Annotated in this window: 34 protein-coding genes and 3 pseudogenes; 23 read left to right on the top strand and 14 right to left on the bottom strand. The window is 61.9% G+C overall.

Annotated elements, in window-relative coordinates; genetic code table 11:
* The first annotated feature begins 410 nt into the window (after positions 1-410).
* Positions 411-680, top strand: a complete 270-nt coding sequence (locus tag MTX36_RS21110) for a hypothetical protein (RefSeq protein ID WP_243621646.1) — start codon at positions 411-413, stop codon at positions 678-680.
* 464 nt (positions 681-1,144) lie between these two features.
* Here the strand turns inward: MTX36_RS21110 and metA are convergent, their stop codons facing one another.
* Positions 1,145-2,059, bottom strand: a complete 915-nt coding sequence (gene metA, locus MTX36_RS21105) for a homoserine O-succinyltransferase (RefSeq protein ID WP_243621645.1) — start codon at positions 2,057-2,059, stop codon at positions 1,145-1,147.
* 311 nt (positions 2,060-2,370) lie between these two features.
* Between metA and MTX36_RS21095 the strand changes: the two genes are divergently transcribed.
* Together MTX36_RS21095 and MTX36_RS21090 are read left to right on the top strand one after the other, a co-directional pair.
* A complete protein-coding gene (locus tag MTX36_RS21095) occupies positions 2,371-3,030 on the top strand; it encodes a carbonic anhydrase (RefSeq protein ID WP_243621643.1) in 660 nt (219 codons plus the stop codon).
* A 557-nt stretch (positions 3,031-3,587) separates the two neighbouring features.
* A complete protein-coding gene (locus tag MTX36_RS21090; protein WP_243621642.1) occupies positions 3,588-3,944 on the top strand; it encodes a VOC family protein in 357 nt (118 codons plus the stop codon).
* Between the two features lie 464 nt (positions 3,945-4,408).
* Here the strand turns inward: MTX36_RS21090 and MTX36_RS21085 are convergent, their stop codons facing one another.
* The 4 genes from MTX36_RS21085 to MTX36_RS21070 form a co-directional block, all read right to left on the bottom strand.
* Positions 4,409-4,846: an SRPBCC family protein gene (locus MTX36_RS21085; RefSeq protein ID WP_243621640.1), complete on the bottom strand. Its 438-nt coding sequence runs from the start codon at positions 4,844-4,846 to the stop codon at positions 4,409-4,411.
* A 233-nt stretch (positions 4,847-5,079) separates the two neighbouring features.
* Positions 5,080-5,373, bottom strand: a complete 294-nt coding sequence (locus tag MTX36_RS21080) for a hypothetical protein (protein WP_243621639.1) — start codon at positions 5,371-5,373, stop codon at positions 5,080-5,082.
* A 125-nt stretch (positions 5,374-5,498) separates the two neighbouring features.
* Entirely contained in the window at positions 5,499-5,768 is a 270-nt protein-coding gene (locus MTX36_RS21075) for a Rho termination factor (RefSeq protein ID WP_243621637.1), read from the bottom strand.
* An 88-nt stretch (positions 5,769-5,856) separates the two neighbouring features.
* A complete protein-coding gene (locus tag MTX36_RS21070; protein ID WP_243621636.1) occupies positions 5,857-6,045 on the bottom strand; it encodes a PI-type proteinase in 189 nt (62 codons plus the stop codon).
* A 254-nt stretch (positions 6,046-6,299) separates the two neighbouring features.
* On the opposite strand from MTX36_RS21070, the gene MTX36_RS21065 reads away from it, so the two are divergent.
* Together MTX36_RS21065 and MTX36_RS21060 are read left to right on the top strand one after the other, a co-directional pair.
* Complete coding sequence (locus MTX36_RS21065; RefSeq protein WP_243621634.1) at positions 6,300-6,947, top strand: HemK2/MTQ2 family protein methyltransferase; 648 nt, start codon at positions 6,300-6,302, stop codon at positions 6,945-6,947.
* Between the two features lie 71 nt (positions 6,948-7,018).
* Positions 7,019-7,144 carry a CDGSH iron-sulfur domain-containing protein gene (locus MTX36_RS21060; RefSeq protein WP_243621633.1) on the top strand — a complete coding sequence of 42 codons (126 nt, stop codon included), beginning with the start codon at positions 7,019-7,021 and terminating at the stop codon, positions 7,142-7,144.
* 5 nt (positions 7,145-7,149) lie between these two features.
* Here the strand turns inward: MTX36_RS21060 and MTX36_RS21055 are convergent, their stop codons facing one another.
* Both MTX36_RS21055 and MTX36_RS21050 read right to left on the bottom strand, forming a co-directional pair.
* A complete protein-coding gene (locus tag MTX36_RS21055) occupies positions 7,150-8,046 on the bottom strand; it encodes a glucose 1-dehydrogenase (RefSeq protein ID WP_243621632.1) in 897 nt (298 codons plus the stop codon).
* A gap of 423 nt (positions 8,047-8,469) precedes the next feature.
* Positions 8,470-8,967 carry a hypothetical protein gene (locus MTX36_RS21050; protein WP_243621631.1) on the bottom strand — a complete coding sequence of 166 codons (498 nt, stop codon included), beginning with the start codon at positions 8,965-8,967 and terminating at the stop codon, positions 8,470-8,472.
* 258 nt (positions 8,968-9,225) lie between these two features.
* Here MTX36_RS21050 and MTX36_RS21045 point away from each other — a divergent pair.
* The 7 genes and pseudogenes from MTX36_RS21045 to MTX36_RS29940 form a co-directional block, all read left to right on the top strand.
* Positions 9,226-9,525: pseudogene (locus tag MTX36_RS21045) on the top strand (MerR family transcriptional regulator); the annotation flags it as partial.
* 362 nt (positions 9,526-9,887) lie between these two features.
* A complete protein-coding gene (locus tag MTX36_RS21040) occupies positions 9,888-10,043 on the top strand; it encodes a DUF6131 family protein (protein ID WP_243621630.1) in 156 nt (51 codons plus the stop codon).
* Between the two features lie 440 nt (positions 10,044-10,483).
* Entirely contained in the window at positions 10,484-10,720 is a 237-nt protein-coding gene (locus MTX36_RS21035) for a CsbD family protein (RefSeq protein WP_243621629.1), read from the top strand.
* A 128-nt stretch (positions 10,721-10,848) separates the two neighbouring features.
* On the top strand, positions 10,849-13,017 hold the full coding sequence (locus MTX36_RS21030; RefSeq protein WP_243621628.1) for a catalase: 2,169 nt from the start codon (positions 10,849-10,851) through the stop codon (positions 13,015-13,017).
* A gap of 800 nt (positions 13,018-13,817) precedes the next feature.
* A pseudogene (locus MTX36_RS21025) lies at positions 13,818-14,176 on the top strand (glutathione-dependent formaldehyde dehydrogenase); the annotation flags it as partial.
* Positions 14,177-14,394: 218 nt separating this feature from the next.
* Positions 14,395-14,853, top strand: a complete 459-nt coding sequence (locus tag MTX36_RS21020; RefSeq protein ID WP_243621627.1) for an SPW repeat protein — start codon at positions 14,395-14,397, stop codon at positions 14,851-14,853.
* Positions 14,850-15,185, top strand: a complete 336-nt coding sequence (locus MTX36_RS29940; protein ID WP_279394876.1) for a cold-shock protein — start codon at positions 14,850-14,852, stop codon at positions 15,183-15,185. Before MTX36_RS21020 ends, MTX36_RS29940 begins: the two co-directional genes overlap by 4 nt.
* A 106-nt stretch (positions 15,186-15,291) precedes the next feature.
* Here MTX36_RS29940 and MTX36_RS21010 read toward each other — a convergent pair.
* A pseudogene (locus MTX36_RS21010) lies at positions 15,292-15,522 on the bottom strand (hypothetical protein); the annotation flags it as partial.
* Between the two features lie 17 nt (positions 15,523-15,539).
* Positions 15,540-16,229 carry a HemK2/MTQ2 family protein methyltransferase gene (locus MTX36_RS21005; RefSeq protein ID WP_243621625.1) on the bottom strand — a complete coding sequence of 230 codons (690 nt, stop codon included), beginning with the start codon at positions 16,227-16,229 and terminating at the stop codon, positions 15,540-15,542.
* 139 nt (positions 16,230-16,368) lie between these two features.
* On the opposite strand from MTX36_RS21005, the gene MTX36_RS21000 reads away from it, so the two are divergent.
* Both MTX36_RS21000 and MTX36_RS20995 read left to right on the top strand, forming a co-directional pair.
* Entirely contained in the window at positions 16,369-16,887 is a 519-nt protein-coding gene (locus tag MTX36_RS21000) for a flavin reductase family protein (protein WP_243621623.1), read from the top strand.
* Positions 16,888-16,979: 92 nt separating this feature from the next.
* Positions 16,980-17,639, top strand: coding sequence for a response regulator transcription factor (locus tag MTX36_RS20995; protein WP_243621622.1), 660 nt, complete (start codon positions 16,980-16,982; stop codon positions 17,637-17,639).
* Between the two features lie 12 nt (positions 17,640-17,651).
* Here MTX36_RS20995 and MTX36_RS20990 read toward each other — a convergent pair whose 3' ends face one another.
* Entirely contained in the window at positions 17,652-18,302 is a 651-nt protein-coding gene (locus MTX36_RS20990) for a hypothetical protein (protein WP_243621620.1), read from the bottom strand.
* A gap of 240 nt (positions 18,303-18,542) precedes the next feature.
* Between MTX36_RS20990 and MTX36_RS20985 the strand changes: the two genes are divergently transcribed.
* The 4 genes from MTX36_RS20985 to MTX36_RS20970 are packed head-to-tail and all read left to right on the top strand — an operon-like array spanning position 18,543 to position 23,606.
* The gene (locus MTX36_RS20985) at positions 18,543-19,106 is read left to right on the top strand and encodes an FxsA family protein (protein WP_243621619.1); all 564 of its coding nucleotides are present in this window, start codon (positions 18,543-18,545) and stop codon (positions 19,104-19,106) included.
* Between the two features lie 18 nt (positions 19,107-19,124).
* Positions 19,125-20,723: an amidohydrolase gene (locus MTX36_RS20980; RefSeq protein ID WP_243621618.1), complete on the top strand. Its 1,599-nt coding sequence runs from the start codon at positions 19,125-19,127 to the stop codon at positions 20,721-20,723.
* A gap of 49 nt (positions 20,724-20,772) precedes the next feature.
* Positions 20,773-22,311, top strand: coding sequence for an apolipoprotein N-acyltransferase (lnt, locus tag MTX36_RS20975; RefSeq protein WP_243621705.1), 1,539 nt, complete (start codon positions 20,773-20,775; stop codon positions 22,309-22,311).
* Entirely contained in the window at positions 22,308-23,606 is a 1,299-nt protein-coding gene (locus MTX36_RS20970) for a TerD family protein (protein ID WP_243621616.1), read from the top strand. The genes lnt and MTX36_RS20970 overlap by 4 nt, the downstream gene beginning before the upstream one ends.
* 127 nt (positions 23,607-23,733) lie before the next feature.
* Here the strand turns inward: MTX36_RS20970 and MTX36_RS20965 are convergent, their stop codons facing one another.
* Positions 23,734-23,970: a hypothetical protein gene (locus MTX36_RS20965; RefSeq protein WP_243621615.1), complete on the bottom strand. Its 237-nt coding sequence runs from the start codon at positions 23,968-23,970 to the stop codon at positions 23,734-23,736.
* 117 nt (positions 23,971-24,087) lie between these two features.
* Here MTX36_RS20965 and MTX36_RS20960 point away from each other — a divergent pair, with 117 nt between their 5' ends.
* Positions 24,088-24,912 carry a hypothetical protein gene (locus tag MTX36_RS20960; RefSeq protein ID WP_243621613.1) on the top strand — a complete coding sequence of 275 codons (825 nt, stop codon included), beginning with the start codon at positions 24,088-24,090 and terminating at the stop codon, positions 24,910-24,912.
* Positions 24,913-24,994: 82 nt separating this feature from the next.
* On the opposite strand, the gene MTX36_RS20955 is transcribed toward MTX36_RS20960, so the two are convergent.
* Positions 24,995-25,384 (bottom strand): hypothetical protein, encoded by a 390-nt coding sequence (locus tag MTX36_RS20955; RefSeq protein ID WP_243621612.1) that lies wholly within the window; start codon positions 25,382-25,384, stop codon positions 24,995-24,997.
* A 647-nt stretch (positions 25,385-26,031) separates the two neighbouring features.
* Positions 26,032-26,370 carry an RNA polymerase-binding protein RbpA gene (locus tag MTX36_RS20950; RefSeq protein ID WP_094272953.1) on the bottom strand — a complete coding sequence of 113 codons (339 nt, stop codon included), beginning with the start codon at positions 26,368-26,370 and terminating at the stop codon, positions 26,032-26,034.
* A gap of 201 nt (positions 26,371-26,571) precedes the next feature.
* On the opposite strand from MTX36_RS20950, the gene MTX36_RS20945 reads away from it, so the two are divergent.
* From MTX36_RS20945 to MTX36_RS20930, 4 genes are all read left to right on the top strand, one after another.
* Positions 26,572-26,901: a hypothetical protein gene (locus MTX36_RS20945; protein WP_374230516.1), complete on the top strand. Its 330-nt coding sequence runs from the start codon at positions 26,572-26,574 to the stop codon at positions 26,899-26,901.
* 286 nt (positions 26,902-27,187) lie between these two features.
* On the top strand, positions 27,188-53,884 hold the full coding sequence (locus MTX36_RS20940) for a non-ribosomal peptide synthase/polyketide synthase (RefSeq protein ID WP_243621611.1): 26,697 nt from the start codon (positions 27,188-27,190) through the stop codon (positions 53,882-53,884).
* 94 nt (positions 53,885-53,978) lie between these two features.
* On the top strand, positions 53,979-55,196 hold the full coding sequence (locus MTX36_RS20935) for a lipase family protein (protein WP_374230513.1): 1,218 nt from the start codon (positions 53,979-53,981) through the stop codon (positions 55,194-55,196).
* Between the two features lie 50 nt (positions 55,197-55,246).
* Positions 55,247-55,690 (top strand): DUF5709 domain-containing protein, encoded by a 444-nt coding sequence (locus MTX36_RS20930; RefSeq protein WP_243621608.1) that lies wholly within the window; start codon positions 55,247-55,249, stop codon positions 55,688-55,690.
* 27 nt (positions 55,691-55,717) lie between these two features.
* Here MTX36_RS20930 and MTX36_RS20925 read toward each other — a convergent pair whose 3' ends face one another.
* Positions 55,718-56,725, bottom strand: a complete 1,008-nt coding sequence (locus tag MTX36_RS20925; RefSeq protein WP_243621607.1) for a diguanylate cyclase — start codon at positions 56,723-56,725, stop codon at positions 55,718-55,720.
* Positions 56,726-57,671: the final 946 nt, after the last annotated feature.

Here is a 57,671-nt window from a genome sequence, read left to right as displayed (position 1 = left end):
ATCGGCCCGAGACCGAGAATTGCGACGGACCCACCCTGCGGACGGAACTCGGCTAGACACGGGTCAGCGCCTCACCTAGGTCGGTGCCGCTGCGGTTCTCGCCGGACATGCAGCGACGCTCCTGGCGTGGTTGCGTGAGTTTCTCGACAAGATTCTCGGCGGGCGGGACGGCGGTCAGGGGAGCGAACCCGAAGGTGGCCCGGATGGTGCGGTGCCGACACCCGACGAGCCCGCCCCGAGGCAGCCTCGCCCGTCCGCATTTGTTCCGATCGACGTGACCGTACAACGCTGATCAAATTTCGTCAGCTGGTACTCGGAGCCATTGCGGAACTCCGGACGATCCATGTCACGCCTCTTCGACCCACGTCCTTGACTGGTAGCGGATGAGACCCCACCCAACAGATTGCGCGGTGGCTCGACTCCGAGGCCGGTCGAACCCGGCCCGCTACGAACTTGTCATCGCCTCATTTCACGACGCCGAGCTTGCTGCGGAACTGGTTCGCGGCCGGGACCGCCTCATTGCCGTTCTGTGCGACCGTGGCTTGGCACTCTCCGATGCCACCGAGCTCGCAACCGCGCTCGACGGAATGGTGCTCGACGCCCTACTTCGGCGACTCCCGACCCACTCGGTCGACCCACAGCGCGTTATCGATCGGTTTCCGCTGAATCCACAGCATTAGGAGTCTTTGGCCACTGCACCAGACGCTTCTGCGCGCCACGGCGAGTTGAGAGAGGCAGGGGAGGTCCGCGGAAGAACGGGCGATATCAGTAGTCCTTGTCGGCAAAGTCGATCCGCGAAGACAACACATGCTGTGCGACTTGAATTCGAGGAGGTGTCCACATAATCGAACGCAATATGATCCGTGAACGCACCCAGGTCGGTCTCGCCGCAGCCCGGGCACGTGGCCGCACTGGGGGCATGCCGACGCCGATGATGTCGACGAGACCCTATTGTTGGTGGGCGTTGGGCCGATCGCAGCGTGTGCAGGCACAATCGGCGCCGTGTGGAAGCAAGTGAGTTGTTAGGGATTGAGCACCAGGTCATCGCCGACGTCCAAGGGCAAGGCTGGGACCGTGAGGCCGAGCGCCACCGGCGGATAGCCATGCGCATATCGGAATTGTTGAGGGGGACTGGCTTAGCCGGTCAGACCTCGCCTGGAATGAACGGTGTCTTCTGGTAGACGCAGTAGTTTAGCCAGTTGGAGTACAGCAGGTGTCCGTGGCCGCGCCATCGGTTGAGCGGGATGGCGGTGGGATCGTCGCCGGGGAAGTAGTGCGCCGGAGCTGGGATCGGCAGTCCTTGGTCGCTGTCGCGGCGGTATTCACGTGCCAGGGTGTCCGCATCATATTCCGGGTGACCGGTCACGAAGACCTGGCGGCTGTCCGCGGTGGCTGCCAAGTAGACCCCGGCCTCGTCGCTCACCGCCAACACCTCGACCTCACCGGTTGCCTCGATGTCGGCGGCGTGGACACCGGTGTGCCGTGAGTGTGGCGCTAGGAACTCGTCGTCGAACCCGGTGATGATCGGCGACCGCGCACCAGTGATCCGATGGGAGAATACACCGGAGATTTTCTGTGGGACTTCGTGTTTGCGGACACCGTAGTGGTGGTAGAGGGCCGCCTGCGCACCCCAGCAGACGTGCAGAGTCGACTGCACGGCGCTGCGGGCCCAGTCAAGGATCTTGGTCATCTCCGGCCAGTAGTCGACGTCCTCGAAGTCGAGTTTCTCGATCGGCGCCCCGGTAATGATGAGGCCGTCGAAGTGCATGTGGGCCACGTCATCGAAAGTTGAGTAGAACGATTCGAGATGCTCTGCAGAGGTGGTTTGCGAGACATGGCTGGCCATGTGCAGCAGAGTGATCTCGATCTGCAGCGGATTATTGCTGAGCAACCGCAGCAGCTGCGTCTCGGTGCTGATTTTCATCGGCATCAGATTCAAGATGGCGATCCGCAGAGGGCGAATATCCTGATGTCCAGCACGCTCGTCGGACATGACAAAGATTCGCTCCGCCTCGAGGATGGCCCTGGCGGGAAGATCGCGCGGCACAGTGACAGGCATTGCCCAGCAGCTTAGTCCGCGTCCGGTTGCCGGCAGCGATCGGAGCTTCAATAGCTCCAGCGGAGCGTCGCGAGAACAGTGTCGCAAGACGATCTGTCCACATAATCGAGCGCACGCTCATCCAGGAGTGCACGGCAGCAGGTTTGGCAGCGGCTCGAGCTCGTGGTCGTATCGGCGGGCAGCCTAAGCGAATTGACCTAGCGAAAGCTCGTATCATTCGTCGGATCTCAACCTAGTCGACAGAAGCTGAGGTGGCAGCGTTGCTTCGACCCCCACGGAAACGCGAAAATGGTCGTGTGGACAATGAATGAATGCCACGTTCAAGTCCTCTGTCTGCTTGGAAGTCCCTTCGCGAGGGCAACGAGCGTTTTGTCAACGACGCGTCCATTCACCCTAGCCAGGGAATCGCCGATCGCGCCAAACTGGTCAACGAGCAGCATCCCACTGCGGTTCTGTTCGGTTGCGGCGATTCACGTGTAGCGGCCGAGATCATCTTCGATCAGGGCCTCGGCGACATGTTCGTCGTGCGCACCGCAGGTCACGTACTCGACGATTCGGTGCTCGGTTCGATCGAATACGCCGTCGACATCCTTGATGTGCCGCTGATCGTCGTCCTCGGTCACGACGGGTGCGGTGCTGTGAAGGCAACGCTCGACGCCCTGGACCAGAATGCGGTGCCCGACGGTTTCATTCGCAGCGTGGTCGAGCGTGTTGCTCCGTCCATCCTGATGGGCCGCAACGAAGGCTTGACCACCGTCGACGAACTCGAAGGCCGCCACGTCGTGGAGACCGGCTCGTTGATCTTGCAGAGGTCCAGGATCATCGCCGACAAGGTGGACCAGGGTACGTGCGCGATCGTCGGTGTCACGTACACGTTGTCGGACGGTCGGATGCGCCTGCAGGGCACGGTCGGCAACGTCGGAGAAACCGCCACAGGCTTCGAGTCTGACGGTATCGACCACCGCGTCTGAACCGTTCCTCCAGAACTTGGATGGAGCGCCGGCGGCGATTCCGTCCGGGTCGATTCCGCTGCGCCTGGTCCGCCTTCTGCCCGTCACTCGGAGGGCGGGCTTCGAACTGCGTATCGTTTCGGATCGATGCTTATGGCTCACTGGCACACCGCGTTCACACGCTTGCCGCCGGTGGGCAATTCCCCCACATCAACGAACGAAACGCCCGCCCCGCCCCGGGATTGTTTCTTGATGCGTGTTGGTCGGCCGAGAGGTGCCAGCATCGGGGACAGTTCCGTCGACACGCATGGACTCGGACTGGACACGGCAACGATCGTGTAGCTGAAACTCGAATTTCTCTTCTCCCCGACGCGATGCGAGATGAAAGGTGCGGAGGTGCTCGGCGTGTGCGCTCTGGTGCTCGGCGTGTGCGCTCTGGTGCTCAGGCGCCCAGTGGGCATTGGATCATCCACCTCGGAGCGCCCGGGTCCGCGGTAAAGGACACCGGCGGGCCCGGAGCTATTCTCTCGACATCGGTTGTCAACGCACGTGTCGGTGGGGTAGTCCACCATGACGCAATGGACAACACACATCACGGTTTCAATTACATCGAGCTCGGAGCGATCGACCTTCCGGCAACTCGTGCCTTCTACGAAGCCGCGTTCGGTTGGGTCTTCACCGAGTATGGATCTCACTACGCCGGCATTCGCGCAGTCGATGGTGACGGCGAAGTCGGCGGACTGACCACGACACGAGCTCCTGGTGGGAACGGACCGCTGGTGTTGTTGTATTCCGATGATCTGGACGGGTCGGTCGTCGCGGTCGAGCAGGCCGGTGGAACGGTCAGGTCTGGACCGTACGAGTTTCCGGGTGGGCGCCGGTTCACCTTCACAGATCCGAGTGGAAACGAGCTCGGTGTCTGGTCCGAATCCTGACGGGCTACCTGCGGTTAGACGGAGCGACGTTGAACGATTCTGTGCGGCACCATGATTGGGTGTTGTGGCAATCTGTTCTGGGGAACGGTCTGGGTTGAGAGGCGTCACCATCGGTATTTCCGTGTCGGACCTGGAAGCGTCCAAGCGATGGTACGAGGACGTGCTCGAGCTCTCAGGGGTCGACCTCGAACCGGCTGATGGTGTCGTGGAGTACGAAGTTGGCGGATGCTGGTTGCGGCTCGGACAAGTGGCAGTCGACTCTGAGGTGGGCTCAACCCAAACCGTCACCGTCAGTCCAGCGAGTCGCAGATGGGTATGGCCGTGGTGCGATCAAATACCCGGGCTAGCCGCTGCGACGCCGAGCGTGCATCAACGGGAATCCTCCTCATGGGTTCCTACTTTCAGGCAGCAAGAACAGCGGGCAGCATACTGGCGTGTTACCGCTGCAGCCAGCTGGTGCTCGTTCAGAGTCCTTCCAGTGCCTCCGTCATTTTCTTCACGGTCTCGGGGGCAACCTTGGTCTCGAATCCCGCTTTCAGGAGAGGAGAGGCGATCTTCGCAGCGCCATTGAACTCCACGTGCGCGTGGTAGTCGATCTCGGTCGAGTTCGGACCCAGCGAGGTCAGTGTGATGTCATCGACGCTGCTCGCAGTTTTGTTCTTTCCTTCGAACACAACGTGAGTCGGCTCGTCGGCGACCAATGTGTATGTCAGTTCGGTAGTGATACCGAACAGAGTGGACACGTTGTGCCACTGGGTTCCCATTGCGATCGGGCCATCGGAGATCTGCCGGCATGTCTGGGTTCCCGGATCCCACGAGGGGGCGTTGGCGAAGTCTCGGAGGAACTCGGCAGCCTTTTCGATCGGCACCTCAGCGGTAAACTTTCGGGTGACGTCGACCATGTTGTATGCCTTTCCAGTAGAACCTCTCGGCACCGCAGATCAGATATCACCTATCCGTGCTGCAGACCCTGTACACAGGTGGAAACTATGTGGCCTTGCGCTTGAGCCATCCCCATACCGCAGTCGCGACAAACAGGATGACCCCCGATCGCCAACCACAGCAAACTCTTGACGGCGAACGGGACTGCACCCGTGCTCGGCAACCGAACCGGCTTGGAGTGCTAGCGGAAACGTCAATGACCCTCTTGGTCCGTGAGGCCCAAACCTTCAAGGCGCTTGACGCGTCGCCGTTCGAGGAGCACGGCCGATACCCCGCCTACCAGTGTCACCGCGCAGATTATCCCGGCGATCAGTGCCCATCCCTTGAATCCGTAACCTGCAGCCACCAAGGCTAATCCGAGTGCGGCGAGTGCAAGTCCGATGAGTATGTAACCGGGATAATTGCGTCCGTCCGCGATCCCTTCGCCCACGTGCGATCGATTGGTATGCGCGTCGTCAACCGGCAAGTTGTCTTTTGCCTCAGTCACTGTCTTCTCCGTTCTCTGAACCAGTACCGACTACGATCGTTGTCGGATGTCGGCGGTCGAACTGATAGCGCCATGTGAATACCGCAGCGCTGTTGTCGAACGGTCCCGAATATCACCCCGAAGCATCAATGGTGCCGCAATAGATCGATCAATTCTTCCTTGTGTAGCTGTGAATAGTTATGGAGGTCAAGTTCTTTCGCGCGATTCTTCAAATCCTTCACTGTCCAGTCTTCGTACGGCGGCGATTGGCCGCCCGACTTTCCGACGCTGGAACGTCCGCGATTCGCGGCAGCGTTCGATATGCGGGCAGCTTTCTCTTTGGAGTCGCCCTTTTCCCGTAGCTTCGAGTAAAGGTCTTGGTCTTGGAGTTGGGGCGGTGAACTCTTCTGTGGCATAGCGGACCACTCCTTGACGGTTGTGTATCACGTTTCGATGCTGGGCGAAAATGGCGCCTGAGCTGTGCAGGCGAGAGTGTTCCGACCTTTACCCGTCGTGCGGATCGGTTGCCGGGCCCTGCTTCGTGGCGCCGCCCTCATCGGACCAAGTTTGGTCGCTGGATGGGTCGGACTGCACGTCACTGTCCGCGTTGTCATGGTCGGGCCCTGAATCGGGCGTCACCGTCTCGACGTCATCGGGTGAATTGTCGCGCGAACCTGCTTGCTCGTCGATCATCGTGCCTCCTGGGGTCGTCTCGACAGGTTGGTCGAGGGGTGACTTTCGGGCCGCACCGGAAAGGGCAATCTGCATCCGTGGAAACAGATAATATCACGCATGGATGCAATGCTTGCTGTAACTCCTGATCGTGCGGGCGGACGTAGCATTGTTCGTTTCACCTGCACCGCACCCGTGAAAGGGCAGCGGATGCCCGCTCATCACTATTCGAACAGCTACTAACCGCAGAACGCTCGACTTTCGAGGAGACACCGATGTTAGTGCGACTGCCAGGCGTTTACCCGCCGCAAGAGGACACCTGGTTACTGGCCGGCGCGTTGGCAGGTGAGAACCTCGGACCTCACTCGCGCGTGCTCGACATCTGCACCGGGACGGGCGTATTGAGCCTGTGCGCGGCCGCAGCGGGCGCCGGCCATGTCACTGCAGTGGACATCTCTCGTCGAGCGTTGGCCACCACCTGGATCAATGCCCGTCTGCGACGGTATTCGGTTCGCGTGATGCGCGGAAATCTGACCGAACCTATACGGGGGCAGCTTTTCGACGTGATCGTGTCGAACCCACCGTATGTGCCCGCGCTCGATGACGTCTTGCCTACCCGCGGTGCCGAACGAGCGTGGGATGCGGGCGTGGACGGACGAATACTCTTAGATAGAATCTGCGTGCAGGCGCCTGCAGTGCTCGCACAGTCGGGGGTCCTGTTGATCGCGCAGTCTGTGCTCAGCGGAGTCGAGAAGACCCAGGCGATGTTGGAAGAACAGGGATTATCCGTCGAGATCGCTGACCGGGTCGAAATACCTTTCGGGCGTGTACTTTCGGCGCGTGCGGCACTTTTCGAGGATCGTGGACTCATCGATACCGGGCAGCGTACGGAAGAGATCGTGGTGATCCGCGCGGTCAGATGACTCTCGCCGGACGTTAGTTTCGCGCGGGTGAACTGCGTAGTGACGTCTCGCCTCGATCCCAACAACCGGTGATGTGCTCTGCCAACAGATCGTCGAACGCAAAGACAGCGTTGTGCCGTTGCGGTGGCACGGGAATTCCGCCCTTCTGTGACGGCACCCACAAGAAGGGGAAAGTTCGACGGCCCGGAGAGAAATGAACGCTCTAGGTAATCGGCCTGCCGCCGGTCACGCCCACTATTTCTCCGGTGGTGTAGCTTGATTCGCCCGACGCGAGGAACACGTATGCGGGCGCGAGTTCAGCCGGCTGTCCCGCCCTGCCGAGCGGCACGTTCTCTCCGAAGGTCGCGAATTTCTCCTTAGGCATCGTTGCCGGAATCAGAGGGGTCCAGATCGGGCCGGGGGCAACGGAATTCACTCGGATGCCCTTCTCTGCCACTTCTGCAGCCAACCCTTTCGTGAAGTCGATGATGCCAGCTTTGGTGGTTGCGTAGTCGAGCAATTCAGGCGACGGGTCGGCACCCTGAATAGATGACGTGTTCACGATCGTCGATCCGGGCTCCATAACGGCGACGGCACTCTTGCAGAGCCAGAAGAGGGCGTACAGGTTCGTCTTCATCACACGATCGAACTGCTCGGACGTGATATCGGCGATACCGCCCATCTGGACCATTTGAAACGCTGCATTGTTGACGAGAATGTCCAGACCGCCGAGTTCTTGCACCGCTGTCTGTACCAGTGCGGAACAATGCTCTTCGGAACGTATATCGCCGGGCATCGTGATCGCCTTTCGGCCGGCTTCCTCGATCCAGCGGACCGTCTCACGTGCGTCGGATTCTTCCTCGTCGAGGTAGCTCACAACCACATCGGCGCCTTCGCGAGCGAAGGCGATCGCTACTGCGCGTCCAATGCCCGAATCCGCGCCGGTGATGATCGCGCGCCTTCCGTGGAGGCGTCCGCTACCCCGATAGGTGTGTTCCCCGTGGTCCGGGGTGGAGTTCAATTCGTTGGTGAGGCCAGGGTGCGCGATCTCCGGTTGCTGTTCACGTGACGGAGTGGGGTATTGCGTGGTGGGATCCTGCATTGCGTATTGGTCGGGCATATTCATCCTCCACTTTCTGATCTCAGCTCGTGCGGTGTCTACGAGCTTGTGCAGTGCCGACGAGCGGGGGCGAGACCGCGTTCTGAACTCGGACCGCCCTCCAGGGTGGGACAGCTGCGGTGCCTTCGGGAATACCCACTGGAAGGCACGACGAACAACTCGGCGACTGCGGCGCGGCTCGGGCGCAGACAGAGTGGCTTCGCTACTCGGCCCGGCTTCGCTACCCGACAAGTCGGGAGGCCGAATCGAGCTCGGGGATTCGATTCAGAACATGCATATAATTTGTACCACAAGCGATAGATATTCTTTCACGTCCCGGTTTGATCTGGATTCGAAGCCGGTCCCTGACAGGCCTCGCGGACTGCAGGCGCGCGACGCACTGAACTGCAAGCCCGTGACGCAATGTCAGTGGCGCACTCTCCCTCATTCAGGCGGATTGAAAGCGTCTGTCGCGGCACGGTGGTGCAGATCCGTCACTGTCTCGATTTGTTTCGAAACCAGAGCATTGAGTTCGCGATATTGTTCCTCGGTCTCGCCCGCCGGTATGTCGCGAAGCACTTCCCACATCGCGCTCTTGCCGCACAGTGCGGTTCGCATGACCTCGAGGGCGGCAAGGCGCACGAGACGGCGTTGCCACAACACGTCGATGTGGACGAGTCGTCTCAGTCGATTCAGCCCCGCGTCGATCTGCCGATAGCGCGGTAGTGAAATCTCGTGTGTGTCTTCGATCAGTTGCAGCAACTGCCCGATTTCGTATTCCAACTCACTCGGCAGGGAGTCCAGACGCCCCTCGGCCCACGATCCGTAGGAATCTGCGAGAGATCTCGCGAGTTGCAGGCCCAGCATCGCGCCGCAAAGGTGTGCTACCAGGTAAACCGTGGCGGCGTGTTCCTCGGACGATCGAGATCGATGGCCGATCATGTGACCCTCCCAAATGTGGCGCGATGGATCATGCAGTGGACGTTGTCCTGCTCATTGGGTCTCGCTGTCACATACTCGTTTGCAGTGCAACATCACGCTGCTCCGTCGGGTAACGACAGGTTTCGTGCCAAATGCGATTAAGCAAGAGCATGAATGATTGTATCCGTTTGACTGAAAGAAATCTGTATGTATTGGAATAGATTCTTTCATATCGGATGCAAAGATCGGATCTTTGCCGAGGGTACGAGGCGGTGGGCCGTGGCGTTGGAGTCTCAGTCGCGCTCACTGCCTGGTGTTTACGGGATCTCGGTGATGTCGGAGTTGACCGGCGCCGGCCCTCAGCCGTTGCATTTGTATGAGCGGCGGGGGTTGTTGACGCCTACGCGCACTGGTGGCGGAACGAGTCGGTACAGCGAGTCGGATCTGGAAACTTTGCGTCGTATTACCGGGTTGGTTGACGACGGGGTCAATCTGGTCGGTGTGCGGTTGATTCTTTCGCTCGAGGCGGAGACTTCGGTGCGGGCTACTCGGATTGTTCAGTTGAGTGAATCTGTCGACATCGAAAACCCTGGTAACCCCACAGCGAGCAGACCCGCGATCGCGGCTTTGCAGCAACTGGCTTTCTTCGAAGGACTCGGTGCAGTTATCTTGTTCTTCGGCGCGGCAGCGGTCGGACGCCTCTCGTTGCGAAGCCACCGAGATATACGGCGAGCACAGCGACCTGTCGAGACCGATACCCCGCCGCTGCGGGGGTCGACAACATCGTCGTGAAGATCCTGCAGCGACGCTGAGGTGCGTGCCGGTACTTTCTGGAACACCGCAAGTACTTGATCTGGCTGCGTGATCAGCGTTTGTGACACCTATATGAGGGTATGCCGATAATGCGGGGTCTTGTGAGGCTCGTGCAATGGGAGTTTGTCATGATTATTCTTGGAATTATCTTGCTGATCGTTGGGTTCGTGTTCGGAATTTCGATCCTGTGGACAATCGGGATCGTGGTACTGGTGATCGGACTGATTTTGATGTTGCTCGGGTCGACGGGTCGCGCGGTAGGTGGGCGGCGGCACTATTATTGACGGCGCTGCCGCACTGTTCCCTGATACCCGACCTCCGGTAGGTGCGTCGCGAGGAGATCTCCGTCATCCGTATAACGTTAACGTTCCACTGTGATCCCTTGGCTGTCAACGAGGTTCGCATGGATTGCGGCACCGATAGCCTCATTGTCCGATTCGAATAATTCATCTGTAGTGGAACCATCCGGCATGGTTATTCTGTAACGACCAATCTCATTACCCTTCGCTTGCGAGGGAAATGAAACAACCCCGTACATGTCGCTTCTCTTCCCGTCCGGCGATGCCGTGAGTGAAACGGGAGATACTGATTATACCGAAATCGGCGCAGTCGGTATCTGACTGGCGTGCCGTCAGTGCACGGATGTTTGTCAGATCGCGCTGCGGGTAGTGCCTTGAATGTACGAATCGCAACATACGTATCGCAACGACAACTGGAGGATCACGTGCCAGACGACAAGAGCGGTCCGAGCGAAGGCGTCAAGGGCGTCGTCGAAGGAGTCAAGGGCAAGGCGAAGGAAGCTGTTGGTGCGGTTACCGGTAACGACAGCTTGTCTCGGGAAGGGCGAGCCCAGCAGGACAAGGCAGAGAGTCAGCGAGAAGTCGCTGAGAAGGAAGCAGCAGCCGAGAAAGCTCGCGCGAAAGCGGCCGCGGATGAAGCACGACAGCGGTCCGAACAATAGTCGAGGCGCACTCGTCGCCCTCGGCTCTGGGCGTACCTGAGTCGAGGGTGCTCGGTGGCTCGACCGAACTATCCGATACAGCACAACGTAATTCGCACAACCATCCCGTGATCAAGAGGAGTTGTTCCATGCCTTCGTCTGAATCTGTACCGGGTGCGCCAGCTCCACAGACGCCGGATCTGCACGAGCCTGTCGAGCCGCGCCAACCGCTGCCTCCCAAAGACGACCAGAGGCAGCCTCAGGTGCGTACTGTTGCGGGTGCAGAGGGGACGGTGAAGGGCAACGGTCGCGGGCAGCGAGGTGAATATCTCACTACGGCAACAGGTACGCGACTGTACGAGACTGATCACTCACTCACTGCCGGTGAGCGGGGTCCCACACTCCTTCAGGACCACCACCTTCGTGAGAAGATCACGCACTTCGATCACGAAAGGATCCCCGAGCGGGTCGTCCACGCGCGTGGTGCCGCCGCACACGGAACCTTCCTTGCCAACGGAGCCGCCGAAAGCATTTGCAAAGCAGCCATGTTCACGTCGGGTACGCGAACCCCGGTATTCGTGAGATTCTCGACCGTGCTGGGCTCACGAGGTTCGGCAGACACTGTTCGTGACACCCGCGGATTTGCCACCAAGTTCTACACCGATGAAGGCGTTTTCGACTTGGTAGGCAACAACATCCCGGTCTTCTTCATTCAAGACGGAATCAAATTTCCCGACGTCATTCACGCTGCGAAACCTCACCCGGACCGAGAGATCCCGCAGGCGCAGAGTGCTCACGATACGTTCTGGGACTTTGTCTCCCTGCACACCGAGGCGACCGCCCACACGTTGTGGAACATGTCCGATCGAGGCATTCCTCGCTCGTATCGCATGATGGAGGGCTTCGGCATACACACGTTCCGACTCGTGAACCCTGACGGCGGCACCAATCTGGTCAAGTTCCATTGGAAGCCCGCGGCCGGGGTTCACTCGCTTGTATGGGAAGAGGCACAGATTGCCGGCGGTGTAGACCCCGACTTCCATCGGCGCGACCTAGCCGACGCCATCGAAGCAGGTGCCTACCCGTCCTGGGACCTCGGTGTGCAGGTGTTTCCGGATACCGAAAACGAGATGTTCGAAGGCATCGATCTATTGGACCCCACCAAGATCGTTCCCGAGGAAATTGCACCGGTGCAGATCATCGGGACGATGACTCTCGATGCCAACCCCACCAACTTCTTCGCCGAGACCGAACAAGTCGCATTCCACCCGGGGCACTTGGTACCCGGCATCGACATCACCAACGATCCTCTCCTGCAAGCACGTTTGTTCTCGTATCTCGATACCCAGATCACGCGGCTCGGCGGACCCAATTTCGATCAGATCCCGATCAACCGTCCCCATGCACCCGTCAATGACATGCTTCGCGACGGCTTCCACCAGGACGGAGTGCACACCGGTGTAGCGCCGTACCACCCCAACTCGTTGGACGGTGGTTGTCCCTTCCTGGCATCTGCGGAGAGCGCCGCCTATATCGAAGTGCCCGAAGAAGTGTCAGGCCGCAAGGTGCGTCAGGCGCCGGCGACATTCGACGATCACTTTTCTCAGGCCAGACTCTTCTACAGAAGCATCTCTCCGGTCGAGCAGAAGCACGTCGCCGACGCGTACACCTTCGAGTTGGGTAAGTGCTTCGAGGAGAACATCAAGACCCGCAATCTGGGGATCTTGGCGAACATCGACCCCGGTCTTGCGGCGACTGTCGCGAACGGACTGGGGCTGCCGACGCCGGAACCCGCAGAGCCACTGGAGGATCCGGCACCGAGCCCGGCACTCTCCCAAGTGGGTGCGGAATGGCCTGTCGACGGCAGGACCATCGCGCTGCTAGTCGACGAGAACTCCGATCTCGATACCGTTGCCGCTGTGCGGGCGAAGATTGTCGACGCCGGGATCATGCCACTCATCCTCGGACCGCACGGAGGGAAAATCGGTGGGGGAGAGAACGCGGTGACAGTGCAGCGAACGTACCTCACAGCTCGTTCGATCGAGTTCGACGCAGTCCTGTTGAGCGGTGACGTTTCCCGTCTCGACGAAGGCAAGCTGGATCCGCGTGTCGACACGCTTCTCAATGAAATGTACCGACACAGCAAGGCAATCGGTGGATGGGGCGAGAGCGCGAGCGCGCTTGCTGCTGCCGGCATCGACGAGTCTGCACCAGGCGTCATCGTCGACGCTGACGCAGAAACGGCGTTCGATGCAGTAACTCAGCTTCTCAAGAGACACCGTGTGTGGGGGCGCTTCGATGTGCCACCCACCGTCTGACACCGCTGGATCACACCGCAATGGGATGCTGCACATCACGTTTCGCATCCGCCATCCTCCGAGAAAGTCCGACAAGCGTAGGAGAAGGATCCGAACGCGGCGGGAGCAGTAATTGTCAGTTCGAGTCCATACGCACCTGCGCAGACCTCGCGGCAATCGAAGGTAACGGGGCGTCGTTGACTTCCACTTTTTGCCGCGTTCATTGGGAAATGAGGGCTTGTCAACTCCTCGTCAGAGAACACTCAGCCTGTGTGTGCGGGTGGCGAATCGCATGATGACGAATGGACATGAGCAAGGTGTCCGGCGATCATGCGTCCGAATTACCTCAGTCCTCCCGGGGAGCCACAGGATCTCGGGGTGCAGGTTCCGAACCAATCGCGGCGGATCCGAGGCGCCGCAGTGTTCGTGTTTCTTCAAGCTTCGATCAAAAGCTCCATGATCACCCGATAATTCTGGTGGAGGATGGCCGTCGAGTGCATATCCGTTGGCAAGCCAGCGCCAAGCGGTGGTGTCATCGCGGTCGGGTTTCTAGTGTTTGCCGTTCTTCTGATACTCGACGTATTCGACTGATCGCCTGGTCTTAATTCGTTCTGGATCCTTCGTAAGGGTGTGGAGGAGCAATTTTTCCAGGCCTTGCGCTCAACGCCGCGCGGCTCAGTCGCTGCGACGTCCAGGTAGTGCACCGGCCATCGACGAGTTGTCCGTTGGGCGCGAGGTCAAGGCCAGTGGGTACTCGTCGGCGGTCGTCGCGACATTTCTTGAAGGGCAGCATCGTTCGGATGAACAACGGAGCGGGAAACACCTCAGTGAGGCGGGTTCACGGAACTGAGTTCCTGCGTGAAACCACGAGTGGTCGCGGCCCCGACTCGTGCATCGACGCCGTTGGTATGGAAGGCCATGGCACCGGGATCCAACAACTGTACGACCGGGCCAAACAACAACTGCCCGTGGAAACCGACCGTGCTACTTCTCTGCGTCAAGCTGTCCTCGCGTGCCGGAAGGGCAGCGGTATATGCCACGAATGTTCGATTACGTGCTGCCGGGCGACCTCGACCCGTCGGTATTGATCACCCACGACATGCCGCTGACCGACGCCGTGCATGGTTACGAATTGTTCAAGGAGAAGAAGGACGGATGCGTGCGGGTCTTCCGGCCGTGACCGCACCGCGCACCGACACCTTCTCGATTTTTTGCTTCGACTAGTGCATTGTTCGATGCCCGACTGGGTACGTATGTGGTGGTTGAGTGCGCTCCACCGATTTCGGCGACTCCGACGAGGTGATGACCGATTCGGGCAGCGTCGTACTCCATTAGATACATCTATACGGATCGGAAGGACTGCCTTGCCCTCCGCTCCGGTCGAGGAGATGAATTCACATGTCATCATCTACCCACGCACCGATGCACACTCACCCTGACATCATGGCGCTGCGTGAGCGCTACGATCAGGCGGCCGAACAACCAACCGCCCAAGTCGTCGAAGGGCTGATGTTGCTGTCCGGACTGTATGCAGCGGCGTCCGCGTGGATCATCGGCTTCGCCGGACAAACCAATCTGAGCGTCACTAACTTGATTTGTGGCGCTGCGATCGGGTTGCTGGCCGTGGCATTCGGATCCGCGTACGGTCGCACGCACGGCATGACATTCGTTGCACCACTACTCGGGATGTGGCTGATTGTCTCCCCGTGGATTGTTGCGGGTGTCGATACCAGCACTTCCATGATCTGGTCCAATGCGGTTGTGGGAGCACTGGTCTGCGTTCTTGGCCTCGCTACTGCTGCGCTGGGAATGGGCGGCGGTCTTCAACGACGCGAACCGCGACAGGAGCCGCGATGACTACCGAGACGGGGATACCCGACATAGCTGTATCCGAGCCAGGTGATTTCACTGCTACAACCACGAAGCGTGGTGTCGTCGATTGGTTCAACTGCGAACATGGATTCGGGTTTATCGTGCCTGCGGAAGGTGGCCCGAGTGTCTTCGTGCACTTCACCGAGATTGCGGGAAACGGTATTTACCACACACTGCGAGACGGGGAATTTGTCGCGTACGAACACGACCGGACGTCACACCCACCGCAGGCTCGCAATGTCCGCATCGCTGCCACTAGCGGCTCGGATGGCGATCGTCACCCGAAGCGGGTGCGGCCTTTCCGGCTTCCGTGGTAGGCATTGCGGCGCACAGCCGTAAGTCATCGGGGTCGCAATACGAGGTCGAAATATAAAGGTGCCGTCGCAGTTGACTCGGCCAGCGCGTCTACCGACGTGCTGGCCGGAAGCGGCTGATCCCGCCGACATACGTCGTCTTCTGGGTGAACTCGCGCAACCAGGGTGGATCATAGATTTCCTGCGGCCAGGCGGCGATGATGTGGTCGGCAATGCGATACACCAACAGGTGGGCGGGGTCGCTTCGCTCGCCGGGCATCTCAATCACGACGTCCGGGACGCCCATCGATCGAACGAACGTTGCCACTTCTACCGATACATCGTTAGCAGTGGCCGACGGACGGATTCCGGCAATCTTCATTGCGCAGTGCCCGTTGGTAAAGGGTTGGCCTCGACATGTGATCGGACCGCGCGAAGGACAACGATCTCTTCCGTGCGTTGCCCCACAGCGATGAGTCCGCGAGCCTCGAACAGTGCTGCGCGTGCGGAAAGTACACGCCCGAAAGGTATTTCAGCTCGGGCAACGATTTCGACTGATAATCCCTGTTCTTCCAGCATGGCTTGGGTCTTTTCGACCCCGCTCAGCACCGATTGCGCGATCAACAAGATGCCCGACTCCGTGAGCACCCCGGGTGCCTGCACACAGATTCGATCCAGAAGCATTCGCCCATCCACTCCGGCATCCCATGCCCGCTCGATACCCCGAGTGGGCAGGACGTCGTCGTGTGCCGGAACGTACGGAGGATTCGAAACCACTAGGTCGAAACGCTGATCTCGAACGGGCGACGTCAGGTCGCCGTGTACGACACGGATCGACAATCGGCGCAGATGGGCGTTGATCCAGGTGGTGGCCAGTGCGCGTCGGGAAATATCTACCGCAGTGACGTATCCGGCGCCGGCCGAGGCGGCTTGCACGCTTAATGCGCCTGCTCCGGTGCAGATATCGAGAACCCGTGAGCCGGGCCCGAGGCTCTCAGCCGCCATGGCGTCGGCGAGCAACCATGTGTCTTCTTGCGGTGGGTATACGCCTGGCAGACGAAGTAGCATCGTTACTCCTCGGGGTCATGCGTACTGGTTCAGCATCTATCCGGAGTAGTGATATCGGTATACGTTTCACCTTCTCACACATGCAGTTCGGCGAGGCGTAGCGTCGGAAAACTGCCGAAGAGAACCGAGGAGTCACAAGATGCAAGTTCCTGATGAGGGTCCACGACCGGTAGTCAGCAGCGCCTTCGACAAGATCGTCGGATTGCTGGACTACCCGATGTTTGTTGTCACTACCCGTGCAGGTGGCAAACAGTCGGGGTGCCTCGTCGGGTTTGCATCTCAGATCAGCATCACGCCCCAGCGTTTCCTTGTTGGTCTGTCGAAAAACAACCGTACGTATCGGACCGCCTTGAGTGCGGAATACCTCGCCGTTCATCTTCTTCCCAGTCGGCGCGGCGACATCGCGAAGTTGTTCGGAGAATCCACTGGCGACGACATCGACAAGTTCGCTCATTGCACCTGGCACCGAGGCCCGCACGAACTACCCATTCTCGAGGATGCTGCCGCCTGGTTTGTGGGGCGAATCATCGAAAGAATTGACATGGGCGATCATGTAGCTTTCCTGCTCGATCCCGAAACAGGTTTTGCCCCTGAAGAATTAGACGACGCGATCACCTACTCCGATGTTCGAGGGCTCGAGCCTGGGCATCAGACGTAACGGCCAACCGTGATACCGACGTAAGTCCGAAGTCTCCGTGGGCACAAGTGACGTCGGTGGCATCGTCGCCGTCCGCCCGATAGGTTTACGCCGTGCCTATCTCCGTGCTGATTGTCGACGACCAGGAACTTATGCGGATGGGGCTGAACATGGTCCTCGGTGCGCACGAGGATATTTCTGTCGTCGGCGAAGCGGGGGACGGGGCCGCGGCGGTTACCGCTGCAATTTCCCTGAAACCGGATGTCGTCCTGATGGACGTACGGATGCCGATCGTCGACGGCGTCAGTGCAACGGAACAGATTTTGGCGTCGGGAATCGAATCTCGAGTGCTGGTGATGACAACCTTCGACCTCGACGAACATGCACTCGGGGCGTTACGCGCCGGGGCCAGTGGCTTCCTGCTCAAGGACACGCCGCCCGAGGACCTTGTGTCAGCGATCCGCAGTGTTGCAGCCGGCGATGCCGTCGTATCGCCGAAGGTGACGCGGCGACTACTGTCGCGATTCATCGTCGACGGACCGGCACCTCGGCGTGATCCGATCATTCTCGACGTCTTGACCGACCGTGAGCGTGAGGTTCTCGGTCAAGTTGCGACGGGACGATCGAACACAGAAATCGCGCAGCAACTATTTCTATCCGAATCAACGATCAAGTCTCACATCGGACGAATTCTGACGAAGCTGGATCTCCGCGACCGCGTTCAAGCCGTGGTGCTGGCCTACGAGACCGGATTGGTGACTCCGAGCGCGTAGGCCAGCTACCACTCAAGCGTCGAAGGATCCGACCGTCGGAAGTACCGTGCAGGACTTTCCGTCGACGTAATCCACATTTCCGAACATTGTGGCCAGCACCTTGCCCTCGCCGGTGTCGACCACCTTGGACAGCAGGGGAGTGTTGAGAATGGGGATCACGTCGTCCAGGGGCACGATGCCGCCCTGGAATGTAGTCGTGTTTATCCACGCGACACTCAAACCCGAGATCTTGGGGAGGGACGGGTAGGCGGGAATCGCCTGGAAGCGGAGTTGATCGGCGGCTACCCACGGTATCGACGGGAAGTTCGGGCCTGCCTGGGCAGTGCCGAGTGTCACTGTCGCCGGAGTGCCGTCGAGTCCGCAACCGAGTGTTGGTGCGGGATACATGAAGTTCTGCGCTTCGGTTTTCCCGGATGCCGGAAGTCCCAGCGCATTGTTGATCTGGTCGACGGCCGCCGTGCCGATCAGTTGCTGGATAGCCGTGGTCGCATCGGGGGAAATTGCGGCGGCCTGTGCAATCAGTCCATTGAGGTCGAGAGGTGCTGCTGCGGCAGTTCCGGCACCGAACAGTGCGGATCCTGCGGTCAGGGCTACGACGGCAGCGCCACCGACGAGTGCAGCGGGAATGCGGCGGACGAGCTTCTTGCCGGGGAGTCGGCTCATGTCGGGCTCCTTCACGTTGACGGCCGACGAAATCCGGCCTGAAGCGACTCCATCACGCGCAGAGTCTAAACGTCAACTTGAGGGTTAGAATCGTTAGCGGAGCGTTAGTTAACGACGAGCACAATCAAAGCGTCGGGTTGTGACCCAAGACATGAAACGGGTGCACGGTCCCATTGAATCTCGGGAGAAAAATCGAGGTCTCGTACGTTGTATCCCTAGACAGTCTGAAAGGGGACGTCCATGATTGCCGCCGTGTTCCTGCTTTACGTCATCGTCGAGATCGCCGCACTCGTTCTTGTGGGCAACGCCATTGGCATTGCCTGGACAGTGCTGCTGTTCCTCGCGGGCTCGCTGGTCGGGTTGGTGCTCATGCGTTCGCAGTGGCGAAAAGTCATGGACGGATTCCGCAAAGCAACACGCGGCGAAGGTTCCCCCACGCTCGCTGTCGCTGACGGAGCCCTGGTCGCAGCCGGATCGGCATTGATGTTCGTCCCTGGTCTTGTCACGTCCGTCCTGGGTCTGCTCCTCTTGATTCCCCCGACGCGTTGGGCTCTGCGTCCACTGGCAGTACTTCTGGCGGGCAAGCGCGCGGCAGCCTTCGCGGCTGGCGGCGACGCCTTTGCCGGAACGGTTGGCTACGCAGCGCGGATGCGCGGCAACGGTGAAGTTATCGACGGAGAAATCATCGTCGAAACACCTACAGCCACCACCGAATATGTGAGCAGCAACGGCAAGGAACTTGTTCTCGAAGGTGAGATTCTCGACACTGATACACCTACCCGTTCGCGGGGTCCGCAGTACTAGCAGGCAGACTTGGCATTCGTGACTACTCGTCTGCTGGTCAACGGCCGGATCTACAGTTCTTTTGCACCTGACGCGACCTCGCTCGCCATCACCGACGGCATTGTCGTCTGGGTGGGCGAGGACCGCGCTGGACGTGCACTTCATCCCGACGCGGAAATCGAGGATCTGGGCGGTGCGTTTGTCACTCCCGGTTTTGTCGACACTCACGTCCACATCACTGCGTTGGGCCTCACCATCGTCGGACTCGATCTGGTCGGAACTACCTCGCTCGACGAATGTCTTTCGCGGGTAACGGTATTCGCCGACGCTAATCCTGACGCCGTCATCTGGGGCCACGGTTGGGACGACACCGAATGGGCGCAGCCGACCGCGCCGTCAACGGCCGATCTCGACGCCGCAGCACCCGGCCGCAAGGTGTACCTCTCGCGGATCGACGTGCACTCGGCCGTCTGCTCGAGTGCGTTGCGCGACGGGATCGACGGGCTCGCGTCCCAGGCCGGGTACTCCGCTGATGGTCCGCTCACCTTCGACGCTCACCATCTTGCGCGAGCGTCGGCTCGCAACCTCCTCACCGCCGAACAACGTGCCGCCGCCCGCACCGCAGCTCTCGATCTGTGCGCATCACGCGGAATCGTCGCAGTCCACGAGTGTGGCGGCCCGGACATCTCCGGTCTCACCGACTTCCAGGAACTCCTCGCGCACGATCACGGCGTCGAGGTTCGCGGCTACTGGGGCGAGCACGTCAGCACTGAGGAAGATGCACGCGCCCTCCTCGACAAGACCGGTGCTCACGGACTCGGCGGCGACCTCTTCATCGACGGTTCCCTTGGATCCCACACCGCCTGGTTGCTCGAACCCTATGCAGATCAACCGGATTCGACGGGCAATGCCTACCTCGACGTCGACGCCATCGCTGCGCACATCCGCGCCTGCACTCTCGCCGGAATCCAAGCGGGATTCCATGCCATCGGTGACGGCGCAGTCTCCGCGGCAGCGGCAGCATTCCGTCGGGTCGCTGACGAACTCGGCGGACCCAAGGTCGCTGCACTCGGGCATCGCCTCGAGCATGCCGAGATGATGTCGATCACCGACGCCGAAACATTTGCGACAGTGGGCGTCATCGCCAGCGTCCAACCAGTCTTCGACGCACTGTGGGGCGGCACCGACGGCCTGTACGCAACGCGTCTGGGCGCCGAGCGCGCAGTCGCGCTCAACCCGTTTGCCCCGGCCGCTGCCAAGGGTGTCTCACTGGCATTCAGTTCAGATGCGCCAGTCACTCCGGTTGAACCGTGGGCGATGGTCCGGGCCGCAGTGCATCACCGCACCGACGGCAGCGGCATCTCACCGCGCGCAGCCTTCTCGGCGGCGACTCGTGGCGCATGGCGCGCCGGGGGAGTCCGCGACGGCGCAGCCGGAACGCTCAATCCTGGTGCTCCGGCGTCGTACGTCATCTGGGAAGCCGGCGATCTCGAGGTGAGCGCACCCGCCGATTCGGTGCAGCGCTGGTCTACCGATCCGCGCTCACGGGTTCCGGCGTTGCCGCGCTTGAGCGACGACGCTTCAGCCCCGACATGCGTTCGATCGGTGCATCGCGGACGCGTCGTTTATGAGCGTTGAACAGTCGACCGGTGACCGCACGCGGCTAGTCGAGGTGCTCACCGGTTCGATGTGGTTGCGTTCGCTGTACTCGGCGGCCGGCGGGTATCTGATCTTCGCGGGATTTCCGCCAAGGCCTCTGTGGTTTCTCGCACCCGTCGGCATTGCACTACTGACCTGTGTGCTGACCAACTTCGGCCGTGGGGGCCTGCGCCTGCGTGCAGGTTTCGGATACGGCTACCTCGCCGGCCTCGGTTTCCTGGTGCCGCTACTGCCCTGGATCGGAGTGTTTGTCGGCGCCGTGCCGTGGATAGCGCTCGCTGCCGTGGAATCGCTGTTCATCGGACTGTTCGGGCTGCTGGCCGTACTGGTGTCGCGGTTGCCGTGGGCGCCACTGTGGATTGCTGCCGTGTGGACATTGACAGAATGGCTCCGATCCAGTGTTCCGTTCGGCGGCTTCCCTTGGGGCAGGCTCGCATTCGGTCAATCCGAAGGGTGGCTGCTACCTCTCGCGAGCATCGGCGGTGCGCCGCTACTCAGTTTTGCGGTGGCACTGACCGGAACCGGGTTGGCCGCAGTAGCGATTGCGGTTGCTGCCAAACGTCGGGACCGAGGATTTTTCGGCGCAGTTGCGGCTGCGATCGTTCCCGTCATTCTGGCTGGCGTCGTTGCACCGTTTCTTGCCACCATGGATTCCGGTGATCGCACGATCACCGTCGCAGCTATTCAGGGCAGCGTGCCGCGGTTGGGATTGGACTTCAACTCGCAACGCAAGCAGGTTCTCGACAACCACGTCGCCGAAACTTTGAGGTTGGCGGCGGAAGTCGACGCCGGACGCGTCAAACAACCCGACATCGTCATCTGGCCCGAGAATGCCTCCGACATAGATCCGCTCCGCAACATCGATGCGGCCGCCGACATCACCCGAGCATCCGTATCGATCGGTGCACCGATTCTGGTCGGCACCGTGCTCGTCAATGCAGACCGCACGACCACGAACTCCGTGATCGTCTGGGACGGAAACAAAGGCCCGCAGGAGCAGCACGACAAGAAGATCATCCAACCGTTCGGCGAGTACCTGCCCTACCGAGACTTCTTCCGGAAATTCTCGGAATACGCAGACCGCGCCGGCAACTTCGTCCCCGGTGACGGCAACGGCGTCGTCCAAGCCGCGGGCGTGCCGATCGGTATCGCCACCTGCTACGAGGTGGCTTTCGACCGGGCGTTCCAGGAATCCGTTCGCAACGGAGCGCAACTCCTCGCCGTACCGACCAACAACGCCACCTTCGGTGACACCGAGATGACGTACCAGCAGCTGGCGATGTCCCGCGTTCGAGCCGTTGAACACGGCCGCGCCGTTGTCGTGGCAGCCACCAGTGGCGTCAGCGCGATCATTTCTCCCGACGGTTCCGTAACCTCGCAGACCGATCTTTTTGTCCCCGAATTCCTCGTTGCCGATGTACCGCTGTCGACAGACAAAACGGTGGCTTCGCGCGTGGGCCCCGCACCCGAGGTAGTGCTGTGTCTCCTCGCGGCGGGCGCAATCACGATGGCAGTGATTATCCGGCGTCGTGAACGCACACTTCCCGAAACAGGAGAGCAGCAATGACCGAGGTAGGTAAGGGTTCCAAGACCGATCTGCTCGACGCGAGTTACACCATCGCGATCGGCACCGGTGGTGTGGTGGACATTGCGGCAGTTCTCCTCGGGGCAGACGGCAAGGTCCGCACCGACGACGACTTCGTGTTCTTCAACAACCCGAAAGCGTCGGGCGTGGCACTCGTATCGGATGAGGCGATCACCGTCGACCTTGCTGCCCTTCCGGCCGACGTTCACCGCGTCCTGATCACCGGCAGTACCGAGGCGCAGGGTAAGAACTTTTCCGACGTGGTATCGATTCAAGTGGACACGCGCGGAGCCTCGCAGCAATTATCCTTCGTTCCAACAGGTTTGACTACGGAAACCGTCTTGCAGTTGGTGGCGTTGTATCGACGCGGCACCGGGTGGCGTCTCGATGCCGTCGGGCAGGGATACAGCGCCGGCCTGGCAGCCTTTGCCGCCGAACACGGTATCGACATTGATGACGACGAGCCGAGCAGTGCTCCGGAACCGGAACAGCCCACGGTCAGTCCTGCGCCGACCATCAGCTTCGAAAAGGTGTCCGTCAGCCTCACCAAGGACTCCCCGGACAAGACAGCACGTATCGATTTGCGTAAAAGTCAGGGCGACCCCAGTTGGGTCTTGACCGTGGGTCTGGAATGGGACGGCCGCGGCGCAAAATACGACGACAACGGCAAGGTCAAGAAGTACGGTGAAGGCGACCTCGACGTGTACTTCTTCTGCCGCAACGAGGACACCAACGATTACGTCGTGATCAGTGGTGAACCGAATCATCGTGGCGGACTGGAAACCTGGCCGCACATCTACCACTACGGCGACAGTGCGGGACCGGGCAAGGGCAAGAAGGCTGCCGTCGAGCAGGTTCGCGTCATCCCGCACGAGAACGGGGATCTGCTGGTCAACGTGTATCAGAGCGTGGACAACGGGGCCGGCGCCATCGACACGTTCGGCAAACCGCGCGTCGCAATCCGCTATGGCAAGGCCGGTAAGGACGGTCTACCGGGCCCCGACGCCGACGAAATCCTTGTCTTCGTCGGCAACGGCAAGAACTCGTTCTGGGCGACGATCGCGCACATCGACGTTCAAGACGGCGTTCTGACCGTCGACGGTGAGACTCGATACAGCAAAACGCTCAGCGAGCGGATGCCTGGCCTGGACACCGATGGTCAGTGGATGCAGCGTCCCAAATCGGGTCCGAAGGGTCGAAGCAAGAAGGCGAACAAGGGCATCGGACTCGACAAGTACTCCGGGAAATGCGAGACGGCACCGAAGAAGCGTCGCTGAGGCAGGACTCGCCTAGCCGGGAATATCGGTCCACTGAGCTTCTTGTTCGGGCGTAACCGGGATCGGGTGCACGATGCGCTCGGTCACCGGTAGTGCTTTCCCGGCCTCGATGGCGTCCCATTTGAATTCACCGCACCGTCCCAGCGGGAGCACCGGCCGCATCCCGAGTCTGATCGTCGATCAGCCAGACGGTCGGTGGGATCGCTTGATCGACGCGACAGTTCATATCTCGCGGATCCGACGGCCCCAAGTCTTCGGCGGACAACGTCGGTAGAGGCATCAGTTCCCGCTCAGGGTCGGACGTAGTACATCCCGAGAGCACCGCTGCCGCTAACAATCCGACCAGTATCCTTGAAGAATCCATTTCCCGAACATCGCGTGACTGCGGGATATGCGCCGATTCTTCTTTGTGGCGGTGACTGTTGCACTTTGTGGGTATTCGGCGGTGGAAGTCCACCCCGAGTGAACAGAGGCAACGTCCATGACCGAAGTGCAGAACGCCGTCCGCAAGCCCAGCATTGTCGATTCTGTTCTCAATTCTCCGCTCGCCGGATTAGCGCCGTGGATTTTGCTGTCGTTGGTGTCCGGACCAGGCCGATTCGAGGCGTCCGCCGCAGCGGCACTCGGGTTGACGCTGCTGATCGCCGCTGCAAGTCACCGTCGGGGCAGCAAACTGAAGTTGTTGGGAATGTTCGACATTCTGTACTTCGGGATACTCGCCGCAATTGGTTTGTTCGCGTCGGCCGACACCATCCGATGGTTCGAACTGTGGGGCGGCGAAATGACCAACATCGCCTTGGTTGTCTTCGCATTCGGTTCGATGCTTCTGCGCAATCCGTTCACTATGCAGTACGCGAAAGAGTCTGCACCACCGGAAACGTGGACAACACCGCTCTTTCTGCGGATCAACTACACCATCACGTTGGTATGGGCACTGTCGTTCCTGTGGTCTGCGATCGTCGGGTTCTACGGCGACGCCGTGTTGGGCTCCAGCGGCAATTTCTGGACCGGGTGGATCCTGCAGTTGGGCGGCATGATCTTTGCGGTCTCGTTCACCGAGTGGTATCCGGAGTACGCACCGAACAAAGCGCTCCAGGCTCTGGGAGTGCCGACTGATCCGCCGCAACCGATCGCTCGACTGTTCGACTTCCTACCGGTTTTTGTAGTCATCACCGGAATTGCGGGATTGGTGACGGATTCGGTGTCCACCGCGGTGGGTGTCGCGCTGATCGTCGTCGGTGCGATTGCCTATGTGATCATGTGGCGCATAGCTGCTCGCGTTCTTCCTGAGAGCGATGGAAGTTAGGCCCCTTTTCCTCTAGTGAGCACCGACTCCAGAGTGCTGGAAACGGTGCTCACTGTGCACGAACTGTGCCAGCTTCCGCTCACTACCACCCTGAACTCCCCGGTGATCCGAGGTTCTCGAGCAAACCTGCCGGCGCCCCAGCCTGGATAAACGCGAGCGCTGCAATCGCGTCGTTGACCGCGTGAGTGAGGTAGGTGCTGACCGCGTCGGCAACGTCGCCGAGGGCACCGGCAGGAGTGATCGTCACCGCGAACGGACGTTCCGCGGTCGGGAGATCAACGGTGACGGTAGCGGTGACGACGGTGTCGGCGGTGTTGGGCAACGACATCAAGTTGGTGTTGAAATCGGTGACCGGACTGTCCGCTGATGCGGTACCGACTGGACCGCCCAGGGTGATCGCGACAGCGAGTGCGCCGGTGCCGAGTACCGCGGCGGTCCGGGACCAACGAGTGGGCGCTTCGAGAACATTCACAGACGGACTCCCTTATCGCGGTGACTGAATCCCTGCACGGGATACAGAGCGGCCACGAATGCAACCACTATCGAGGAAGATAACGGACATAGACCGCAAGGTGGCGTTGTTCGGTGCGATGTGTTCGGCCGGGTCACGGAAGCTAGGCCCCTTTTCCTCTAGTGAGCTCTGTTTTCAGCATGCTGAATACAGAGCTCACTGTGCAGAAACGGTGCCAGCTTCATGCGGGGTGGCTATTTACGAGCCGAAGCTGCTCGGTCGAGCGCGATCACCGTCACCGTGCCGGTGGTGGTCCAGTTGACGACGTAGGCGTTGCCGTTAGAGGTGATCGCTATCCAGTCCGGTTGCTAACGACTGCGGTGTTTGGCTGCGGTGTTTGGCTGCGGGTGGACCGGGGGATACAGCAAACACTGGCTCATTCATCCGTGCCGATAGTTGTCTTGCGCGATCTTCACGCCTGACACCTGCCGGCACGGGTGTATGCCTGATTGGTGAACGTTGTTGGAATGAAATAGTTTCGGAGTGAGTTCGTATCAGAGAAGGGCTCGCAGATGTTGTCTGTATTGCAGTACCCCATCCAACGACAAAGACCGCCCGGTAAACAACCGGACGGTCTTGATCGAAGTGCTCGGGAGAGCGCTAGAGAATCAAGCTCCGCGACGCTTGGCCTTGAGGAGGTCCATACGCTCCTTGAGGAGTTCTTCGAGCTCCTCGACGGAACGACGCTCGAGCAGCATGTCCCAGTGGGTGCGCGGCGGCTTGACCTTCTTGGCTTCGGGAGCAGTTCCCTCCATGAGGGCACCCTCGAGGCCGTTGCGGCACATCCAGACGCCGGGGATCTCGGCTTCGTCGGCGAACGGGATGTCAAAGATCTCACCGTTGTCGCACTTGTATTTCGCCATACGACGGGGGGCGAGGTCATGGTCACGGTCGGTCTCGTAGCTAACAGCTCCGAGACGGCTACCTCGAAGTACGCGATCTGCCATGGTGGTGTCCTCTCTTCGTTCGTCACCGCTGGTGGGCGCCCGGTGTTGGGGCGTAGACGCTCACACTCATCTACAACGCCACGAGTCCCCGATTGGTTCCCGTGTGGCGAGAAGACGCAACCTCCCCATCTTACCGGTTACTGCACGCGCACATTGAGGGCCTCCGAATCTCGAGTAAAGTGTGCAGACATGACGACCAGCATGCGACCGAGAAGCGCCGGGAATCCCTGCGTCTGGTGCGGTCGTGCGGTTGCGGCGGTCGGAGTTGGACGGCGGCGGCGGTATTGCTGCCAGTCGTGCCGTCAGCGTGCGTATGAGCAGCGTAGTGCTGTGAAAGGCACCGCAATTCCCGCTGACGCTGTCATCTTGACGGCCGGCGAGGCATCCGAACTCGTTGATCGGATGTTCGAAGTGCGCTGCGCTGCGGAAGATGTCGCGACTGCGGTCGCGGAAGGTGCCGATACTGCCGAGCTCATTTCGATGTGCGAGCAGTTGACTGCACTTGCCCGCGAAGCGGAACGTTTCCGATGACGCTAGCCTGGGCAACCAGTTTGTAGCTGTGTGCACGGCACCGCGCCAGTGCGGCGTGCCGGACACATAACGAAACACAACTCAAATCCTTACTAGTTCGGACCTTCGGGGAGGTTCGAACTCCGAGCCGACCCACTTTCGTGGTCGATGACCTCACCGGCAGGGCTCACAAGGATCGTTCACATGGTTTCCACTCTCGATATCGAGGCGGTGCGATGTACTTGTTCAATCCCCGAACCACACTTTCTCCACTCCACACCCAGCACACCAGCCGGGGGTGGTTGTGATGAGCACCGAGAATTCGAACAACGAGGTCAGTACCCGAGAGTCTGCACCGAGAACACTCCCGGCCGGCGCTTTCCCGTTGTCTGCGGTGCAGCGGAGCATGTGGTTCGCGCAGCAGCTTCATCCGGCGGTTCCGTACTTCGTCGCGCAGTACATCGAGGTCCATGGCGATCTGGATATCGGCTTGTTGTCTCGATCTGCGGTGACGGCGGCGCATGAGTTCGAATCGCCGTTCCTGCGGTTGATGTACCCGGACGGGGAACCGTGCCAGATAGTCGACCCCACGATCGATGCAACCGTCGACTACTTCGATTTCCGTAACCATGAGGATCCCCGCGCAGCTGCGTCGGAGTGGATGGACAACGACCACGCGACCACTCTCGATCTGACCCGGGACCGGTTGGTCGAGATGACGATTCTGCAAACGGGGGATCGAGATTACCTGTGGTACACACGAATTCACCATGTGGCGCTCGACGGCTACAGCGGCATGACCATCGTCAACCGGATCGCGGCGCTCTACACGGCTGAACTCGAAGGCCGTGAACCCGCCGTCAACAAGGCCCTTGATCTGGCGAAGCTCTCCGAATTGGACCAGACGTACCGTGCATCGAGTCGCTTCGATGCGGACCGAGAGTACTGGGCGGAGCGCGTTGCCGGCGTGGAACACGGTTCGACGCTTTCGGATCGGGAAGCGCCACCGCAAGCCCACTCGCAGGTGGTGACCGGGGAGCTGTCAGAAGATTCGCTAGCCTCCTTGGACGAATGGAGTTCACGTTCGGGCGCCACGTCGGCGGCAGTACTGATCGCGGCGTTGGCCTGCTACTTGTCGCGTCGTACGGGCTACGGAGACGTCCTGATCAATCTGCCGGTTTCGGCGAGAACTACTGCGCCGTTACAACGGTCCGGCGGCATGTTGGTGAACGTCGCGCCCCTGCACATCGAGGTACGCCCTGGAGACACTGTCGACGATCTGGTGGGGCGGGTGCAGTTGGAACTGCTCGGCGCTCTGCGACATCAACGGTGCAGCCTCGAGGACATTCGACGTGACGCCGGATTGTCCGCCGAGGACACGCGGTTGTCCGGACCGATGATGAACGTGATGCTCTTCCACCAGGAAATCACGCTGGGTTCGATGACCGGCGAGTACCACATCGTGACGTCGGGTCCGGTCGAGGATCTGCTGGTCAACATCTATCAGAGTGGAACTTCGGTCAAGACTTTGATCGAGTTCCGAGCAAATCCCGATCGCTACACCCGGGAGGAGCTCGACGAGCATCAGGCGAACTTCTCGGAGTTGGTCAGTGAACTGATCGCAGCCGGCCCGGGAACACCACTCGATCAGGTGCATCGCTCCAGCGCCAAGGCCGGCGAGCAGATCACGAGGGATCGTGAACTCGAAGCGTTCTGGGCTTACGAGTTGATGGACGCTCCCGAAGGTGCCTCCGTAGTCCTCGATCGTCCCCGGACATCGGAGTTGCGGGCGAATTTCGGCACTGTGCGGACATTGATGTCGCCACAGGTCTACGACCGTGTCGTGGCAATGACCCGGAACACCGAGACCACGGTATTCAGTGTCGTTCACGCCGCACTGGCGGTCATGCTCTCGCACATCACGAATACCGACGACATCGTGCTCGGCGCTCGGTTCGGGTCGGACTCGCAGTTGGTCCCGGTGCGCATCACGATCACCCCGGATCGGCCCTTCACGGATCTGTTGAATGCTGTTGCCGCCCATGACGACGAGATCCGCCGACATGTCAGCCCTGACGCAGTGGACGCGGCAGAAATACATGTAGCACTGAACGAGGGGAGTCCCGACGTCAGGCGCGACGACTTCAGTCCGGCAATCGACATCAGTCTGGAAATTGATGTCGTGGAGCAAGAAGGAACGCTGACCTTCGCGGTCGCCTTCGACCAGAGCGTTCTCGACGAACAGTCCGCTCACCTGGTGTGCACTCGGATCCAGCGAATACTGGCCGCCGCACTCGAAGCCCCGGACACCCCCGTCGGTGATCTTCAGATTCTCGACGACACGGAATTCGAGCACCTGCGCTCGGTGTCCGGCTCGCCCGCATCGGAAGCCCAAACCCTGGACGAGCTACTTTGTGCTGCAGCCGAATTGAACCCGGATGCCGACGCGATTGTCGTCGGCGATCAGGTTCTGACCTACCGTGAACTCGACGGCCGATCGAACGCCCTGGCCCGGGAACTGATCACTCAAGGCGTCGGACCGGGCACGTACGTGGCACTTGCACTGACACGTTCGATGGAATCGGTGATCGCCACCTGGGCTGTGGCCAAGGCCGGCGGCGCATTCCTACCCGTCGATCCCAACTATCCACCCGGCCGTATCGAGCACATGCTCACCGATTCCGGGACGCGCGTCGGGATCTGCCTGCCCGGCGTCGCAGACAGTTGGGGCGTTGACGCCTTGTGGCTGGCACCCGGAGGCCAGCAGCATTCGACTGAGCCCCTCGACGACACCGACCGCATCCGGCCGCTGAGAATCGACGACCCCGCTTATCTGATCTACACCTCGGGTTCGACCGGTCTGCCCAAGGGCGTCGTGGTCACTCATCGCGGATTGAGCAGTTTCGCGGACGAGCAGCGGATCAGGTTCGGTATCGCATCAGATTCACGGACCTTGCACTTCTCGTCCCCGAGCTTCGACGCCTCCGTTCTCGAGTTGCTCCTTGCATTCGGCGCCGGCGCCACCATGGTGATCGCGCCGCCCACGGTGTACGGCGGGGAGGAACTGGCGAATGTCCTGCGCGACGGGCAGGTAACGCACGCCTTCATCACTCCGGCAGCTCTCGCGACGGTGGATCCGGACCACCTGCCGATTCTGCGGGTGATCGTGACCGGCGGCGACGCATGCTCGCCGACTCTCGTCGAACAGTGGGCCGGCCACCGGTTGATGTTCAACGCTTACGGGCCCACCGAGACAACAGTGGTTGCCACGTTGTCGAGACCGCTCCACCGCGACGTTCCGGTCACGATCGGAGTTCCGATGCGGGGAGCGTCGGCGATGGTGCTGGATTCTCGCCTTCATCCCGTCCTGGTGGGTGTCGCCGGGGAACTGTACGTCAGCGGCGTCGGCTTGGCCCGCGGCTATCACGGACGCGCTGCCACGACGGCCTTGCGCTTCGTGCCCGCGCCGAACGGGTTGCCGGGGGAGCGGATGTACCGGACGGGCGATCTGGCTCGTTGGAACCGCGACGGCGAGTTGGAATACCTGGGCCGCAGTGACTTCCAGATCAAGATCCGCGGCTTCCGCGTCGAACTCGGTGAGATCGACGAAGTTGTCCGTCGGCATCCGAGCGTCGACGAGGCAGTGACCGTCGGAGTGACCGGCAACAGCGGTGAGACGCTGCTGGCGTGTTACGTCACGGCTGCACCCGGGATGCGTGTCGACGTATCCGAGTTGACAGCGCACGCGGCGGCCTTTCTGGCACCGCACATGGTTCCCTCACGCATCGTCGTGCTTGACACGATTCCCCTGACTCCGGCCGGCAAGATCGACCGGAATTCGCTGCCGTCCATCGACACAGCGGTGGGGGCCCGCGAGTACCGTGCCCCCGAAAGCTCCACCGAAAAGCGAATTTCCGCCGTGTACTGCGACCTGCTCGGAATCACCCGCGCCGGCGCAGACGACAGTTTCTTCGAACTCGGCGGCGACTCACTGGTTGCGACGCGTGTCGTAGCCCGCGTGAACGGCGCGCTGGGCACCTCGCTCAGTGTGCTCGACCTGTTCGAGGCCCCGACCGTGGCAGGATTGGCTGCACGCGCTGATCATTCCGACTCGCGGGAAGTTCATCTGCCGGCACTGACGAGGATTCCACGACCCGAACCGATTGCGGCGTCGTTGGCGCAGCAACGGATGTGGTTGACCAACCAACTCGATCCGGCGTCGCCGGCGTACAACATTCCGATCGCCGTGCGGATGACCGGTGACCTTGATTTCTCGGCACTCGAGATTGCATTGCGCGATGTCCTCATCCGGCACGAGTCACTGCGCACGGTGTTCCCGGCGTCGGCGAACGGCCCGGTACAGCACGTTCTCGACGTGGACGATGTGGCATCCGAACTCACTGTCGAGGTGTGCTCGGCCGGTGCGGTGCGTGCCCGCGCCGACGAAGTTGCACGCGCCGGGTTCGACGTCACGTCCGCTCCGCCGGTGCGAATGGTTCTGTTGGAAGTGTCTGATCAGGATCACGTGTTGGTGCTGGTCGTGCACCACATTGCCGGCGACGGATTGTCGATGGCCCCGCTGGCCCGTGACGTGATGGTCGCCTACACCGCCCGGGTATCGGGGCGCGTACCCGCATGGCTACCGCTCGAGGTCCAGTACGGCGACTTCAGCGAGTGGCAGCGGCGCGCGCTCGGTGATGCGGCGACACCGGATTCGATCCTCGGCTCACAATTGCGTTTCTGGACGAATGAACTCGATGCCCGCGACGAACTGCCGGAACTTCCGATGGATCATCCGCGGCCGGCGCAAGGCGCTCTGCGCGCCCATAACCTTGATTTCACGATCGACACACCGACGTATCAGCGGATAGCAGCAATCGCTGCTGATCACGACGCCAGCGTGTTCATGGTCGTCCACGCCGCTCTGGCGGTACTCCTCGCCCGAGAATGCGGCGGAAACGACGTCGTCATCGGCACGCCGGTCGCGGGTCGCAGTGAACGTGCCCTCGACGACGTCGTCGGCATGTTCGTGAACACGCTCGCGCTGCGAACTGTCATCGACGGCGACGCGAGTTTCGAGGACACCGTCTCGCGTACCCGCGCGACGGACGTGGCGGCATTGCGGCACAGCGACATTCCCTACGACCTGCTGGTTGACGCCTTGGAGAGTGATTCACCGCTGTTCCAGGTCATGCTGGTGATGCAAGGTTCCCCACCGACGGAGGTGGCGTTGCCGTCGCTGAACGTCGTGGTGGAGGAACTATTAACCGGCGCAGCTAAATTCGATCTTCAGGTCATCATCACCGAGCAGTCCGATCACCTCGACGGCCGATTGAACTACGCCAGTGATCTGTTCGATTCCGACACTATGTCGGGGTTGGCGGACCGGTTCGTTTCCCTGTTGGACGAGGTGAGCGCACACCCGGAATCCGTGGTCGGCGACGTCGATCTGTGTGCGCCGGGCGAGCGGGCCCTGGTGCTCGAGCGGTGGAACGCAACCCGCCGGGAACTGGGTGAATACACTCTTGATGATCTGGTTCGCGCTCAGGTAGCGCGGACACCTCAGGCGCCGGCACTACAGTTCGGCGACACAGTTCTGACCTACGCACAATTCGACAATCAGGTGAACGCGCTCGCACGAACGTTGATCTCACGCGGTGTCGGCCCGGATCAGCGCGTCGCAGTTGCAATGCCGCGCTCGTTGGAACTGCTGGTCGCCATTCATGCGGTCATTCGCAGCGGCGGCGCGTACGTCCCGGTGGATCCGGATCATCCGGCCGAGCGGATCGGATACGTCTTCTCCGTAGCCGACCCCGTGTGTGTCCTCGCGATGGCCGGTAGCCACGGAAACCTGCCGACGGATATCGAGATCATCGATGTCGACCTGGCACCGGAGGAGACTGCGCGATCGGTCACCGACGCTGATCGAATTTCACCGCTCCGGCCCGACAACACCGCCTACGTCCTCTTCACCTCCGGTTCGACCGGACGTCCGAAAGGTGTTGCAGTATCGCACCGTTCGATTGTCAATCGTCTGCGGTGGATGCAGGGAACCTACTCTCTCGAAGCGTCCGACGTCGTCCTTCAGAAAACGCCGATCACCTTCGACGTGTCGGTGTGGGAACTGTTCTGGCCCCTGAACACCGGGGCGAGATTGGTGATCGCTGCACCGGACGGTCACCGCGACCCGCTATACCTGTCCACTCTGATCGCCGAGCGCGCCGTGACCACAGCCCACTTCGTTCCGTCGATGCTCGCGGAGTTCGTTGCCGCGACGTCGCGCGACGAATGCGCGAGCCTGTCCCAGGTGTTCAGCAGTGGTGAAGCGCTACCGTCGGCAACTGCCCATGACTTCACCCGTATCAGCAATGCGCACCTGTACAACCTGTACGGACCGACCGAAGCGGCCGTGGACGTGACCGCGGCCGAGTTCCTGCACGAACCCGGCGCGTCGGTTCCGATCGGTGCCCCGGTCTGGAACACACAGGTGTACGTGCTGGACTCGCGCCTGCACCCGGTTCCAGTCGGGATCCACGGCGAGTTGTACCTCGCGGGCGTGCAGTTGGCCCGCGGTTACTTCGGACGAAGTGATCTCACGGCCGACAAATTTGTTGCCGATCCCTTCACTCCGACAGGTTCGACGCGGATGTACCGCACCGGAGACATCGTGCGGTGGCGCGCCGACGGTCAACTCGACTACATCGGTCGACGCGATTTCCAGGTCAAGATTCGCGGATTGCGGATCGAATTGCCCGAGGTGGAAGCGGCGATGCTGCGCGCCCCCGGTGTCATTGCGGCAGCGACCCGCGTGCACCACGACGCCACACTCGGCGATTCACTGGTGGGGTATGTGATCGCGGCGAAGGGGGAAACACTCGATCACGACGAGATCCGCCGTGTTCTCCGCTCGGAACTTCCCGCGTACATGGTGCCGCCCGTGATCATCGAGATGGACGGCTTCCCGTTGGGTTCCACCGGAAAACTTGATCGACCAGCCTTGCCCGCTCCCTCCTTCGGCGGCGTCCGCACCTATCTGGCGCCGAGCACACCCGTCGAAACGCAGTTGGCGCACGTACTCGAGGAACTGTTGGGTATCGACGCGCTCAGTGTCGACGACAATTTCTTCGAGCGAGGCGGCAACAGTCTGATCGCAGCGCGTGCGATCGCCCGCATCAATGATGCTCTTGCACTGAATCTTTCGATCCGCGATATCTTCGATGCACCGACAGTTACCGAACTGGCGGCGATCTGCGAACGCTCCCACACCCTGGTGGCCGGCATTCCGCTCGAATCGATGCCCCGCCCCAGTCGAATCCCGTTGTCGTTGGCACAGAAGCGAATGTGGTTCATCAACCAGTTCGACACGACCTCCTCCGCCTACAACGTTGCCATCGCCATCCGGTTGCGCGGCACACTCGTTCGCAGCGCGATGGAGAGCGCGATCGGCGACGTCCTGACGCGGCACGAGTCGCTGCGCACACAATTCCCGATGATCGACGGAATTCCGGCCCAGGTCGTCGTCGAACCCCACGACGCGTTGGCGAGCCTTCCGCTCTCGCTCGCCGGGGCAGACGAAGTGTCGGACCGGATAACTCAGCTGACGGAGCGAGGATTCGACGTCACGAGCGCGCCGCCGTTGCGAGCGGAACTGATCCAGGTCTCCGAACGCGAGCACGTCCTCGTCGTGGTGGTTCATCACATTTGCGCCGACGGTTTCTCGATGGCACCGCTGGCCCGAGGCGTTATGTCCGCGTACTCCGCCCGTACCCGGGGAAATGCGCCTGATTGGGATCCGTTGCCCGTTCAGTACGCAGACTTCGCGTTGTGGCAGCAGCGGGCGCTCGGGGAAATCACCGACGGCACCAGCGTGCTGTCCGGTCAACTGGACTACTGGAGCGCACGACTGGCTGGGCTTCCCGAACTGCTCCAACTTCCGGTGGACCACCCGCGCCCCCGCGTGCAGGATCTGTCCGGTGCCGTGGTGCCGTTCGAGATTTCTGCCGATGTTCACCGGCGGTTGATCATGACGGCGCAGGACAATCGCAGCAGCCTCTTCATGGCAGCGCACGCGATGTTCGCACTCCTGCTCTCACGGCTGTCCGGGATGGACGACATTGCGATCGGTTCGCCGATCGCCGGGCGCGGCGACGCACTGCTCGACCGCATGGTCGGCATGTTCGTCGGAACCTTGGTCCTGCGCACGGGACTCGACCCGGCACGTTCCTTCGCCGACGTGCTCACCCAGGTGCGCGGCGTCGACCTCGACGCTTTCGACAACGCCGATATTCCGTTCGAACGGATCGTGGACGCGTTGGCGCCCGAACGGTCCACGTCGCACTCTCCGTTATTCCAGGCAATGCTCGAGTTCAAGAACACCGAGAACCCGACACTGAGTTTCGAGGGCCTGGACGTCGACGTCCTTGATCTGGCGACAGTGGTCTCCAACTTCGACCTCCAGTTGACGCTCGCCGAGAAATTCGACGAACACGGTGAACCGGCCGGTATCGACGCCGGTTTCACCTACGCCACCGCACTGTTCGACCGTTCCAGTGTCGAGCGGTTCGCGCAGTACCTGATCCGCATCGCGGACGCCGTCACACAATCGCCGCATGTGCCGGTCGGCGACATCGAGTTGGTGGAGAGCACCGAGAATACTCCCAGCGGAAACGCCCCGGAACCCGCTCTGCTGCACCACATCCTCGAAGCGAATTACCGCAACGATTCCGTCGCCCTCGTCTTCGGCGACACCGAGATCACGTTCAAGATTCTCGATCGCCAAGCCAATCAGCTTGCGCGAGTACTCATCTCGCGTGGGGCCGGTCCGGAAACAGTTGTCGCGCTCGCCTTGCCGCGATCGGTGGAATCGGTCGTGGCAATCTGGGCGCTCGCACGCACCGGTGCCGCGTTCGTTCCCGTCGACCCGGCGTATCCAGCGGATCGCATTCGGCACATGATCACCGATTCCGGCGCCCTCACAGTGTTGACCGTCGCCGCCCACGAGGACGCGATTCCGGACGGCGTGAGCACCCTCGTGCTCGATTCGTTGGATGTGCGCGCAGAATGCGCCGCCACGTCCGGCGGCGCGATCGAGGATCGCGAACTTCACGCCCCACGTTCCCTCGACCACCCCGCCTACGTCATCTACACCTCCGGTTCGACGGGACTCCCCAAGGGCGTCATGGTCACCCACCGCGGGTTGGCGGCGCTCGCCGAGCAGGAACGCACCACCTTCGGTGTCACCGCACGCTCACGGACCCTGCACTTCAGCTCACCGAGCTTCGACGCCTCCATCCTGGAATTGCTGATGGCGGTCAGCGCCGGCGCAGCGATGGTGATTGCGCCACCGACAATTCTCGGCGGCGACGAACTCACGGCATTGCTGCGCGATCAGCACGTCACACACGCCTTCATCACCCCGGCGGCACTATCCACTGTGAACGCGAGCAGTCTTGACGAGCTCGAAGCCGTCGGAACCGGCGGCGACGTCTGCCCACCGGAACTCGTCGCCGCGTGGGTCCGCCCGGGCCGCATCATGATCAACGCGTACGGACCCACGGAATCGACTGTCGTCGCGAGTATCACGCGGCCGTTGACGCCGGCACGCACTGTCACGATCGGCCGCCCCTCACTCGGGATCGCCTGCTCCGTCCTCGATGCCAGATTGCATCCGGTCCCGATCGGAGTGGCGGGGGAGCTGTACGTGCGCGGCGACGGTGTGGCACGCGGGTACCGAAACCGGGCGGCGACCACCGCCGAACGTTTTGTCGCCGACCCCGCCGGACTTCCCGGATCGCGCCTGTACCGCACCGGCGACCTCGTCCGCTGGAACACGTCCGGTGAACTCGAATACCTGGGCCGGAGCGACTTCCAGGTCAAGATCCGCGGATTCCGCATCGAACTCGGCGAAATCGAAGCGGCACTCGCTCAGTGCCCCGGTGTGGCGCAATCCGTCGCGACCACCTTCACTCGCGACAACGGGCCCGTCCGCATCGTCGGTTACGTCGTGCCGTTCGATCCTGCAGCGGCGCCGCTGGACCCCAGCGACATCATCGCGGTGGTCACCGCACACCTCGCGCCGCACATGGTCCCGTCGGCGATCGTGATCCTCGACGAACTGCCCCGCACATCCAACGGCAAGCTTGATCGCCGAGCACTCCCACAACCCGATTTCGCCGCCCAGCACCCACGCTCCCGCAGTGCGGAAACCGAACTGGAAACGACCCTGGCGGCGTTGTTCGCCGACGTCCTGGCCGTTGACAGTGTCGGCGTGGACGATTCCTTCTTCGCGCTCGGCGGAGATTCGATCATGTCGATCCAACTTGTTGCGCGCGCTCGCAGCGCCGGATTGGTGTTCTCCCCCCGTGATGTGTTCGAAGCCAAAACCGTTGCGGGGTTGGCGGCGGTCATCGAACTCGACGAAGGCACCGCGCCGGTCGTACTCGACGAGCTCGACGGCGGCGACATCGGCGCCATGCCGCTGCTACCGGTGGCACAGTGGTGGCTCGGCAGGTTCGGCGATACCGTGAGAGACAATCCAGCCGGTCTCGACTCGTTCTCCCAAGCCACCGCGCTCAACGCACCAGCCGACCTTCACTCCATCGAACAACTCACAGCGGCAATGCAAGTTGTTCTCGACAGGCACGGCGCACTGCGCGCGCGGCTCGAACTGACACCGACTCGGCAGTTGATCGTCGGCGACGTCGGCAGCATCGACGCCGCCCACGTCTGCCGGGAAGTGCGAGTGAACGCCGAACCGGGAACCGCGGACTTCGACGCGGCCATCGTGGACGCACTCAACGATGCCCGCGACGCACTGGACCCGCGGAACGCGTCGATGGTCCGCGTGGCCTGGTTGGTGGGCACCTCGGGCGCCGGACGCCTACTGCTGGTGATCCACCACCTCGCGGTGGACGGTGTTTCCTGGCGCGTGCTGGTACCGGAACTTGCCGCGGCGTTCCATCAGCTCGACGCCGGTCTCACTCCCGTCGTGACAGACACCCCTCCTGGAACAGCCGTTACTGCCGAGACGTCGTTGCGGCGGTGGAGTACGGCACTCACCGAGATCGCGCCCACTCGCCGCGGCGAAATCGGCCTGTGGCGGTCCATGCTCACCGGCGCCGATCCACAGATCGGTGCACGCACGCTCGATCCGCGCCGCGATACGGCGTCGACGCAGGCCCGAGTGTCGGTGGAAGTCTCCGCGGACGTGTCCGAGACCGTGCTGACCGCTCTGCCCGCCCGGTACCGGGGATCAGTCAACGACGGACTGCTGGCCGCTCTGGCACTGGCGCTGACGCAGTGGCGTTCCTCGCGGGGAGTGCGCACCAACGACGTGCTCGTTTCGATGGAGGGCCACGGCCGTGAAGCTCACGTTGTTCCCGGCGCCGATATCGTGCACACGCTCGGCTGGTTCACCACGGTGTTCCCGGTGCGGGTCGATCTTTCCGGGGTCGACGTCGGTGCTGTCATGGCCGGGAGCGGAAACGCCGGCACACTACTCAAGTCCGTGAAGGAACTGCTCCGCAGCGTTCCGGACAGCGGCATCGGTTACGGCCTGCTCCGATACCTCGATGACGAAGGGCAACAGCAACTTTCGGGCCTTCAGGCGCCGCAGGTCTCATTCAACTACCTCGGCCGCTTCGGCGGCGGGGACGCAGATCAGGACACCACGGGCGATTGGGCATTGACATCCGACATCGATCTCGAGGCGTCCGCACACGGATCGGACATGCCGCTCGCCTCGGTCCTCGACGTCAATGCCGTGGTCACCGATATCGACGGACGCCCACACCTGACTGCCACGTGGGCGTATCCGTCGGAGATGCTCGAGGAACGCGACGTCCGCGAAATCGCTGATCTGTGGGTGAGCGCCCTCGGCGTGCTCGCCGAGCATGCCGAGCGCACCGAACACGGCGGTTTCACCCCGTCCGACCTCACCCTCGTGAACCTCGGTCAAAGCGCGATCGAACGCTTCGAGGAGCAGATCCCCGACCTCGCCGACATCTGGTCACTCTCGCCGTTGCAAGCGGGATTGTTGTTCCATGCGCGGTACGCCGAGCACACCGTCGACGCGTACACCGTCCAGTTGACTCTCGAACTCGATGGCGTCGACCCCGCTCGACTTCACCGCGCCACGCAGGCGCTCCTGGACCGCCACGAGAACCTCCGGACGTCGTTTGTCACGGACGACGACGGCAATTCCGTGCAAATCGTGCATAGCGATGCCGTCGTGCCGTGGACCGAGATCGATATCTCCCCACTGCCCGCCGGTGATCAGCAAGCGGAACTGCAGAACCTCATGCGGGCAGATCGAATCCGCGGATTCGACATGGCCACCGCGCCGTTGCTCCGCTTCCTGCTCCTACGCACCGGCGACGACACCTACCGCCTGATCCTGACCAACCATCACATCCTCCTCGACGGTTGGTCCATGCCGTTGCTGGTGCGCGACCTGCTCACGCTGTACGCGACGGATTCCGATACCAGTGCACTCTCACGCGTGCACCCGTACCGGGCGTATCTCGACTGGCTTTCGCACCGGGACACCGAAACGGCACTGCGCGCCTGGTCGCAGGCCTTGGACGGACTCGACGAGCCGACCATGCTCACGGAAGCACGTTCCGTCGGGGAACTGTCCGCCACCTCACGGTCGACGCTGATCTCGCTCGACGAACACCACACACAGGCTTTGCGCGAGTTCATTCGCTCCCGCGGGCTGACCATGGCGTCGCTCGTTCAGGTCGGCTGGGGAATTGTACTGGCGGACCTGATGGGCCGCGACGACGTCGTCTTCGGCGGCACTGTCTCCGGGCGTCCACATCAGGTGGCCGGTGTCGAGTCGATGGTCGGACTGTTCATCAACACCGTGCCCATTCGCGTTCGGTTGGACGCGCAAGAATCGTTGGCCGACTTGTGTGTTCGAGTCCAAGACGAGCAGAGCGCGTTGCTCGACCATCACTACGTCGGGCTGCCCGACATCTCGACCGCGGTGGGCGCCGCTGCCACCTTCGACACGTTGACGGTGTTCGAGTCGTATCCGGTGGATCGGACGGGACTATCTGCCGGCACCGATATTGCCGGAATGCACGTCCTCGACGTCCACGACGCCGAAGACGCCGCGCACTACCCCCTGGCTGTTATCGCCTCCACCGCCGACGGACAGTTCCGGCTCAAGTTCGAATACTTCCCGGGTGTCCTCGCCGACCGAGACGTCGACTCCATCGCTCATAGGCTGATGCGGACCATCGAACTGATTGCCTCCCATCCCGAAACGCCGCTGGCACACCTCTCACTGATGCCCGAGAGCGAAGTGCGGGAGCTGGTTCCCGCCCGCGGCCGGCCAGGAGGATCGTCGCGCACTCTCGCGCAGATCCTCACCGACACCGCCGCGCAGTTCCCGGAGCGGATCGCGCTGTCCGCCGGTAATCGCCGGCTCACCTATGCGGAACTCGACGAACGGTCCGATCAACTCGCACACGTTCTCATCGCCGACGGTGTCCGGCCCGAGGATCGGGTGGCCATCGGTATCAGCCGGTCCGTTGAATCCGTCGTCGCGATGTGGGCGATCACCAAGACCGGTGCCGCGTTTGTCCCCGTCGATCCCACATACCCACGTGAGCGCATCACGTTCATGCTCGACGACTGCGACGCCCACATCGGACTGACCACTGGCGAATTTGCCGCGAACCTGCCTACCGGCATCAGATGGATCATCCTCGACGATGTCTCCGTCGCACCATCTCGCGGTCCGGTCCTGGTCCCGGTTCGTCTCGACAACGCCGCCTACGTGATCTACACCTCCGGCTCCACCGGGCAACCGAAGGGCGTTGTCGTCACACACTCCGGACTGGAAAACTTCGCCGACGCACAACGCGAGATGTACGGGGTGGACGAGCACTCCCACACCGTTGCACTCTCCTCGCCGAGTTTCGACGCCTCCGTGCTGGAATACCTTCTGGCGTTCCCGAACGGCGGAACGATGGTTCTGGTCCCGACAACCGTGTACGGCGGGACCGAACTGGCAACCGTGCTTCGCGACAACGCGGTCACCCACGGCTTCTTCACTCCCGCTGTCCTCAACTCGGTAGACCCGAGCGGAATCGACTCGCTGACATCGGTCATCGTCGGCGGTGAAGCCTGCCCACCGGAACTACTCCGTACCTGGGCGCCAGGCCGATCCTTCTTCAACCTGTACGGACCCACCGAAACCACGATCGGCGCCAACATCAGCGACCCGATCCCGGCCGACGGCGTCGTTGTGCTGGGTGGACCGATTCGCGGAGTCCACGAAGTAGTCCTGGACCGCAGGCTCCAACCCGTATCCGTGGGAGTACCGGGGGAGCTGTACATCGCCGGCGCCGGGCTTGCCCGCAACTACCATCGGCGCCGCGCCCTGACCAGCGCACGGTTTGTCGCAGATCCGTACGGAGACTCCGGCGACCGGATGTACCGTACCGGCGACGTGGTGCGCTGGCGCAGCGACCACACCATCGAATATCTGGGCCGTAGCGACTTCCAGGTCAAGATCCGCGGATTCCGTATCGAACTCGGGGAAATCGACACTGCGCTTGCCTCGATGCCCGGAGTCGAGTTCGCCATCACCGTGGCTGTGGCGGGTCCCGCCGAACTCACTGCACTCGCGTCGTACGTCCTCATCGGCAGTGAAGCAGCAGTGACCGTCGACGACATCACGGCGCAAGCCCGTGGGCAACTGCCCGCACACATGGTGCCGGCGAGCGTCATGATTCTCGATGAACTGCCGTTGACCGGAACCGGGAAAGTTAACCGAGCAGCACTTCCGGAACCCCAGTTCGATACTGCTGCAACAGATTTCATTGCACCCACTACGGAATTCGAACGATTGGTCGCAGCCGCCTTCGAAGAGGTGCTCGAAACAGGTCCGATCGGCATCTCCACCCACTTCTTCGACGCCGGCGGAAACTCGCTCACTGCGACTCGCGTCGTCGCCCGAGTCAACTCTGCCCTCGGTACCGACATCGGCGTGCGCGCGCTGTTCGATTCCCCAACGGTGCGGGCACTGGCCCATCACGTCGAGACCACAGACCCCGACCGCGCGCCGCGCCCACCGTTGACCCGACGCGAGTACCCCGACCCGATTCCGGTTTCGGTTGCCCAGAAGCGGATGTGGTTCCTCAACCAGTTCGACATCACCTCACCCGCGTACAACATTCCGCTCGCTGTCCGGCTGACCGGGCATCTCGATCAGGACGCTCTGGCCGCTGCCATCGAGGATGTTCTCGCCCGGCACGAAAGCCTGCGTACAGTGTTCCCGTCCATCGACGGAACCCCCACCCAGCGCATTCTCGCCGCTGCCGACGTCCCACTGAACCTCGACCCCGAACACGTCGAGGAACGGGATCTGATCAACCGGATCCTGGAGTTCGGATCTGCCGGCTTCGACGTCTCACAATCGGTGCCGCTGCGCAGCGCAGTCTTCGAATTGGCTCCGGACCAACACGTCCTCGTGATCGTGGCGCACCACATCATTGCCGACGGCTTCTCCATGAACCCCCTCGCCATCGACGTCGCCACCGCCTACGCAGCCCGCAGCGTCGGCGCAGCACCGACGTGGGCGGAACTACCGATCCAGTACGCCGACTTCACGCTGTGGCAGCTCGAACACCTCGGCAGCGAGGACGACAACACCTCGGAAATCACGCGGCAACTCGCGTACTGGACACGCCAACTCGCGAACCTGCCCGAACCGATCACCGTCCCCACCTCATTTCCCCGGCCGGCTCAGCAGTCGATGAGGGGAGCCGTCGCATCATTCGACATTCCCGCGAGCACACACCGCCTACTCGCCGACGTCGCCCGTCGGCACGGTGTCACCATGTTCATGGTCATGCACAGCGCGTTGGCGACCCTCGCAGCACGCTTGTCCGGGACCGACGACATCGTCATCGGCACCCCCATCGCCGGACGCGGTGAAGCCGAACTCGACCACCTCGTCGGAATGTTCGTGAACACACTGGTCCTGCGTACCCACCTCTCGTCCGACTCGTCCTTCGCAGATCTCCTCGACCAGGTACGCGAGGTAGACCTCGGCGCATTCCACCACGCCGATCTGCCCTTCGAACGGCTGGTCGACGCCCTCCATCCCGACCGCTCGACGTCGCAGACTCCGCTGTTCCAGGTACTCCTCGAATTCCGCAACAACGTGGAGCCGACGCTCACCCTGCCCGGTCTGACCGTCTCCGGAGTGGAGATCGATCTACCCGTCGCCAAATTCGATCTGCAACTTTCCGTCACCGAACACTATGGCGAACGCGGTGAACCCGGCGGAATTTCTGCTGAATTCATTTACGCCCGTGACCTTTTCGACGCAGACCTCATGGCGACCTACGCACGCCGCTTTACCTCACTACTCACGGCGGCAGCGCAGGAGCCGACCGTCGCACTCGGCGACATCGAGATCCTCGACGATGTGGAGCGCCGCGCTGTCCTGACCGAGTGGAATGCACCGGGATACGCCGAACTCACCGGCACCGAAACCATCTCGAGCCGATTCTCCTCCAGAGTGGCTGAGCACAGTGCTGCCATCGCGCTCGGCGACGAGCACACCGCCATCACCTACGCAGAACTCGACGCCCGCGCCAACCGCCTGGCCCGATTGCTCATCGCCCAGGGCATCGGTCCCGAGTCCCTCGTCGCGGTGGCGCTGCCGCGCACCGTCGATCTCGTGATCGGACTACTCGCCGTCATCAAGAGCGGCGCCGCGTATCTACCGATCGACGTCACCTACCCCGCCGAGAGGGTACGGTTCCTCTTCGACGACGCCGCGCCGCGATGCTTGATCGCCACCGACGAATTCCGGGGCATGCTGCCCACCGAGGTAGTCGATTCGGTCTTCTCCGTCATCGAACTGGGATCAGGCGCGATCGCGGTGCAGCTGGATCACCTGTCTCCGTCCCCGATCACCGATACCGATCGCCTGGCGCCGTTGCACCCCGAGTCAATTGCGTACATCATCTACACCTCGGGATCGACGGGTCAGCCCAAGGGCGTACTCGTCAGCCATCGCAACGTCCTGACCCTGATGGACAACGCATCGCCGACATTCGAGTTCGATCACACCGACGTGTGGACGATGTTCCACTCCTACGCCTTCGACTTCTCCGTCTGGGAACTGTGGGGACCACTCCTGCACGGCGGACGCCTTGTCGTCGTCGACTACTACACCACCCGATCCCCGGACATGTTCGACGAACTGCTGCGCCGCGAACGCGTCACTGTCCTCAACCAGACCCCGACCGCGTTCTACCAACTGGCCGAAGCTGATCGCGCACACCGTCCGAGCGACCAAGAACCCGATCTGGCCTTGCGTTACGTCATCTTCGGTGGCGAAGCCCTCGACCTCGGCCAACTCCGCAAGTGGTACAGCCGACGGGCCACTGCGTCGCAGCAGATCGATACTGCCGGGTCGCCGCAGTTGGTCAACATGTACGGCATTACCGAAACAACCGTCCACGTCTCTCGCATCGCACTCACCCGAGACGACGCGGATCACGCCGCCGCCAGCATTATCGGCCGCGGCCTGCCCGGGATGAACGTCTACGTCCTCGACCAGCGGCTACGCCTCGTACCGCCCGGTGTCGTCGGCGAAATGTATGTTGCGGGTGATCAGGTCACCCGCGGCTACCTCGGGCGGCCGGCATTGACCTCTACGCGGTTCCTACCTGATCCTTTCGGTGGTTCGGGGGATCGAATGTATCGAAGTGGGGACCTGGCGAAGTGGAACGGCGCCGGGCAGCTGGAGTATCTAGGTCGCAGCGATTTCCAGGTGAAGGTGCGCGGTTTCCGCATCGAACTCGGTGAAATCGAAGCGTCCATGCTCCGCTGCCCGGGCGTCGCGCAATCGGTAGCGATGGTGCGAAGTGACGGAGGCTCGAGTGAGCGGATAGTCGGGTACGTGGTGGCCGAAGCGGGCACAACAATCGATTCGGCCTCGGTGATCAACTCCGTCTCGACAGAGTTGGCGTCCTACATGGTTCCGACGGTCATCGTCGTACTCGATGCGTTGCCGTTGACCGTCAACGGAAAGCTTGATCGGCGTGCTCTACCCGCCCCGGATTTCGCGGTGCTGGCCACGAGCTCGGATTCAAGCCGAAGTCCTTCCAGCGCAGCGGAATCGGTGCTCGCAGATTTGTTCGCCGATGTTCTCGGGTTGCCCAGTGTCGGCATCGACGATTCGTTCTTCGGGCTCGGTGGCGATTCGATCATGTCGATCCAACTGGTCTCCCGCGCCAAGGCCGCGGGGTTGACGTTCACTCCGCGCGACGTGTTCGAAGCCAAGACCGTCGCCGGCCTGGCGCGTGTCGCCTCGCTCGAACCCACCGATGCGGTGCCGACGCTCGAAGAACTGCCCGGCGGCGGAACCGGAAGTATGCCTCTCACACCGATCATGGAATGGCTGCTGCAACGAAGCGGCGGTAATCTCGAACTGATCCGCAGCTACAGCCAAAGTGCACTGTTGTCGTTGCCGCGTCACGTCGTCGGGAGTGCGCTCGAACAGGCCCTGCAATCGCTACTCGATCACCACGACGCATTGCGCAGCCGACTCGACGTCGGACAGCGAAGAGAACCTGGTGACGTCGACGGACCGCATCGCCTGATCGTGGCCGAACCGGGCAGTGTCCGGGCCGAAGAGATTCTGCAGCGCGTCGAAATCACCTCTGAGAGCGGACCCGACTTCATCGAGGCCGCAGAACGTGCGATGCGCGAAGCGTCGGGACGGCTCGACCCGACAAACGGCGTGATGATCGCAGCCGTCTGGCTCGACCCCGTCGGAGGCCGCGAGCACGGCCGGTTGCTGCTGGTCATTCATCACCTCGCCGTCGACGGGGTGTCCTGGCGGATCCTCGTGCCCGACCTCGCGGTCGCGTACGGTGCCGCGCTCGAGAACACAGCAGCCCCATTGCCCGTCTCGGGGACCTCGGTACGCCGGTGGTCCACCGGATTGGCAGAACACGCGCCCACCCGGCGCACGGAACTGGCCCTGTGGAAGAACACCGCCGGTAAGGACGCCTTGCTCGGTTCACGGCACATCGACCCCGCCGTCGACGTCGGATCCACAGTCGACCGGATTACCGTGGACATTCCGACAGCAGTCACCGACGCCATCCTGACCGCTGTCCCACGCACGTTCGGGGGATCCGTGAACGACGGACTCCTCGCAGCGCTCGCACTGGCCGTCACTGGATGGCGACACTCCCACGGCAAACGAGGCACCGACGTCCTGATCAACCTCGAAGGCCACGGCCGCGAAGAAGATGCCGTGCCGGGCGCAGACCTCTCGCGCACCGTCGGATGGTTCACCACCATCTTCCCGGTGCGTCTGGATCTGGCTGGGATCAGCGTGATCGACGCACTGTCCGGCGGCGATGCCATTGCTTCAGCCGTGAAGTCCGTGAAGGAGACGCTGCTCGCGATTCCGGACAACGGCATCGGCTTCGGAATGTTGAAGTATCTCGACCAGTCGGCGCCCCTGCCCGCGCTGACCACCCCGCAGATCTCCTTCAACTACCTCGGCCGCTTCGCCGGCGCCGACGAGGGAGCCGGGGAGGTGCCGTGGTTGCCGGTTCCCGGCGTCACGCTCGACGAAGTTCACAGCGGAGACCTGCCGGCAGCTTCGGTCCTCGACATCAACACCGTCACCACCGACACCGCCGCCGGACCCGTTCTGCGCAGCACCTGGTCATTCCCTCGCGGCATCCTGACCTCCGACGACGCGTCGGAACTCGCCGAACTGTGGACTCTGGCGTTGACTGCACTCGCCGGGTACACCGCGGGCGCCGACCGCCGCGAACTCACTCCGTCGGATCTCGACCTCGTCAGCCTCGACCAACTCGCGATCGAACACCTCTCGCGCAGGTTCCCCGATCTGACCGACGTCTGGTCACTCTCGCCCCTGCAATCCGGATTGCTGTTCCACGCCCGGTTCGACGACACGGGTATCGACCCGTACATGGTGCAGTTGACCCTTGAACTGGGTGGTCGGATCGAGCCGGAGCGGATGCGCCGCGCCGCGCAGGCTCTGCTGGATCGACACCCCAGCCTGCGAGCCGGGTTCATCGCTGCACCGGGGGGACGGGCATTGCAGATCATTCGGTCCGCCGTCGACGTTCCGTGGACCGAACTCGATCTTTCCGACCTGGGAGCTGCGGAACAAGAATCTGCCTGGACGCGGATCCTGGAGGACGACCGCACGCTGCGTTTCGATATGGAAACAGCGCCGCTCATCAGATTCATGCTGACCAGAACCGGACCCGACTCCGCCCGATTGGTCATCACCAACCACCACATCCTCCTCGACGGATGGTCGACGCCCCTGGTCCTGCGTGATCTGCTCACCCTCTACGCCACCGACGGCGATCCCGAAATCCTCCCGCGCGCCCCGCACTACCGCGACTACCTGAGCTGGCTCAGCGAACAAGACGCCGAAGCGTCCCTCACCGCCTGGCGAGAGACCCTGCACGGGATCGACACACCGACACTGCTCGCCCCCACAACCGACGACGCCGAACGCGTGAGCGAAGTTGTCTCCGTCAGTCTGCCGGCCGACCACACCGACGTACTGCGCACCTTCGTCCGCTCCCACGGACTGACGATGCCCACCGTCGTCCAGGTCGCCTGGGGGATTGTGCTGGGGGAGTTGCTCGGCCGCGACGACGTCGTCTTCGGCGGCACAGTCTCCGGACGCCCACCCCAAGTTGCGGGGGTCGAGTCGATGGTCGGACTGTTCATCAACACCGTTCCCGTTCGAATTCGGCTCGATGCACGAGAATCGTTGGCCGAGCTGTGCATTCGAATCCAAGGTGAACAGGCAGACGTACTGGACCACCACTACGTCGGACTCGCCGACATCTCCGCCGCTGTAGGCCCCGCCGCATCCTTCGACACGTTGACGGTCTTCGAGTCCTACCCCGTCGATCGGGCCGGACTCTCCGCCGGCACCGACATCGCGGGTATGCACGTCATGGGGATAGACGGACGAGACTCCGCGCACTACCCCCTAGCCGTCGTCGCCTCCGAACAAGACACCCTCGACATCAAGATGGAGTACCAACCAACCCAGTTCACCGAACGCGAAGCCGCGACAATCGCCGAACGCATCCTCATCGCCATCGAACACATCGCTGCAACACCCGACGAACCCCTGGCCAGAGTGTCGCTCCTGACCGAATTCGAGACCCGCGACCTCGTCCCCGTCTTCGGTGCCCCCGGCCGCTCGGCCCGAACCCTTCCCGAAATCTTTGCCGACGTCGCCGCAACCTTCCCCGATCGAATCGCACTGTCCGCGCCGGACCGAACCGGACTGTCCGCCGGCACCAGCACTCTCACCTATTTCGATCTGGACCGGCGTTCCAACCAAATGGCGAGGGAGCTCGTCAAACGAGGCGCCGGCCCCGAAACTTCCATCGCCATCGGCATCGCCCGCTCGATCGAATCCGTACTCGCCGTCTGGGCTGTCACCAAAACCGGAGCAGCCTTCGTACCCGTCGACCCCACCTACCCGGCCGACCGCATCGAACACATGCTCACCGACTCCAACGTGCTGTTCGGCCTCACCGTCAGCGATGCCGTCGACTCACTGCCGAACACCGCATCGTGGCTCGTCATCGACGAAGAACCCTTCGACCGGGACGTATCCCTCGCCTGCACTCTCCCCATGCGCCAAGATGAACGCCTCGGTGCACTCGAGATGAGCAATGCCGCCTACATCGTCTACACCTCCGGCTCGACCGGAAAACCGAAGGGCGTCGTCGTCACGCACGCCGGCCTCGACAGCTTCGCACTCGACCAACAACGACGCTTCCACGCCGACCACACTTCTCGGACACTGCATTTCGCCACCCCCAGCTTCGACGGCGCGATCTTCGAATACCTCCAAGCGTTCGGTGTGGGCGCCACGATGGTCCTCGTACCGACCGACGTCTACGGCGGCACCGAACTCGCCGACCTCATCAAACGCGAACACGTCACCCACGCATTCATCACCACCGCAGCCCTCGCCACAGTCAGCCCCGTCGGACTCGACGAATTCCGGCACGTCGTTGTCGGGGGAGAAGCCTGCCCACCCGACCTCGTCACGCGCTGGGCACCCGGCCGCGAACTGGCCAACGCCTACGGACCCACCGAAACCACCGTCATGGCCGACATCAGTGCCCCCATGACCGTCGGCGCACCGATCACCATCGGTGGACCCATCCGCGGAGTCAGCGAACTCGTCCTCGACACCCGATTGCAGCCCGTACCCGTCGGCGCCCAAGGAGAGCTCTACATCGCCGGCGTCGGACTCGCCCGCGGCTACCACCGCCGCACCGCCCTGACCAGCGAACGGTTTGTCGCCAACCCCTACGGCAAGCCCGGCGACCGGATGTACCGCACCGGCGACATCGTCCGCTGGCGCAGCGACCACACCATCGAATACGTCGGACGCAGCGACTTCCAGATCAAGGTCCGCGGATTCCGCATCGAACTGGGGGAGATCGACACCGCGATCACCTCCATCGACGGCGTCACCAACTCCGTCACCCTCGGCGTCGAAGGGCCCGGCGGAAGCACCGTACTCGCCTCGTACCTGACCATCACCGACGGCTCCGACCTCAGCCCCGCAGCCGTCGTCTCCCACCTGTCCGGCCGGTTGCCCACGCACATGGTCCCCACCAGCATCACCATCGTCGACGAACTACCGCGCAACGCCGTCGGCAAAATCGACCGCCACGCGCTGCCCGCGCCGGACTTCACCGCGACAGCCCCCGAATTCCGCGCACCGCGCACACCCTTGGAACGCCAAATCGCAGCCGTCTTCGCCGAAATCCTCGACGTCGACAAGATCGGCATCGACGACAACTTCTTCGACCGCGGCGGCAACTCCCTGATCGCCACCCGCGTCGTCTCGCGGCTCAACACGGCACTCGAACTGGACCTCGGAGTGCGAACACTCTTCGAATCACCCACCACAGCGGAACTCGCCGAGCAACTCACCGCAGCGCCCACAACCAGCATCCACGTACCCCTCACCCGAGCCGAACGCACCGGAAACATTCCGCTCTCGCTCGCCCAGAAGCGGATGTGGTTCCTCAACCAATTCGACACCAGCTCAGCGGCATACAACATTCCGTTTGCCGTCCGCCTCACCGGTGATCTCGACGTCGACGCCATGAAAGCCGCCATCGTCGACGTCGTCGGCCGACACGAAAGCCTGCGAACGGTATTCCCGACCGTCAACGGTGAACCGGTACAGCGCGTCCTGACCGTCGACGATGCCTTGCCCACGATCAGTACCGTTTCCGTCACCGACTCCGAACTACTCCCACGCATGACCGCCCTCGCACAAGAAGGGTTCGACGTCGCCAACGAACTTCCACTACGGGTGTCGCTGTACCAACTCGATACCCCACCGGAACTGACAGCGACCCACGTGTTGTTCGTCGTCGTCCACCACATCTGCGCTGACGGCGCATCCATGGCGCCCCTCGCACGCGACGTCATGATTGCCTACCTGTCCCGCACCGCCGGCACCTCGCCCGCGTGGGAACCGCTACCGGTCCAGTACGCAGACTTCACCCTGTGGCAGCAGGACGTCCTCGGCTCCGAAACAGATCCGACGTCGATCATCAGCAGTCAACTGCACTACTGGAGTGAACAACTCGCCGGACTCGACGACGTCATCGCACTACCCACCGATCACCCACGCCCACTCCAACAAACCTTCCACGGCGACCGCTTCGACTTCCGCATCGACGCCGACACACACCGAGCACTCACCGCATTGACCCGTGAACAGGGCGTCACCATGTTCATGGCACTGCACGGCGCACTGGCAGTCCTACTCGCCAAACTCTCCGGCGCCGAAGAAGTCAGCATCGGCACCCCCATCGCCGGCCGCGGCAAAGAAGAAGTCGAGAACCTCGTCGGAATGTTCGTCAACACACTGGTCCTCCGCACCCCAGTCGACCCGGATCAAACATTCACCGACTTACTGCGCGGGATACGAGAGACGGACCTCGCCGCCTACCAGCACGCCGACCTGCCGTTCGAACGGCTCGTCGACGTCATCAACCCCACCAGGTCCACCTCGTACTCACCGCTCTTCCAAGTGGCACTCGAACTGCAGAACAACGAAAAGGTCGTACTCGAACTCCCCGGCCTGACCGTAGAAGCTGTGGGAACCGACTCCAAAACCGCCAAGGAAGACCTTGAACTCGTCGTCAGTGAATCCTTCGACGCCGACGGACAACCGGACGGAATATCAGCAGCATTCATCTACGCGGTAGACCTCTTCGAACCCGGCACCATCGAAGAGTTTTCGCAGCGACTGCGTCTGATCCTCGAATCCGTCGGGGCCGACACCGACATCCAACTCGCTGACATCGACATCCTCGGCACCGAAGAGTCCGCTGCACTCGTCCCGGCGCTGGGGGAGCGTGCAACCCGAGCACAGACCTGGCCGGAAATCCTCGCAGCCTCCGTCGAACTCAACCCGAACGGCCAAGCAGTATCCAGCCAAGACTGGAACCTGACCTACGAAGAACTCGATACCGAATCGACACGACTCGCCAAGGTGCTGCTCGCGCGCGGAATCGGACCGGAAAACTTTGTAGCACTGGGCCTTCCGCGATCCGCCTGGGAAGTAATCGCAATCTGGGCCGTCACCAAAACCGGTGCGGCATTCCTGCCCGTCGACCCGAACTATCCCGAAGACCGCATCGTGCACATGCTTGACGACTCCGGAGCCGTCCTCGGCCTGACAGTCAGCTCCCGGCGAGACCTGCTGCCCGAGAGTATCGACTGGATCGTGTTGGACTCAGAACTGTCGCGGCAGACTCTCGACGCCCAGGACGCCACACCCGTCACAGACACCGAACGCACATCCCCACTCCACCTCGAACACCCCGCGTATCTCATTTACACCTCAGGATCGACCGGCAAGCCGAAGGGCGTGATCGTCACCCACCGCGGCCTGTCCAACCTCAACGCCGAGGAACATCAACGATTCAACGTCAAGATAACCTCACGCATCTCCCACCTCGCATCACCGAGCTTCGACGCATCAGTCTTCGAACTCATGATGGCCTTCGGTAGCGGAGCCTGCCTGGTTATCATTCCGCCGGCCGTCTTCGGTGGATCCGAACTCGCCGACATCTTCGCCGACGAACACGTCTCCCACGCCTTCATCACACCCACCGCGCTGAGCTCCATCGAAAGCTCCGCACTACCCGAACTGCGTGTACTCGCAGTCGGCGGCGAAGCCTGCACACCTGAACTCGTCGACATCTGGGGACGCGACCGCCGCATGTTCAACGGCTACGGACCCACCGAATCCACCATCCAAGCCAGCGTCAGTACACCCATGCGGCCAGGGGAGAACATCAACATCGGTCATCCCGCCATCGGATTCGCCGACCTCGTCCTCGACGCACACCTACGCCCCGTACCCGTCGGCGTCATCGGCGAGCTCTACATCACCGGCCCCGGCCTAGCCCGCGGCTACCACCATCGCCCCGGCCTCACGTCCGACCGATTCGTCGCCGACCCGTACGGCCAACCCGGTCACCGCATGTACCGCACCGGCGACCTCGTCCGCTGGCGCGCCGACCACACCCTCGAATACATGGGGCGCAGTGACTTCCAGATCAAAGTCCGTGGATTCCGCATCGAACTCGGCGAAATCGACTCCGTCCTCACCGCTCACCCGTCAGTCGGCTTCGCCGCGACCCTCGGCCAACAATCGCCGGCCGGCGACACCGTCCTCGTCGCCTACGTACAGCCCGTCGAAGGCCACACCGTCGCGGAAGCCGAACTCAGACACCACCTCTCCGCGCGCCTACCCGCACACATGGTGCCCGCCGCCATCATCGTCGTCGACAAGATCCCGATGACACCCGTCGGAAAACTCGATCGACGAGCACTCCCGTCACCGGACTTCGAACACCGAACCGTGCCCTACGCACCGCCCACCACCAACACCGAACGCGTCGTCACCGACATCTTCGCCTCCGTACTGGGCCACGACACAGTCGGCATCGACGACAACTTCTTCGACCTCGGCGGCAACTCCATCGTCGCCACCCGCATCACCGCCGAACTCGACAAACGAATCGGCCGACGCGTACGACTGCAGTCGATCTTCCTCGACCCCACCCCAGCCGGAGTCGCCCGCGCCGCGGACCTGATCGAACATGAGACCCAGCCGACCGACATCTCCGCCGTACTCGCTCCCGTCATCACCCTGCGCGCCGACGGAACACAGCCGCCGCTGTTCTTCATCCACCCCGGCATCGGATTATCTTGGGGATACTCAGGATTCGTCAGCCACATCGACGCCGGCCGGCCCATCTACGGGCTCCAGTTGCCATCGCTCAGCGGCGGACCGACCTTTGACACACTCACCGAACTAGCCAAGAACTATGCCGACCGCATTCTGGAACTCGCACCCGACGGTCCCATCCACCTGGTCGGCTGGTCACTCGGCGGCGTCATCGCCCACGCCGTAGCCCACGAACTCGACACGCGATCCGTACCGGTATCCACCGTCGCGATCCTCGACAGCTTCCCGGCAAGCAGCGATGATCAACCGGAAGAACTCTCGGTCACCGAACTCATTGCAGGACTGGGACTTCCGTCCGACGAAACCGAGATCGAAACATTCGCCGACGCCGCGGCCCTCCTCGAACGCACCCTCGGCCCCGGTACCGGAGTCGAAGCGCAGCACCTCGAACGCATCAGCGCCGGATACTCACGCTCCGTCGCCCTGACCAACGCACACCGGCCGACGCGTTTCGACGGAGACGTCCAGTTCTTCATCGCGAGGCAATCCGCCGACAACGGCCACGACGTCAGCGAATGGCGCGAATTTGTCGGCGGCGACATCGCAGTCGACGACGTGGACTGCCGGCACAACCAGATGATCGAACCCGGACCGATCGCCCACGTCGCCGCATCGATCAAGCGCCACCTACTCGCGGAAGATGTCTGAAACCCGTTCCTCCGGGGTATGAGACAACAGGTAGGTACCGGAAGGCACCTATTGGAGTTCATGTGTCGATGTCCATCAGGTGGAGGGGAAACCATTGAAGTCTAGAACTCGACGTAGGTTTACCGGAACAGTGCTGACAACCGCGTTGCTGTCGTTGGCACTCACAGCCGGGCACGGAACGGCAAGCGCTGTGCCCGCATACCCAGCCCCGGACCCCGACCCGTTCTACGCCCAAACCGAAGCCGCGACCGGCCCCGTCGGAACCCCGATTTCGGTACGCCGAGCTCCCGACCTCCCCACCTTCCCCGGCGCCTCGTTCTGGCAGGTCAGCTTCCGCTCGACCAACTCCGAGAACAATCCGATCGTTGCGGTCACCACAGTGCTCGTGCCCGCCAACCAGCAACCTGACGGCCCACTGCTGTCCTACCAGCACATCGTCAACGCGCTCGGATCAGAATGCGCACCATCACGCACCCTCTACACCTCCGACCCCAACAAGGTCTTCCGCGAAGCCCCAGCCCTGAACGTTGCACTACAACGAGGCTGGACCGTCGCACTACCCGACCATCTGGGCCCCAACAGCGCCTACGGCGCAGCACGCCTCGGCGGCCAAATCACCCTCGACGGCATCCGCGCCGCCCAGAAAGTCCCCGAACTGCGCGTCTCAGCCAGCCCCGTCGCGATCGCCGGGTACTCCGGCGGCGGCATGGCAACAGCGTGGGCTGCTGCTCTGGCACCCACCTACGCCCCCGAGATCAACCTCGTCGGCGTCGCCCAAGGCGGCGTACCGATGAACATCGCCAAAATGGCCAACGCACTCGGTCAAGACCCCCATCCCGCATTCGGCCTCGCATTCGCCGCCGCGATGGGACTCGAACGTGAATACCCGAGCGAACTGCCACTGAGCAACGAACTCAATGCCGCCGGCCGCGCCATGGAAGTACAACTGACCAATGCCTGCACCAACGACATCCTGCTCGCCGGAGCCGGTCGAAGCGCCCGCCAAGTCACCGACTCGATAGCGATGCTGACCAGTCCCCAAGCCATCACCGTCATGAACGACAACAGCGTCGAACTCTATCCCGGCATCCCCACCGCGCCGATATTCGAATGGCACAGTCCCACAGACGCTTTGATTCCCGTCGATTCGGTACTCAACACCAATGCCCGGTACTGCGCCGCGGGCGCTACCGTCGAATCCCAGCTTTACCCCAGTCCGGATCACCTCACCACCGCAGTCCTCGGCCTACCGGACGCATTCGATTACCTCCAAGATCGATTCGACGGCAAACCTGCACCGAGCAACTGCTGACATGACTCGCTCACATGGCGAAAGCCCCCGACGCATGGAATCGTGGAGTTATGAATGATGCGGATGACACCGGTGCGGCAGCCGAAGGCAGCTACAGCCTCGATCCCGACGATCAACTACAACCCGAAGACACACTGATCGACCGAGGAGTCGACGACATCCTCGACGAGGGAATCTCACCGCCCGAGCGTCCTTACCTTCTGGGCGATCCGGATGCGGGGGAGACCCTCGACCAACGCCTCGCCGAAGAAGAACCCGATCCAGCAGCGAAACTCGGTGATCCGTTGTACGAGCCCGCCTACGCTGACGATCCCGTGCGGGAATCGGAATTCCCATCCCACAGCGAGGTCGGCAACCGTCGCGCCGGCCGACTCGTCGCCGAAGACGAAGGCCGCTACGAAGACGAGGAAAGTGAACTCGTCGCCGAGGATGTCGGTGTCGACGGTGCGGCCGCATCCGCAGAGGAAGCCGCCGTTCACATCATCGAGGACTAGGCCGGCGCGATTCGAGGGCTGCGCCGCTCAGGGCGACGTCATCACAATTGTGTGGACATGATCTCCGCCGAGGCGCTTACTCTCGTACATTGCGGAATCCGCCAGACGGTGAAGTTCGTCGACTCCGGCATCCATCGCATCAGTATCGGACCACAGACCGTTGTGGATGGCGATTCCGATACTCGTGGTCGAGCGCGGCTCGACCATCGAACCATTCATGACACCGTGAATCCGGGAAAGCAAATCTCCGACGGCATGCAGCGGCATGATCTGAACGACGACAAATTCATCGCCACCAACTCTGGCAATGGCTGCGTCCGGTCGCGCCCACTCGGTCAGCCGATTCCCGGTGCGGAGGATGACGCGATCGCCGACATCATGACCGTAGGTGTCGTTGAAATGCTTGAAGCTATCGATATCAACTACCACGACCAGCAATGACTGGCCGACCCTGGATTTTGACCGTACTAATTCCGACGTACGGCGCGTAAGGCCCCGCCGATTGAGCAGGTCCGTCAATGGATCGAGTTCGGAACTCTGTGCGTCGTTGCTGAGAAGTGCCAGCGCAATCTGAGTCAGCAACGGCATTATCGTGATCAGGCTGATCGCAAAGAGGATTCGACCGAGAACATCGAAAGCAGTGGTCGGCGCATCTGAGAACACGCCGATGCTGGCAACGATGATGACTACCGTCGAGAACGATAGGTGCCAAATCTGAGCTCGCACGTTGTGAAAGAACGCGATGTAAGAGCCGACAAGTCCAAATACGAGTGAACCCATCAGTCGTTGTTCAAGATTCGCTTCGGTGAGCACAATGATCGCAATGGCGAGATCGCTGGCGATGACAAACTGGTACGAGCGTTCCCGAGTGGTTGCGAGTGTCGGCAATGCAAACCCGCTGATCACGGCGAGTACGCCGATGATCAAATCCAAGGGAAAGTCGATTACCTGCGACGATTGAGTACCCAAGCGTTTGAGAAGAATAGTGACGCCCATGGAAATCACCATGAACCCGATGACATTCCGCGTTGTCACCAGCAATCCGTTGTCACGAAGAAAACGGGTAAATCGATCAAATTGGTCAGGTACTGCCAGCCATCGTTCGGCCACGTCGCGTATAGGTTTCACTGAGGATGCAAACCTCGTGAAAAGGCGGGCCGAAAACAAAGCATGTCGCCGATCTTAGTCGGTCATCAGAATTGTTCGATGATGCGCGCCGGTACTTGCACCTCAATACGTCACAGTGACGTATTGAGGTGAGGGCACTGGGATGGGGACTTCGATCCCGATCCGGGTCACTGCCGGATCGGGACGCTGAGTGCTTGTATCCATCCATGCCCGTCCAGGCCGTGCGACTGGACGGGCATGGGATGCGCAGCGGGATCGTCTGACCAAGGATCTGACTCGGCGGAAGATCTGGGTACGACGGACAACGCCGGCTGCCGGACTAAGCACGGAAGCCGGCTGGGCGATCTGTGCGCGTGTGTATATAGGGCGGGCAGCTGCAGGCGCAGGCGCAGGTAAGTATGTCGATGGACGGGAATGGAACTCAGCACCTATATCCGCAGGTCGGAAATTTGCCGATAATCTACATTATGTCAAGTAATGGCAATCTGGGTCTCCTGGACTGTGGCAACCACAGTCTGCTGATTGAATCAACTGATGCATCCCGACGTGTTGCTTCTCCGTGCAATCGACGACGTCCGGGCTGATCCAAGATACGAACGCACACCGAGCCTTTCATCCGGAGATTTACGTTTCGGGCGAACTGGTCCAGATTCCGTACCGGACCGGTTAGGAGTGGCCATGCTTGGACGACACACACACGCTGAGTCCCTCGCAACTCGTAGTTCTTGTCGACGGCACGTGAAAACTGATCAAGGTACGGCACTTCAATATTGACCCCTGACCGGCGATCCTGGCTTTAGTCGAGCCAGGAGGGACGAAGGGATGCTGTCCGTGGAAGATTGGGCCGAAATCC

The organism is Rhodococcus sp. ARC_M6 (assembly GCF_022810305.1).
Taxonomy (GTDB): Bacteria; Actinomycetota; Actinomycetes; order Mycobacteriales; family Mycobacteriaceae; genus Rhodococcus_F.
The sequence above is the reverse complement of the archived record's forward strand: the minus strand, read 5'-3'. Positions and strand labels throughout refer to the sequence as shown.

Coding starts and splice junctions, on each gene's coding strand:
- metA (WP_243621645.1), bottom strand. CDS start 2,059: ATGCCTGTCACTGTGCCGCGCGATCTTCCCGCCAGGGCCATCCTCGAG.
- MTX36_RS21095 (WP_243621643.1), top strand. CDS start 2,371: ATGCCACGTTCAAGTCCTCTGTCTGCTTGGAAGTCCCTTCGCGAGGGC.
- MTX36_RS21090 (WP_243621642.1), top strand. CDS start 3,588: ATGGACAACACACATCACGGTTTCAATTACATCGAGCTCGGAGCGATC.
- MTX36_RS21085 (WP_243621640.1), bottom strand. CDS start 4,846: ATGGTCGACGTCACCCGAAAGTTTACCGCTGAGGTGCCGATCGAAAAG.
- MTX36_RS21075 (WP_243621637.1), bottom strand. CDS start 5,768: ATGCCACAGAAGAGTTCACCGCCCCAACTCCAAGACCAAGACCTTTAC.
- MTX36_RS21070 (WP_243621636.1), bottom strand. CDS start 6,045: ATGATCGACGAGCAAGCAGGTTCGCGCGACAATTCACCCGATGACGTC.
- MTX36_RS21065 (WP_243621634.1), top strand. CDS start 6,300: ATGTTAGTGCGACTGCCAGGCGTTTACCCGCCGCAAGAGGACACCTGG.
- MTX36_RS21060 (WP_243621633.1), top strand. CDS start 7,019: ATGTGCTCTGCCAACAGATCGTCGAACGCAAAGACAGCGTTGTGCCGT.
- MTX36_RS21055 (WP_243621632.1), bottom strand. CDS start 8,046: ATGCCCGACCAATACGCAATGCAGGATCCCACCACGCAATACCCCACT.
- MTX36_RS21050 (WP_243621631.1), bottom strand. CDS start 8,967: ATGATCGGCCATCGATCTCGATCGTCCGAGGAACACGCCGCCACGGTT.
- MTX36_RS21040 (WP_243621630.1), top strand. CDS start 9,888: ATGATTATTCTTGGAATTATCTTGCTGATCGTTGGGTTCGTGTTCGGA.
- MTX36_RS21030 (WP_243621628.1), top strand. CDS start 10,849: ATGCCTTCGTCTGAATCTGTACCGGGTGCGCCAGCTCCACAGACGCCG.
- MTX36_RS21020 (WP_243621627.1), top strand. CDS start 14,395: ATGTCATCATCTACCCACGCACCGATGCACACTCACCCTGACATCATG.
- MTX36_RS29940 (WP_279394876.1), top strand. CDS start 14,850: ATGACTACCGAGACGGGGATACCCGACATAGCTGTATCCGAGCCAGGT.
- MTX36_RS21005 (WP_243621625.1), bottom strand. CDS start 16,229: ATGCTACTTCGTCTGCCAGGCGTATACCCACCGCAAGAAGACACATGG.
- MTX36_RS21000 (WP_243621623.1), top strand. CDS start 16,369: ATGCAAGTTCCTGATGAGGGTCCACGACCGGTAGTCAGCAGCGCCTTC.
- MTX36_RS20990 (WP_243621620.1), bottom strand. CDS start 18,302: ATGAGCCGACTCCCCGGCAAGAAGCTCGTCCGCCGCATTCCCGCTGCA.
- MTX36_RS20985 (WP_243621619.1), top strand. CDS start 18,543: ATGATTGCCGCCGTGTTCCTGCTTTACGTCATCGTCGAGATCGCCGCA.
- lnt (WP_243621705.1), top strand. CDS start 20,773: ATGTGGTTGCGTTCGCTGTACTCGGCGGCCGGCGGGTATCTGATCTTC.
- MTX36_RS20970 (WP_243621616.1), top strand. CDS start 22,308: ATGACCGAGGTAGGTAAGGGTTCCAAGACCGATCTGCTCGACGCGAGT.
- MTX36_RS20965 (WP_243621615.1), bottom strand. CDS start 23,970: ATGGATTCTTCAAGGATACTGGTCGGATTGTTAGCGGCAGCGGTGCTC.
- MTX36_RS20960 (WP_243621613.1), top strand. CDS start 24,088: ATGACCGAAGTGCAGAACGCCGTCCGCAAGCCCAGCATTGTCGATTCT.
- MTX36_RS20950 (WP_094272953.1), bottom strand. CDS start 26,370: ATGGCAGATCGCGTACTTCGAGGTAGCCGTCTCGGAGCTGTTAGCTAC.
- MTX36_RS20945 (WP_374230516.1), top strand. CDS start 26,572: ATGCGACCGAGAAGCGCCGGGAATCCCTGCGTCTGGTGCGGTCGTGCG.
- MTX36_RS20940 (WP_243621611.1), top strand. CDS start 27,188: ATGAGCACCGAGAATTCGAACAACGAGGTCAGTACCCGAGAGTCTGCA.
- MTX36_RS20930 (WP_243621608.1), top strand. CDS start 55,247: ATGAATGATGCGGATGACACCGGTGCGGCAGCCGAAGGCAGCTACAGC.